Annotated in this window: 53 protein-coding genes and 2 tRNA genes (1 of these 55 cut by a window edge); 14 read left to right on the plus strand and 41 right to left on the minus strand. The window is 67.4% G+C overall.

Features of this window, described 5'->3' with window-relative positions:
• Positions 1–3,821, minus strand: a 3,821-nt coding sequence (locus tag IEW15_RS14920) for a DUF4347 domain-containing protein (protein ID WP_188579312.1), incomplete at its 3' end; no start/stop codon positions are given.
• Positions 3,822–4,287: 466 nt separating this feature from the next.
• On the opposite strand from IEW15_RS14920, the gene IEW15_RS14925 reads away from it, so the two are divergent.
• The 4 genes from IEW15_RS14925 to IEW15_RS14940 all read left to right on the plus strand — a co-directional run bounded on the left by IEW15_RS14925 (position 4,288) and on the right by IEW15_RS14940 (position 6,586).
• Complete coding sequence (locus IEW15_RS14925; RefSeq protein ID WP_188579314.1) at positions 4,288–4,611, plus strand: DUF6916 family protein; 324 nt, start codon at positions 4,288–4,290, stop codon at positions 4,609–4,611.
• A gap of 99 nt (positions 4,612–4,710) precedes the next feature.
• Complete coding sequence (locus IEW15_RS14930; RefSeq protein ID WP_188579316.1) at positions 4,711–5,304, plus strand: phage tail protein; 594 nt, start codon at positions 4,711–4,713, stop codon at positions 5,302–5,304.
• Positions 5,305–5,343: 39 nt separating this feature from the next.
• A complete protein-coding gene (locus IEW15_RS14935) occupies positions 5,344–5,940 on the plus strand; it encodes a phage tail protein (protein ID WP_188579319.1) in 597 nt (198 codons plus the stop codon).
• 34 nt (positions 5,941–5,974) lie between these two features.
• Complete coding sequence (locus tag IEW15_RS14940) at positions 5,975–6,586, plus strand: phage tail protein (protein ID WP_188579321.1); 612 nt, start codon at positions 5,975–5,977, stop codon at positions 6,584–6,586.
• Between the two features lie 1,096 nt (positions 6,587–7,682).
• Here IEW15_RS14940 and IEW15_RS14945 read toward each other — a convergent pair.
• The 4 genes from IEW15_RS14945 to IEW15_RS14960 all read right to left on the minus strand — a co-directional run bounded on the left by IEW15_RS14945 (position 7,683) and on the right by IEW15_RS14960 (position 13,495).
• On the minus strand, positions 7,683–9,878 hold the full coding sequence (locus IEW15_RS14945) for an HlyD family efflux transporter periplasmic adaptor subunit (protein WP_188579322.1): 2,196 nt from the start codon (positions 9,876–9,878) through the stop codon (positions 7,683–7,685).
• A 3-nt stretch (positions 9,879–9,881) separates the two neighbouring features.
• The gene (locus IEW15_RS14950; protein WP_229708131.1) at positions 9,882–11,543 is read right to left on the minus strand and encodes an efflux RND transporter periplasmic adaptor subunit; all 1,662 of its coding nucleotides are present in this window, start codon (positions 11,541–11,543) and stop codon (positions 9,882–9,884) included.
• The gene (locus IEW15_RS14955) at positions 11,540–12,481 is read right to left on the minus strand and encodes an efflux RND transporter periplasmic adaptor subunit (RefSeq protein WP_229708132.1); all 942 of its coding nucleotides are present in this window, start codon (positions 12,479–12,481) and stop codon (positions 11,540–11,542) included. Before IEW15_RS14955 ends, IEW15_RS14950 begins: the two co-directional genes overlap by 4 nt.
• 144 nt (positions 12,482–12,625) lie before the next feature.
• Positions 12,626–13,495 carry a c-type cytochrome gene (locus IEW15_RS14960; protein ID WP_188579324.1) on the minus strand — a complete coding sequence of 290 codons (870 nt, stop codon included), beginning with the start codon at positions 13,493–13,495 and terminating at the stop codon, positions 12,626–12,628.
• A gap of 347 nt (positions 13,496–13,842) precedes the next feature.
• On the opposite strand from IEW15_RS14960, the gene IEW15_RS14965 reads away from it, so the two are divergent.
• Both IEW15_RS14965 and IEW15_RS14970 read left to right on the plus strand, forming a co-directional pair.
• Entirely contained in the window at positions 13,843–14,763 is a 921-nt protein-coding gene (locus IEW15_RS14965; protein ID WP_188579326.1) for a DMT family transporter, read from the plus strand.
• Positions 14,764–14,805: 42 nt separating this feature from the next.
• A complete protein-coding gene (locus tag IEW15_RS14970) occupies positions 14,806–16,089 on the plus strand; it encodes a M20/M25/M40 family metallo-hydrolase (RefSeq protein ID WP_188579328.1) in 1,284 nt (427 codons plus the stop codon).
• Positions 16,090–16,092: 3 nt separating this feature from the next.
• On the opposite strand, the gene IEW15_RS14975 is transcribed toward IEW15_RS14970, so the two are convergent.
• From IEW15_RS14975 to IEW15_RS15065, 19 genes are all read right to left on the minus strand, one after another.
• The gene (locus tag IEW15_RS14975; RefSeq protein WP_229708133.1) at positions 16,093–16,779 is read right to left on the minus strand and encodes a DUF6064 family protein; all 687 of its coding nucleotides are present in this window, start codon (positions 16,777–16,779) and stop codon (positions 16,093–16,095) included.
• Between the two features lie 9 nt (positions 16,780–16,788).
• Positions 16,789–17,655: an aldo/keto reductase gene (locus IEW15_RS14980; RefSeq protein ID WP_188579330.1), complete on the minus strand. Its 867-nt coding sequence runs from the start codon at positions 17,653–17,655 to the stop codon at positions 16,789–16,791.
• Between the two features lie 252 nt (positions 17,656–17,907).
• Positions 17,908–18,624, minus strand: a complete 717-nt coding sequence (locus IEW15_RS14985; protein ID WP_229708134.1) for a trimeric intracellular cation channel family protein — start codon at positions 18,622–18,624, stop codon at positions 17,908–17,910.
• A gap of 10 nt (positions 18,625–18,634) precedes the next feature.
• Positions 18,635–18,826 (minus strand): hypothetical protein, encoded by a 192-nt coding sequence (locus IEW15_RS14990; protein ID WP_188579334.1) that lies wholly within the window; start codon positions 18,824–18,826, stop codon positions 18,635–18,637.
• Positions 18,816–19,268, minus strand: coding sequence for a hypothetical protein (locus IEW15_RS14995; RefSeq protein WP_188579336.1), 453 nt, complete (start codon positions 19,266–19,268; stop codon positions 18,816–18,818). Before IEW15_RS14995 ends, IEW15_RS14990 begins: the two co-directional genes overlap by 11 nt.
• Positions 19,269–19,372: 104 nt before the next feature.
• Positions 19,373–20,152 carry an SDR family NAD(P)-dependent oxidoreductase gene (locus IEW15_RS15000; RefSeq protein ID WP_229708135.1) on the minus strand — a complete coding sequence of 260 codons (780 nt, stop codon included), beginning with the start codon at positions 20,150–20,152 and terminating at the stop codon, positions 19,373–19,375.
• Between the two features lie 39 nt (positions 20,153–20,191).
• Positions 20,192–20,986, minus strand: coding sequence for an SDR family NAD(P)-dependent oxidoreductase (locus IEW15_RS15005; protein ID WP_188579339.1), 795 nt, complete (start codon positions 20,984–20,986; stop codon positions 20,192–20,194).
• 64 nt (positions 20,987–21,050) lie between these two features.
• Positions 21,051–22,334: a TRAP transporter large permease gene (locus IEW15_RS15010; RefSeq protein ID WP_188579341.1), complete on the minus strand. Its 1,284-nt coding sequence runs from the start codon at positions 22,332–22,334 to the stop codon at positions 21,051–21,053.
• Positions 22,331–22,978, minus strand: coding sequence for a TRAP transporter small permease (locus IEW15_RS15015; RefSeq protein WP_188579343.1), 648 nt, complete (start codon positions 22,976–22,978; stop codon positions 22,331–22,333). Before IEW15_RS15015 ends, IEW15_RS15010 begins: the two co-directional genes overlap by 4 nt.
• A gap of 4 nt (positions 22,979–22,982) precedes the next feature.
• On the minus strand, positions 22,983–23,969 hold the full coding sequence (locus IEW15_RS15020; protein ID WP_188579345.1) for a TRAP transporter substrate-binding protein: 987 nt from the start codon (positions 23,967–23,969) through the stop codon (positions 22,983–22,985).
• Between the two features lie 255 nt (positions 23,970–24,224).
• On the minus strand, positions 24,225–24,479 hold the full coding sequence (ccoS, locus tag IEW15_RS15025; RefSeq protein ID WP_188579348.1) for a cbb3-type cytochrome oxidase assembly protein CcoS: 255 nt from the start codon (positions 24,477–24,479) through the stop codon (positions 24,225–24,227).
• A 50-nt stretch (positions 24,480–24,529) separates the two neighbouring features.
• Positions 24,530–27,010 (minus strand): heavy metal translocating P-type ATPase metal-binding domain-containing protein, encoded by a 2,481-nt coding sequence (locus tag IEW15_RS15030; protein WP_229708136.1) that lies wholly within the window; start codon positions 27,008–27,010, stop codon positions 24,530–24,532.
• A gap of 7 nt (positions 27,011–27,017) precedes the next feature.
• Entirely contained in the window at positions 27,018–27,602 is a 585-nt protein-coding gene (locus IEW15_RS15035; RefSeq protein WP_188579350.1) for a FixH family protein, read from the minus strand.
• A gap of 48 nt (positions 27,603–27,650) precedes the next feature.
• Positions 27,651–29,162: a cytochrome c oxidase accessory protein CcoG gene (ccoG, locus tag IEW15_RS15040; RefSeq protein WP_188579352.1), complete on the minus strand. Its 1,512-nt coding sequence runs from the start codon at positions 29,160–29,162 to the stop codon at positions 27,651–27,653.
• A gap of 69 nt (positions 29,163–29,231) precedes the next feature.
• Positions 29,232–30,101, minus strand: coding sequence for a cytochrome-c oxidase, cbb3-type subunit III (gene ccoP, locus IEW15_RS15045; protein ID WP_188579355.1), 870 nt, complete (start codon positions 30,099–30,101; stop codon positions 29,232–29,234).
• Between the two features lie 12 nt (positions 30,102–30,113).
• Complete coding sequence (locus tag IEW15_RS15050) at positions 30,114–30,281, minus strand: cbb3-type cytochrome c oxidase subunit 3 (protein WP_188579357.1); 168 nt, start codon at positions 30,279–30,281, stop codon at positions 30,114–30,116.
• A 36-nt stretch (positions 30,282–30,317) separates the two neighbouring features.
• Complete coding sequence (gene ccoO / locus IEW15_RS15055) at positions 30,318–31,043, minus strand: cytochrome-c oxidase, cbb3-type subunit II (protein WP_188579359.1); 726 nt, start codon at positions 31,041–31,043, stop codon at positions 30,318–30,320.
• Positions 31,044–31,047: 4 nt separating this feature from the next.
• The gene (gene ccoN, locus IEW15_RS15060) at positions 31,048–32,538 is read right to left on the minus strand and encodes a cytochrome-c oxidase, cbb3-type subunit I (RefSeq protein WP_229708137.1); all 1,491 of its coding nucleotides are present in this window, start codon (positions 32,536–32,538) and stop codon (positions 31,048–31,050) included.
• 34 nt (positions 32,539–32,572) lie between these two features.
• Positions 32,573–32,869 carry a hypothetical protein gene (locus tag IEW15_RS15065; protein ID WP_229708138.1) on the minus strand — a complete coding sequence of 99 codons (297 nt, stop codon included), beginning with the start codon at positions 32,867–32,869 and terminating at the stop codon, positions 32,573–32,575.
• Between the two features lie 240 nt (positions 32,870–33,109).
• On the opposite strand from IEW15_RS15065, the gene IEW15_RS15070 reads away from it, so the two are divergent.
• Positions 33,110–34,027, plus strand: a complete 918-nt coding sequence (locus IEW15_RS15070) for a sulfite exporter TauE/SafE family protein (RefSeq protein WP_229708139.1) — start codon at positions 33,110–33,112, stop codon at positions 34,025–34,027.
• 28 nt (positions 34,028–34,055) lie between these two features.
• On the opposite strand, the gene IEW15_RS15075 is transcribed toward IEW15_RS15070, so the two are convergent.
• From IEW15_RS15075 to IEW15_RS15110, 8 genes are all read right to left on the minus strand, one after another.
• A complete protein-coding gene (locus IEW15_RS15075) occupies positions 34,056–34,751 on the minus strand; it encodes an ABC transporter ATP-binding protein (RefSeq protein WP_188579361.1) in 696 nt (231 codons plus the stop codon).
• Entirely contained in the window at positions 34,748–35,524 is a 777-nt protein-coding gene (locus tag IEW15_RS15080; protein WP_188579362.1) for an ABC transporter ATP-binding protein, read from the minus strand. Before IEW15_RS15080 ends, IEW15_RS15075 begins: the two co-directional genes overlap by 4 nt.
• Positions 35,521–36,594, minus strand: coding sequence for a branched-chain amino acid ABC transporter permease (locus IEW15_RS15085; RefSeq protein ID WP_229708140.1), 1,074 nt, complete (start codon positions 36,592–36,594; stop codon positions 35,521–35,523). Before IEW15_RS15085 ends, IEW15_RS15080 begins: the two co-directional genes overlap by 4 nt.
• A complete protein-coding gene (locus IEW15_RS15090) occupies positions 36,581–37,498 on the minus strand; it encodes a branched-chain amino acid ABC transporter permease (protein ID WP_188579366.1) in 918 nt (305 codons plus the stop codon). The genes IEW15_RS15085 and IEW15_RS15090 overlap by 14 nt, the downstream gene beginning before the upstream one ends.
• Before the next feature lie 73 nt (positions 37,499–37,571).
• Complete coding sequence (locus tag IEW15_RS15095; protein WP_229708141.1) at positions 37,572–38,708, minus strand: ABC transporter substrate-binding protein; 1,137 nt, start codon at positions 38,706–38,708, stop codon at positions 37,572–37,574.
• A gap of 227 nt (positions 38,709–38,935) precedes the next feature.
• Entirely contained in the window at positions 38,936–39,178 is a 243-nt protein-coding gene (locus IEW15_RS15100; protein WP_188579370.1) for an Lrp/AsnC ligand binding domain-containing protein, read from the minus strand.
• Between the two features lie 234 nt (positions 39,179–39,412).
• Positions 39,413–39,499 (minus strand) — tRNA-Leu (locus tag IEW15_RS15105).
• A gap of 173 nt (positions 39,500–39,672) precedes the next feature.
• Positions 39,673–39,759: transfer RNA gene (locus tag IEW15_RS15110), tRNA-Leu, on the minus strand.
• A gap of 563 nt (positions 39,760–40,322) precedes the next feature.
• Here IEW15_RS15110 and IEW15_RS15115 point away from each other — a divergent pair.
• The 5 genes from IEW15_RS15115 to IEW15_RS15135 all read left to right on the plus strand — a co-directional run bounded on the left by IEW15_RS15115 (position 40,323) and on the right by IEW15_RS15135 (position 46,539).
• Positions 40,323–40,901 (plus strand): TMEM165/GDT1 family protein, encoded by a 579-nt coding sequence (locus IEW15_RS15115; RefSeq protein WP_188579371.1) that lies wholly within the window; start codon positions 40,323–40,325, stop codon positions 40,899–40,901.
• Between the two features lie 121 nt (positions 40,902–41,022).
• On the plus strand, positions 41,023–42,294 hold the full coding sequence (locus IEW15_RS15120; RefSeq protein WP_188579373.1) for a GNAT family N-acetyltransferase/peptidase C39 family protein: 1,272 nt from the start codon (positions 41,023–41,025) through the stop codon (positions 42,292–42,294).
• 5 nt (positions 42,295–42,299) lie between these two features.
• Positions 42,300–43,805 (plus strand): RimK family protein, encoded by a 1,506-nt coding sequence (locus IEW15_RS15125; protein WP_188579375.1) that lies wholly within the window; start codon positions 42,300–42,302, stop codon positions 43,803–43,805.
• 178 nt (positions 43,806–43,983) lie between these two features.
• Positions 43,984–44,394: a DUF2946 family protein gene (locus IEW15_RS15130; protein WP_188579377.1), complete on the plus strand. Its 411-nt coding sequence runs from the start codon at positions 43,984–43,986 to the stop codon at positions 44,392–44,394.
• 54 nt (positions 44,395–44,448) lie between these two features.
• Positions 44,449–46,539 (plus strand): TonB-dependent receptor family protein, encoded by a 2,091-nt coding sequence (locus IEW15_RS15135; protein ID WP_188579379.1) that lies wholly within the window; start codon positions 44,449–44,451, stop codon positions 46,537–46,539.
• An 18-nt stretch (positions 46,540–46,557) separates the two neighbouring features.
• Here IEW15_RS15135 and IEW15_RS15140 read toward each other — a convergent pair whose 3' ends face one another.
• From IEW15_RS15140 to IEW15_RS15175, 8 genes are all read right to left on the minus strand, one after another.
• Complete coding sequence (locus IEW15_RS15140; protein WP_188579381.1) at positions 46,558–47,079, minus strand: PaaI family thioesterase; 522 nt, start codon at positions 47,077–47,079, stop codon at positions 46,558–46,560.
• A gap of 42 nt (positions 47,080–47,121) precedes the next feature.
• On the minus strand, positions 47,122–48,777 hold the full coding sequence (locus IEW15_RS15145; protein WP_188579383.1) for a class I adenylate-forming enzyme family protein: 1,656 nt from the start codon (positions 48,775–48,777) through the stop codon (positions 47,122–47,124).
• Positions 48,778–48,847: 70 nt separating this feature from the next.
• Positions 48,848–49,501: an ABC transporter ATP-binding protein gene (locus IEW15_RS15150; RefSeq protein ID WP_188579385.1), complete on the minus strand. Its 654-nt coding sequence runs from the start codon at positions 49,499–49,501 to the stop codon at positions 48,848–48,850.
• Between the two features lie 20 nt (positions 49,502–49,521).
• Positions 49,522–50,283, minus strand: coding sequence for an ABC transporter ATP-binding protein (locus tag IEW15_RS15155; protein WP_188579419.1), 762 nt, complete (start codon positions 50,281–50,283; stop codon positions 49,522–49,524).
• Between the two features lie 38 nt (positions 50,284–50,321).
• Positions 50,322–51,308 (minus strand): branched-chain amino acid ABC transporter permease, encoded by a 987-nt coding sequence (locus IEW15_RS15160; protein WP_188579387.1) that lies wholly within the window; start codon positions 51,306–51,308, stop codon positions 50,322–50,324.
• 14 nt (positions 51,309–51,322) lie between these two features.
• Positions 51,323–52,219 (minus strand): branched-chain amino acid ABC transporter permease, encoded by an 897-nt coding sequence (locus IEW15_RS15165; protein WP_188579389.1) that lies wholly within the window; start codon positions 52,217–52,219, stop codon positions 51,323–51,325.
• Between the two features lie 133 nt (positions 52,220–52,352).
• Entirely contained in the window at positions 52,353–53,666 is a 1,314-nt protein-coding gene (locus tag IEW15_RS15170) for an ABC transporter substrate-binding protein (RefSeq protein WP_188579391.1), read from the minus strand.
• Between the two features lie 600 nt (positions 53,667–54,266).
• The gene (locus tag IEW15_RS15175; RefSeq protein ID WP_188579393.1) at positions 54,267–54,923 is read right to left on the minus strand and encodes a rhomboid family intramembrane serine protease; all 657 of its coding nucleotides are present in this window, start codon (positions 54,921–54,923) and stop codon (positions 54,267–54,269) included.
• A gap of 218 nt (positions 54,924–55,141) precedes the next feature.
• Between IEW15_RS15175 and IEW15_RS15180 the strand changes: the two genes are divergently transcribed.
• The gene (locus tag IEW15_RS15180; RefSeq protein WP_188579395.1) at positions 55,142–55,492 is read left to right on the plus strand and encodes a hypothetical protein; all 351 of its coding nucleotides are present in this window, start codon (positions 55,142–55,144) and stop codon (positions 55,490–55,492) included.
• Here IEW15_RS15180 and IEW15_RS15185 read toward each other — a convergent pair.
• Positions 55,458–56,237 (minus strand): SDR family oxidoreductase, encoded by a 780-nt coding sequence (locus IEW15_RS15185; protein ID WP_188579397.1) that lies wholly within the window; start codon positions 56,235–56,237, stop codon positions 55,458–55,460. The genes IEW15_RS15180 and IEW15_RS15185 overlap by 35 nt on opposite strands.
• Before the next feature lie 237 nt (positions 56,238–56,474).
• Between IEW15_RS15185 and IEW15_RS15190 the strand changes: the two genes are divergently transcribed.
• Positions 56,475–57,148, plus strand: partial view of an SDR family oxidoreductase gene (locus IEW15_RS15190; RefSeq protein ID WP_188579400.1) — the 5' portion only. The gene runs 124 nt beyond the window's last position; the window shows 674 of its 798 coding nt (coding positions 1–674); the start codon lies at positions 56,475–56,477; the stop codon falls past the right edge of the window.

The following is a 57,148-nucleotide window of genomic DNA, read 5'->3' on the forward strand; positions in this document are numbered from 1 at the left end:
AAGGCACCGCTGTCGGCATCACTATAACCGGCATCCGACAGCAGGTCGGCAATCGCGATCGTGCCGGTCCCGCTGTGCTCGGTTCCATCCGGCAGGTCGATGCCGTCGCCCGAAATCACCGGCGCGTCGTTCACCGCCGCCAGATTGATCGTCAACGTGTCGCTGTCGGTCAGCGTGCCGCCGGTGCCGGTATTGCCCTGATCGCTGATCGCGATCGACACGACCTTGTTGCCGCTGGCATTGGCGACGGGTGTGAAGGTGAGGTTGCCTGCGCTTGCCAGGAAGGTGTTGATTTCCAGGACGGAGCCGGTGAGCGTGACACCATTGGTGACGCTGGCGACCGTTACGCCGCCACCGCTGGCACCGCCCGCGATCGTGCCCTCGGTGCTGGTGATGGTCACCACCACGTCGGCCGACGAGGCGTCGGTGTCGGTGAACGTCACATGGGACGTGGTGATGTTGAAGACGGTGTCTTCCGTCCCCGACACTGTGGCCCCACCCGGCAGGCTGATCACCGGCGCGTCGTTCACCGGTGTGGTGGTCACGTTGAAGGTGTATTCAACCCCGTCGGTCAGACTGGGCGAGGACTGGCCGACGACGACCGTGAAGCTGCCATACAGCTCGCCGCCATTGTGGGTATAGGTGATCAGCCCGTTATTGATGTCCGCCTGGGTGAAGGTGCCGTTCTGGGCAATGGCCACGCCGTTGCGATAAAGCGTGCCGTTGATATCGGTGATGGTGCTGAGCGTATAGATGATCTGCGTGGCATCGCTCGTATCGTCCGCGAAGGTCAGCATGCCCGCGGTAATGGTGACGGTGCCACCTTCGGCGACCGTGGCGCCGATATTGATCGACTGAGAGGGCGGCGTGTCGATTTCAACCGTCATGTCATAGGCGGTGCTGGCCTGCGAATGCTCGTCGGTCACCACGAAACGGACCGTGCGATCGGCCCCGTCGACATCACCGACGGCGCTGCTATTGTCGTAGTGGATCGCGCGCACGAGATTGATATAGACCATCATCGACGCGGTGCCCGTAAGGGTCAGCACGCCGGTCGACGGATTGTACTCGACGACGGTGATATCGCCACCGGGATCCGCCGCCAGCTTGTCCGCAGCCGAAATCACCAGCGACTCGGCCGCGCCGTCAGGCCGGTTCACCAGTGTGATCGTGGCCGACGACATGTTCACGCTGTCATCGATGACAACGAATGACGATGAGATCCGCACGCCGCCACTGCCAGGCGTGAAAACCGTGCCAGAACCGGTCAGCGCCGGCGCATCATCATCCACGCTGGTCACGGCGATACCGCTGCCGATGAGCACGTCGGAGGTGGCGCCGTCGGCATCGGTCACGGTGGCGCGCAGGATGCGCGACCCGGCGGCGTCGGGCGTGTAGGCCGATCCGGTATTGCCCCAGGCCGGAGCATCCGCGGTCGACGAGTAGGTGATCGTGCGCAGTGCCGCCTGCATCTGCGCCGCCGTGCCGCTGCCGGTCAGCGTCAGGACCAGCGCACCGCTCTCCATCGCGACGCTGGCGGTGTAGGGTCCGGGTGCCGTGATCGCGAGCACATCGCCATCATGCGGATTGGAGATCCAGACCCGCGCCGAGGTGATCAGGTCGCCATCGTCATCGGCCACCGTGATGATCGGCAGGATGTTGACCGGCGCGTTGCCCTCGGTCCAGAACACGGTCTGCGGGCCGCCCAGGACCGGGGTGGTATCGTTCACCATCTCGACCGCGCCGATATCGATGGCACTGCCGGACACGCGCGTGCCGCCGCGCTGGTCGGTGGCGGGCGCGCCCGAAATCGACGGGTTGCCGGCATCGATCGCCGAGCTGCCGGAGCCCGGCAGCATGGTCGGCGTGGCGCCGCCATTGTCCTGCAACGTACCCAGAACCGGGTCGGTGGTCTTGTCGGTGCCCACCGGCGTCCCGTCGCTCAGGGCGACGCTGTTGCTGTAATAGATGTTGTAACCGCCATTGCTGAAGGAGCCGCCGGAGACATTGATGCCCCGGCCGGTGTTGTTGTCGAAAATCGAATGGGTGACCGCCAGGCTGCCGCCATAGCTGTCGATCGTGCCGTTGCCCTCCCCGATGATCGAGGTGTTGTTGCCCGCAAAGGTGCTGTGCGATACGGTCAGCGCGATGCTGTTTTCGATCGCCCCGCCATACTGGGCGGAATTGCCCGAGAAGGTGCTGTTGACGATCTCGGCGGTGGTGGCGGCGCCGGCCTCCATATTGATGGCGCCGCCCTGGCTGCTCGCGACATTGCCCGAGAAGGTCGAGCGGGTGATCGAGATATCGTAGACATGGCCGGATTTGAAGAAAACGGCGCCGCCATGTGACGCCGTCGTGTTCCCGGAAAAGTAGCTCGTGTCGATATTGACGGCCATGTTGCCGGCCGCGTCACCCACCAGCATGAGCGCGCCGCCACCCTCGGTGCCCGCCCCCGAGGTGCCTTCATTCTGGTCGAAGGTCGATCCGGAGACAGTGACCGTCCCCAGGCCGCTTCGGGCCCAGACGGCGCCACCCGCCAGCGCGGTGCTGTCGCTGAAGGTCGCGTCCGTGATGGTCAGCGAACCGGTACCCGTCACGCCATCGTCGAAATAGACCGCGCCGCCCCGGACACCCTGGTTGGACGAAAACGTCACGCGCTCAATGGTGAGCGAATTATTGGCGTTGGAGACGAACGAGATCGCGCCGCCATTGCCGCTGTTGTCGGCCGAGCTGTTGTTGCCGCCGCTCAGCGCCAGATCCTGGAAGGTGGCGGTGGCATTGCTCACCGCGAACAGCGCGTCATCGGTGATCGACGTACCGGTGACGCTGCGGATATCGCCGGTGGAGGATTTGACGATGACCGCGTCGGTGATGGTGTTGAAACCGGCGGTGGTGGAAATGTCGGCGGTGATGTCGATGGTGTCGGTGCCGCCGGCGGCATTGGCGTTGGTGATCGCCGTGTTCAACTGGCTGGTATTGGCGGCGGTGAACGTCGCCAGGATGCCGTCATAGCCGGCCTGGGCCTCGGCGGTCAGCGCGATGGTGGTCTCGATCGTGCCGGTGGCCACCTCAAGCTGCCAGTCGCCATGGCGGCCGCCATCATTGGCGGTGATGCCACCGGTGGCGTCATCGGAGGCGGCGACATCGGCGCCGGTCAACTCGGACAGCCGGCCCAGAAACACCGAGCCCTCGGGGCCGCCAGCGACATCGCAGCCATAGAGCAGGATATCGGCGCCCTCGGCCAGCCCGGCGCCGATCGCCGCCAGGTCGCCGGCATGATCCTCGATCGTGCGGTCCGACAAGGCGGTCGCGCCGATCCAGATCTCGCCGACATTGCCTTCGGAAATGATGTGGATGGCATCGACGGCGCCCGACTGCGCGGCCACCCAGTCGGCGATCTGCGCCAACCCGTCTTCGCCGGCATCCAGCACCACGATCTCGACATCGGCGGCAAGGCCCGCCGCCAGGGTCTGCCAACCGTCAACCCGGGTGTCGATGAACGCCACCTCGCGCCGGTCGGCGGCGGCGGCCGGCGCTCCGCCGATATCGCTGTCCTGATCATCGACAGGCGTGGTGTCGACCAGTGCCGCACGATCGTCATGGGACGTGTCATGCGCCGTGGCATCGGTATCGGGGCGCAGTGCGGCGGCGGCATCCTGTGCCGCCTGATCCTGAAGCGCCTCGGCCGCCGTGGCAACGCCGGCGGCATCGAACATCATCCGCGGTTCCAGCGCCTGCGCCAGCGATACCCGTCGACCGGGGCGCCGTGGCGCCAGCGTGTTGCGGCCAGCCTGATCACCCCGACGACGAAAGCGACGCATGATTACCGTCCCCCGAACCCATAACGGGCCAGCCGCATCGTCGATGAAGCCCGACCACTGTGTTGGCATCCCCTCAGCCACCACGTCGGACCAGGATCGGTCACATGCGATGGCAGGCGCTCCGCGCCTTTTGCAGGCGCAGGCGTCATTTCCCGGATTTTGGTTAAGCTAGCTGAACCATTTCGAGAGCGGAAGCCGCATCGCACGCGCCACCCGGCACAAGGCAGGGTTCAGCCCATTGATTCCGCATGTTTTTGAACGCTGCCAATGACTTGATCAACGTCAACGGCCGTTAACCCTGCGCGGGTGCGGCAGGCGAGACTCCTGTCGTGATCCGTGCCACAGTACACACGTGCGGCAACCGAGGGGCGAAACGGCGCGTATCTGCCATCCTGCAATTGCAACCTGTGCAGGCGCGGAGCCTGTTCCAGCCTGGCCGTTCTGACTTGAATCATCGGGAAACAGGATGTTCGAGAATTTTACCTACGAGACCTTCGCGCCCCATGTCGGCACCGAGTTTCACGTCCGGCTGCCGCAAGGCAATCTGCCACTCACCCTGGTCACGGCCCGCCCCGGCGTTCAGGCGATGCTGACCGGCATGCGCCGGATGGGGTTCAGCCTGCTGTTCCGGGGGCCGGCACAGTTTTACCTGCCGGCCAACAGCTATGACATCACCCATCCGCGGCTGGGGCTGCTGAAGATGATGTTCGTCTGCCCGGTGATCGCGCCGATCGACCCGGCGACCGGCCGGCCGGTTCAGGCCAACCACTATGAAGCGATTTTCAACTGACCGTCCCGTCCGGACCGCCGCAACCTGCGGGTCCGGACGGCCACGACTGCACGACGCCGCCATCAAGAAACCGGAACATGACGAGGACGGAGGCAGATCATGGATTCACCCTTTATCGCCAGCATCGTGCCCTGGGCACCGGATTTCGCGCCGCGTGGCTGGGCCTATTGCCGGGGCCAGCTTCTGGCGATCTCTCAGTATCAGACGGTCTTCGCGCTGATCGGCACCACCTATGGGGGCAATGGCACCACCACCTTCGCCCTGCCCAATCTGCAAAGCCGCACACCGGTGGGTACGGGACACGGCCCGGGCCTGCCCGTGGTATCGCTGGGTGAAGCGGCGGGCGCCGAAACCTCGACCATGACCACCGCCAACATGCCCGCCCATATCCACAGCGCCTTCCCGCAGATGACGGCCACTATCGGCCTGTCCAGCGCGCCGGCCACGGCGTCGGACCCGGTTGGCAAGACCCTGGCGACCGCATCGGTGCGCATCGGCTCCGGCCCCGGCGCCCAGACCTTCCCGGTGCTCAATTACGCCGCGGGCACGCCCGATGCCGTCCTGACCACCACCGTGGACGGCACGCTCGGCCTTGCCGATACCGGCGGTTCGCAGCCCTTCCCGATCATTCAGCCCTATCAGGCGCTGCATTTCATTTTCGCCCTGACCGGCATCTTCCCGCCGCGCAGTTGACGCGCCAGTCCCATTCCGTCTCAGAGAGAGGTTTGAAGAATGACCCCGTTCATCGGACTGGCCATGTACTGGGCGCCCGATTTCGCGCCACGCAACTGGGCCTATTGCGCCAACCAGCTGATCGCGATCAGCCAGAACACCGCCCTGTTCTCGCTGCTCGGCACCACCTATGGCGGTAATGGCACCGTGACCTTCGCGCTGCCCGACACGCGCAGCCGCTCGGTTCTGGGCGCCGGGCTCAATCCCGGCGGTTCGACCTATATGCTGGGAGAAATTGGCGGCACCCCCAACACCACCCTGCTGACGACCGATATGCCGGCCCATACCCATGCCACCACCGGCAACCTGACCATCGGCCTGCCGGCCACCGCCACCGCTGCCGCGACCGGCACCCCCGGCCCGGGGCTCGCCTTTGCCGGCGCCCAGAGCACATTCGAATCTGGCGGCGTTCAGGAGACATTTCCGGTCCTGGCCTATAACGACGCCACGCCCGACACCCAGTCGGCGCCGGGCCAGGTGGTGGGCACCGCCAATACCGGTGTCAGCGGCCAGAACAACCCGATATCGATCACCCAGCCCTATCTGGGGCTGAACATCATCATCGCGCTCTACGGCATCTTCCCGCCGCGCAGCTGATCACCGCCAGGATCACAGGACAGGAGAGAAACGGATGGATGGAGTCTATCTGGGCGCGATCTTCCTCTGGGCGCCCAATTTTGCCCCGCGCGGCTATTCGTTCTGCCATGGCCAGTTGATATCGATCTCGCAGAACGACGCGCTGTTCAGCCTGCTCGGCACCACCTATGGTGGCGACGGTCAGACCACCTTCGGCCTGCCCGACCTGAAGGGCCGGGTGCCGGTCGGCGTCGGCCAGGGGCCCGGCCTGTCGAATTACACCCTGGGCCAGACCTCCGGCACCGAGACCGTGACCCTGACCCGGAACAATCTGGCGTACCACAGCCACACCGTGACCACTGCCCTGCAGACCGCCGTGCCGGTGCTCACGGCCGCGGCGACCGATGCGGCGCCGACGAACGCCACCCACCTCGCCACCGGCAATTACGTCCAGACCAATGCGCCGGGAACGCCGACCCGGCCATCCGACATCTTCCTCGCCACCGGCACCGCGGAAGGCACGCTCAACGGCGGCCAGATCAACGGCTCGCTGCTCGTCGGCTCGTCGGGCATGAACCTCCCCACCAACATCATGCAGCCCTTCTCCACCCTGAACTACATCACCCCTCTCTACGGCATCTATCCGCCGCGCGGCGGGATGAGCTGACATCGGGCGACACCCACAGGAACCATCGGAACCAAGGGCGCGCGGAGATGATCCGCGTGCCCTTTGTCGTCCGGGACGCCACGGTCGCCGGCACCTGTGCGGCGGGCCCTCTGCGATCCCCCTGGCCGCCATCCGCGGACCGGCCTCCGCCGGCGGGCAGGTCTTGAATCGCAATCGTCCCGTAACACCCGTCGCCGCGGGGTTTTACTTAAAATTAACTGTGCACTGCGGTATGACGGGAACGTTGAGCGTACAAGACTATTTTCATGCACGTGTCGCGCACCGAACCAACCGGTCAGCCTGGTGTAATGGCCGTTTTTCGCGAAAATTTTATCGAAATACTGTTCACCTCTGGTTCCAAGACGTGGCGCGACCCGCACCTAACCATCCCATCATATCCGTCTCCCGCGAACATGTCTGACATCCTCTCCGCAACGCACAATTGCCAGAGGGTGAATCGGATGGGCTTACCCGGATCATTTTAAGAATGACGTATCATTATAATGTGATGCCATAGATCCAGCCAGGCGCCCCATTTCGCGTAAGGCCTGTGTTATGTTCCGGTTTTATTCCTATTATTGAGCATTTTGTTCAATTGAAAGTTGCAACATATAGTAATGTTCTCAGGACGTTCCAAAAACATATAAATGATATATCATGATTAATTTCTGCTGTAAAAGCATGCCAGGGCATGGCGGCAGGTCTGGAGCAGGCTGTGAGGGCGTTTTGACGCATGCTTTGCGATGCGTATCAACCAGGCCATGGGCGTGCGCGGCCGCACATCGGCCATGCCATGCGACGGCCGGATATCGCCGCCGGAGCGGCGGACACCCACCTCTGGCGCGAGAAACCCCCGCCACGCAATCGAAACGCGATGGACATCTCCGGGCAGTCACCATATAGTCGGAGACGCAAACCGGCTACGCGACAGCGTGGGGGTTTTGTATGGGATGGCGGGTATGACGCGATACCGGCTGGCCCCATCGCGCAGGTTTACCCGAACCTGTCCGGTGAAGATGCGACACCGAACTGAACGCGGCGAGACATTATCTCGCCGCGTTTTTTTCCGTCACGCCCGCTGATCTTCGCCGGACGCTCAGAAGCCGCTTTCGCGCACCAGCACCGCCGCGGCGCGCCGCCAGATGGCCACGGCGAAGCTTTCGGCCGGTGCCGCGATCCGCACCATGCCGCGCAGCATCTGCGGCTGCCCGGCCGCCGGCAGATCTGCCGTGGTGACGGGTTCCAGCCACACCCGATAGACCGCGTTGCGGGGCACCGGCCGGCGATCGGCATCGGGTTCCGATGCGATCGGGCCGCCATTCTGGCTGGCCAGAACCGGCTGGTCCAGGGTCTCGGCCGCGGTGGCCGACACCGCCCTCACCACCACCTCGATCGGGTCGCGCGCCGGATCGTCGGTCACGAAGCGCCCCCGGGCCCCCACCTCCAGTCTTGGCAGATCGGCGCCCTCGACATAGGCCTCGATCCGCGCGCCTTCGGCCGCAACGATCCGCCCCAGCACCCGGCCGGGTGACACCCACAGGCCCGGCGCCAGATCCGGCGGCGGATCGCGGAACACGCCATCGCGCGGCGCCCGCACCACCAGCCGGTCGCGCTCGGCCAGATAGCCGTCCAACTCGGCCAGCCGGGCCGCCAGCCGGCCTTCCAGCACCCCCACCTCGGCGGCGGCGGCGGCACTGGCCGCCTGGCGCTGCAACAGGCGCTGGGTGACATCCAGTTCCAGTTGCACCATCAGGATGCGCTGGTCCAGATCGGGGTTGTCCAGGCGCACCACCGGGTCACCGGCCGCGACCATCTGGCCCGGCCGTGCCAGCACCTCGGCGATGCGCGCCGGCGCCGGCGGGTGCAGTCGCTGACTGGATGCGGCTTCCAGCACCGCCGGCATGCCGACATCGCCCCGCCACGGCACCACCGCCAGCGCCACCAGCACCGCGGCCACGCCCAGGCTGCGCAGCATCGCCCGGTTCAGGCGCATCTCATCCCTCGCTTTCCACCATTCGCCGATCTCGCGCAGCGCCGGCATCACCAGGAACCAGGCCACCTCAACCGAGGCCAGCAGGATGCCCAGCACCTTGAAGAACAGGTGATAGACCAGCACCGCGATGCCCAGAAACAGGAAGAAACGCCAGATCCAGGCGCCATAGGCATAGATCAGCACCGCCCGCCGGGTGCGCGGCGGCAGCAGTTCGGGCGGCTCCCGGTTCAACCCGAACAGAGTTTCGCGCAGATGCCAGCGTCCCATGGCAAAGCCACGGGTCTGCAGGTTCCGCACCCCGATCAGGTCCGACAGGATGTAATAGCCATCGAACCGCATCAGCGGGTTCAGGTTGACCAGCAGGGTCATCAGCCACGACACCGCCGCCAGGAAGAATACCGCCGATCGCGCCGGGCCATCGGGCAGCATCGCCCACAGAATGGTCGCCAATGCGCCGATGGTCAGTTCCACCGCCATGCCGGCTGCGCCGATCACCAGCCGCTTGCGCCGGTCGGCCAGCCGCCACGCATCGCTGACATCGGTATACAGCACCGGCATCATCACCAGCAGCGCCACCCCCATGGAATGCACCCGGCAGCCGAAGCGCTTGGCGGCCAGCGCATGGCCCATCTCGTGCAGCGCCTTGGCGATCAGCATCGCGGCACCGAACCACACCGCGCCCTCGATGGTCAGAAAGCTGGTGAAGGTGTGAACGAAGCTGTCCCACTGTCGGCCGACCAGATAGAAGGCCAGCATCATCAGGGCGATCACGCCATACAGCGCCGGCCAGGAAAACATCATCCGGCCCAGCGGCGTCAGTCGGTCCAGCCACGCATCGGGGCGGACCAGCGGCACGCGCACGAACAGGTAATTGTGCAGCATCCATGAAAACATGCCGCGTTTGGCAGCCCGCTTCTGGGCGGCATAGCTGCCGGCCATGCCCGGCTCATCCCCCGCCACCAGATTGTTGGCGATCAGGAACCGGGCCAGTTCGTCGACGTCCCGCACCTCCAGCGGCAGGCGGGTGGCGGCGGTGGCGCGTTTCACCACCCGGTCGGGCATCCCCTCGCCCCAGGCGCCGAGCAGGGCCACTGCCTCCGGCGACAGATTGAAATAGCGCCCGCGCGCCGGATCGAGGATCGTCCAGCTGGGGCCGCCATCCAGATCGGTGGGGCCGGGCAGCAATTGCAGATCCTCGCGCAGCCGCGGCACCGGCTTGGGTTCACCGCCACCGGCCCCGCCAAGACTGATCTTCGGGGCCTGCGCCGCCCCTGCCCCCTGCATCACCGGACCGGCCATGGCTTAGTACCCGACCTTCTGGCGCAGGGCCGCCAATGGCCGGCGGAACAGATAGAAGGCCAGCGGCACATCGGCGCCATAGATCTTGGCGGTGCCGCGCAGGCCCACCCGCGGGATCGGGCTGCCATCGGCCAGCGCCGCCTTCAGGTCATAGGCCAGCACACCCGATGGCGTCTGTTCGGCCATATAGCTCTGCCGGCTCAACCGTCCTTCAACCGCCTCAAGCGGCCGCGCGTCCAGGAACAACTGCACGCGGGCATCGGGCTCCAGGCGGATCGCCTCGCCCACCGGCAGCTCGATGCGGATCTCGGCCTGATCGGGGTTGGCGATGGTCATGATCCGCTGGCCGGTCTGGACCGGCCGCCCGGTCCAGTCGTCGGCACGGGTGAACAGCACCAGCCCCGGCCGCTCGGCCGCCACCACCACCCGGTCCAGCCGCGACTGGGCGTAATCCAGCTCGGCCGCCTTCAGCCGGGCGCGAGCCTCCAGCAGCGCGATCTGCGCGCCGGCATCGCGGTCGTTGAACGCGCCCTGGCGCGCCCGGCGCAACTCCGCCTCGGCGATTTCCAGCGTGCGGCGCGCCACCGCCACTTCGGCCCGCAGATTGGTGTCGTCCAGCCGCAGCAGCACATCGCCGGCCTCGACCCGCTGGTTGGGCTCCACGATGATGTCGGCGATCACCCCGTCCAGCGGCGAGGCCACCGTGGCCGGGTCGCGTGCCGACACTTCCGCCGGCGCCAGAACCGTCTGCGGCACCGGAATGAAGCCGGCGGCAACCGCCGCCGCCAGCAGCGCCAGCACGAACCAGCGCGGTCGCGGCAGCCGCCGTCGGCCGGCGCCACGCCCGGCCAATGCCAGCCAGGCATGGGCATAGGCATCGGTCAACTGGCCGGCCAGCACCTGATCGGCCGGGCCGAAGGCCTGATCGCGCGCCAGCCACAGCCAGCCGCGCACATGGCCCTGGCGGTCTGCCAGCGGGCACAGCAGGGCCGTGGGGGCCGCAAAATCGGGCCAGGCCCGCGCCAGATCATCCGGCAGGTCGGCCGGGCCGATCACCTGCGGCTTCAGACGGTCATCGGCGGGGTTGCCGGCGGCAGCGGGTGCCCCCGGTGCCGCCGCGGCGGCTGTCATCGGCGCGGTGGGCGTCAGCCGCTGACCGGCGCGATGGCGGTCGCGATGCGCGGCGCCCAGATGTGCCAGCACCCGTTCGATCCAGGTGACGTAAGGGGCGGTGCGCTCCACCCCCGGCACGTCCGACAGGGCCACCGGCCGGGGGCGGTTCCAGCCCTCGGCCAGCACCGCCTGACGATAGGGTAGCAGCCGCCTTGTGTCGTTGACGATCACATAGCGCAGAGCCTGAATGTCGGGCGCCCGACGGGCGGAGCGTTCAAGCGCCAGCATGATCGAGAACAGGATCGCCGACCGCCCGCGCGCCGCGGCATCACCGCTACCGGCGCTGCCGGTATTGGCACCACCGCCGCCACCGGCCCCGCCGGCGGCAGCCAGTGCCGTAGCGATCCGTGGCGGCAGCTTGCCGGCGGCCATGGCGCCGGCCACGGTCGACGCGGCGGCGGCAGGCCCTGCGGCCGACCCTGCGGCCGACCCTGTGGCGGGGGCCGCGGCCGGGCCGCCGGCTGGCGTCGGCCGCACCGGTTCCACGCTCATTGCGCGCTGCCTTCAACTGGCCGCGGCTTGGGCTGCGGCACCGGTTCACCGACAACCGCCGGGTCGGCGGACCGGTTGGCAGGGTCGCGCAGGGCAGCCGGGAAGCGGGCGGTGCCGCTCATGCCCGCCAGCAGGTCGCGGCCGCCCTCCTCGATCGATGCCAGCACCGCCACGGTCTGCGACACCTGATCGACCCGGGCGCCAACCGCCGTCACCGTCGCCTGAACGGTGCCGCCGGTCTCGTCGACGTCGAAACTGAAGCGCTGGCCCGGCTGCAACCAGGCCAGCCAGTTGGATGGCACGATCAGCCGCAGCCGCGGTGCCCCGTCGGAGACGATCGCCAGCAGGTCGTCGCCGGCGGCGACGCCTTCAGCCGGCTGCGCCAGTCGCGCCACCACCCGACCGGCATAAGGAGCGCTGATCCGGCACCGCTCCACCGTCGCCGAATGCAGGCGGATCGCGGCCGACGCCTCGGCCAGCCGTGCCTCGGCCAGTTGGACCTCCAGCTGGCCGATCGATTGCAGCCGCGCCAGACTGCGGGCATTGTCCAGTTCGGCCTTGGCGCCGGCCGATTGCGCGCGGGCCTGGGCCAGTTGGGCTTCATACAGCGTGCAGTCGAACCGCACCAGAAGCGCGCCCTTGGCGAAGGACGCGCCCTCGGTGACCGAGATATCGGTGATGCGGCCGGCAATCTCGGCCGAAATCACCGCTTCGGCCGCCGGTTCCAGAACGCCGCGGGCGGTATCCGGGCTGGCCCCAGCCTGGTTGGCTCCAGCCTGGTTGGCTCCGGCCTGGTTGGCGTCGTCGCGCCGGCCAGCGGTGCCCGCCACGGCACCGTCCTGCCCCTGTGCCGACAGGATCGGGGGCAACGCCGCCTGCGCCAGCACCGGGACCGGCGACATCAGGGCACCAAGACAGCCGGCCATCATACCGGTCATCGTCAGCCGTCGCATCCACACGCCGCCGGCCGGCCGCTCTCCGCCTCTGTTCTTCACGTCCCGCACCCGTCGTCCCCCGTCAGCCCGTTCCGCGCAAGGTTAACGCGTTTTCCATACGTGCACGTTGAAATTCATGAGCCATGCTCACCGCGCCGGCACCTGCTTGCGACCCGCCATATGGGTCAGATAGGCCACCACCTGATCGATCTCGGCATCGGTCAGATCCTCGGGCGAAAACCCCAGCATCTGCGCAGCCCCCCAGCTGCGCACCGATTTCGGGTCGCGGATCAGCATCTTCAGCGCCGGGGCTTGCAGGTATTCGGTGGGGTTCATCGGCAGGTTCAGGTCGGGGCCGACCGCCGCCGGCCCGGCACCATTGATGGTGTGGCAGGCAGCGCACTGCACGGCGAACTGTTGTTCCCCGGCCCGCGCCGGATCGTCGGCCGGCAGTGCGGCATCGACCCGCATCGCCGGGAAGCGCTCCAGCAGCGGCACCGTGGCCGTGAACCGCGCCACCTGATAGGGCCACTGCTCGGCGCTGACGCCCCCCGCCTGCGGGTTCAGCCACACCATATAGAACGGGCCGGCATCGGCATCCTTGCCCGGCAGGTTCGGCCAGGGCGCATCGCCCGGCTCGATGGCCAGGAAGGCGCGGGCACGGTCGGGGCGCGACTCCAGCAGCAGCGCCGCCGGCAGTTGGGCCACGAAACCGTCCAGCGCCGCCACCTCCAGATGATCATCGGGCTTCAGGCCCATATCGGTCATCAGCGCCGCCATCGGCACCGCCTGATAGCGCATCGCCCGGCCATAGGCGACGTCGTCGGGGATATCGACCGTGGTCAGGTCGCCGCGCGCAAGCAGGGCCGTCCGGTCCAGCGTCGCCGCCTGACCGTGGACCGCAAAGGCCACCGCCGGCATCTCGGCGGCGGCAGCCGGCCGGGCCGCCGCCGCCATCATCACCGGTGTCGTCGCAAGCAGGGCGGCCAGCAGGGCCGCGGCACCGGTCCTCATCATGGTACCGGTCCTCATCATAGTGCAGGCCCTCATCATAGTGCAGGCCCGCATCGTCTTCGTCTTCGTCATCTCGACCACGCCTCACAACCCGCTCCGGCCATCAGTGATCAGCGACCGGTTAACCAGAGGATGCCCGATGTTCCCGCCCGTTGCGCGGCCTTTCCCGCCGCGGCGTAAACATCGGTCGACGCTGGCCGGTCATCGGCGCCGTGCGGCTTTATTCGATGGCATGGCGTCGAATGGCTATACCTTCAGGCTCTTCCTCGGCAAGCTGACGATCGTCCTCCTCCGCGGGGCGGCAGCCCCGGAGCCGCTCGCGATGCCTCCCGCCCGATCGGTTCCCTCTGATGATCCCTCCCCCCACCGTCATACCGCCGCCACCATCGCCGGGCATGGCAAACCCCGCCTTCGACCGGCTGAAGGGCATCGGTCTGATGATCATGGCGGTCGGCATGTTCGTCGCCATGGACAGTATCGCCAAGATTCTGGCCGACACCCAGCCGATCCCGCAGCTGGTCTGGGCGCGCTATGGCTTTCATCTGTTGTGGATGCTGCCGCTGATCCCGGTCTTCGGGCTGCGCCGGATGGTCACCACCCGGGTGCCGGTGCGCCAGCTGGCGCGTTCCGCCCTGCTGATCACCTCGACCGCCTTCGCCTATATGGCCGTGCACCGGCTGCCGCTGACCCAGGTCTATGCGGTCAATTTCACCGCACCGCTGATGGTGACGATCATGTCCGGCCCGCTTCTGGGCGAGGCGATCGGCCGGCGCCGCTGGTTCGCGGTGCTGCTGGGGTTGAGCGGCGCGCTGATCGCGGTCAGGCCCGATCCGACCAATCTGGACCCCGGCATCGTCTTCGCCTTCACCATGGCGCTCAGCTTCGCGGTCTATCAGATTCTCACCCGCCAGATCGCGCCCTATGACGGTCCGCTGGTCGGGCTGTTCTATTCGGCGCTGTTCGGTTTCGCCCTGTCATCGCTGGTGGTGCCGTTCTACTGGGTGCCGGTCGACGCGCGGACCTGGGTGATGATGGCCATGCTGGGCCTGTTCGGGGCGCTGGGCCATCTGGCGCTGATCACGGCCCTGAGGCTCGCCCCCGCCTCGCTGATCTCCCCCTTCACCTACACCCAGTTGCTGTGGGCGACCGCGGTCGGCTTCATCATCTTCGGCCATCTGCCCGACCAGTTGACCCTGATCGGCGCCGCGATCGTCGTGGCGGCGGGGCTGTATCTCGCCTTCGGGGAACGGCTGCGCCTCCGCCGGCGTTGACACCGGACAGCACGCCCCGCCCCGTCCACAGGAGATGATCCCGTGACCGTCCTCGACACCCCGCTTGCCACCCGGATTATCGAACAGATCGACCGTAACCAGGAAACCGCGGTCGACTTTCTGTCCGCTCTGGTCAGGACACCGTCCGACAATCCGCCCGGCGACTGCGCGGCGATCGCCGAAGTCACGGCGGGTTGGCTTGAGACATTGGGCTTCGTCGTCGAGCGCCATCCGGTACCTGAAGACCGGTTGCCGTCATCCAACATGATCGCGGCCACGAACCTGATCGTGCGCCAGCAGTTCGGCCCCGGCCCCACCATCGCCCTGAACGCCCATGGCGATGTGGTGCCGCCGGGCGATGGCTGGTCGTCCGATCCCTATGCGGCCGAGATCCGGGATGGCTGGATGTATGGCCGCGGCGCCGCGGTCTCGAAATCGGATATCGCCACCTATGCCATGGCCTTGCGCGCGCTGAAGGAAACCGCCGCCAAGCTTGGCGGCACAGTGGAGCTGCACATCACCTGGGACGAAGAGACCGGCGGCATGGCGGGGCCCGGATGGATTCTGGAAGACGGCCTCAGCACGCCGGATCTCGCGATCTGCCCCGGGTTTTCCTATGCCGTCACCACCGCCCATAACGGCTGCCTGCACCTGGACGTGACGGTGACCGGCCGTGCCGCCCATGCCGCACAGCCCGATAGCGGCCACGACGCCATTCACGGGGCGGTGCAGATCATGCAGGCGCTCTATGCCTATCGCGAAACCCTGGCCCATCGCGCCCCCCTGGCCCATCGCGAAACCATGGCCGGGCGGACATCGCCTCTGGCCGGTATCGGGCATCCGACACTGGTGGTGGGCACGGTCTCGGGCGGCACCAACACCAATGTCGTCGCCGGCCATGCCCGCTTCTGCATCGACCGCCGGATCACGCCCGAGGAAGACACAGCCCGGGTCGAGTCCGAATTGACGGCGGTGATCGACGCGGCAACCGCCGGGCTTAAGGGCATCTCGGTGGACTGCCGGCGTATCCTGCTGGCCCGGCCGCTGACGCCCACGGCCAAAGCGGCGGATCTGGCGGCGGTGATCCGCGCCGTCGCCAGCCGGATCATGGGCGAGGACATCGGCGAGACCGCGGCACCGATCTATACCGATAGCAGGCATTACGCCGAAGCCGGCGTGCCGGTGGTGATGTATGGCGCGGGCCCACGCAGCATTCTGGAGGCCAACGGCCATCGCGCCGACGAGCGTGTGGCGCTGGACGATCTGAACAAGGCGACAAAAGTCATCGCGCTGGCCCTGGTCGACCTGCTTCCCTCCAGAACCTGACGCTCAGCCACGGCCGGCGGGTGCCGGCCGTGGCAGCAGCGCCGCCGCCAGCCCCGCCGCGGCCAGCACCGGCAGCAGCCAGGCATCGCCCGTGTCCATGGCACGTGCCGTGGCGCCGCTGAACAGGCACCAGAGAACCGGCACCGGCAACAGGATCAGCCGCCAGACCCCGGCGGTGCCGGCCAGCAGGCCCAGGGTGAAGACCGCCGTCGGATCGGGTGTGACGCCCACGGTTTCAATGGCGCCCCAGGGCCGGCCGGCCAGCGGCCCCGCCAGAGGCATCACCACCAGCGCCGCCGCCATCAGGCCGAGGCCGATGATCCGCGCCGCCGGCGGCGCATGGCCGGCCGGTCGCGGCGCGATGGCCGCGACCGCCAGCAGCAGCACACCCTGAACCATGAAGCCGACGGCTGGCCATGTCGCAGCCCAGTTGATGACGGCGTAGCGCTGATACAGAAAATCGGCGCCGATCCACAGCCAGCCGATCGCCGGCAGCGCATGAACCATACCGATGGCGATCCGGCTGTCCGCCCGCCGCAGCACCAGCCACAGCACCACGAGCGCGCCCAGCGCGCCCACGATCTGCGCCGGCCATACCGCCTGATTATAGCGGACGAACAGCCGCTGATAGGTCTCGGGCGCGAATAGCAGAAAATCGGTCAGGGAATAGCTGAACCAGTCGGCCATCATCCTCGGCCCTCAGATCGCCTCGACATCGGCAATCATCCGCCGGCGCAAGGCGGCATCGGGCAGTGGCCCGCGTGCCGCATCCAGGTTCTCGCGCACATGGTCGACCCGGGTGGTGGCCGGAATCGCGCAGGTGATGTCGGGATGCGAGAGGATGAATTTCAACAGCGCCTTCGCCCAGCTTCCGGCGCCGATCTCGGCCGCCCAGCCCGGCAGCGGCTCGCGCGCCAGCCGGCGGGTCAGTGCCCCCTGGCGGAACGGCCGGTTCACGATCACCGCCTGGCCCCGCTCGCGGGCCAGCGGCAGGATGCGGTCTTCGACCGCACGATCCAGAATGTTGTAGGTGATCTGAATGGTGTCGAGCGGCTGGCTGGCCATGACCTGTTCAAACGTGTCGTGCCGCCGGCCCTCGGATGTTGTGATCCCGACATGGGTCAGCCGTCCGGCGGCCTTCATCGCGAACAGGGTTTCCAGATGCGCCTCCCAGCCGCGCAGATTATGCACCTGCATCAGATCGAACTGCGGCACACCCCACAGCGCGCGCGATTGCGCGATCTGGTCCGGCCCGTCATCGCCCGATGAAATCCACACCTTGTCGGCGGCATAGACCGCTTGCGGCCGGCCCAGCGCGTCGAGCCCCCGCCCCACCACCATCTGTGCCGAACCATACATCGGCGAGCTGTCGATCATCCGGCCGCCAGCCTCGAAAAATGCCTTCATCACCGCCGTGCAGCCGGCGATCGCCTCAGGATCGTTGCCGACATTGAAGGTGATCCAGGTGCCCAGCCCCACCGCCGGCATCATCAGGCCGGTGCTGTGGATCGGGCGCATCAGCGCTGTGCCGGCCGCAGCCGCGCGGCGCCCGCGTCCGCCGGTCATGGCCGCGACCACACCGGCCGCGGCCGACAGGGCCAGCAGGCGCCGGCGGCTGATCAGGGCAGGAGGCGGCGGGCGGTGGGGCGGCGGGCGGTGGGGCGGCGGGCGGTGGGGCGGCGGACGGTAGGGAGGCGGGCGGTCCGTCATCGCAAGGGAAGCTCCCTGTGGTTCGCGGATCGACGGCGATGATAGCGATGTGTGCCCGCACCGCGCCGAGACAAGCCCGAACTGTCGGGAGGCGGCGCCGATCTGGGGCTATTGCGGCGGCGTGCCGTCCCCGTCGGATCTGCCATCCTCATCAGATCTGTCGTCCCGATCGGATCTGGCGTCCGGCTGGCGCGGCACCGGCAGATGCCAGCCATAGCGGATCGCCATCACCCGCAGGCCGAAACACAAGGCGGCGCCGGCCAGCATCGATGGCCCGGCGGGCAGGCCGGCCAGATCGCCCGCCACCACCACCCCGGCGCCGGCGAGGGCCGCCACCGCATACAGATCGGCCCGCAGCACGGCCGGAATCTGTGCCACCAGCACATCGCGCGCGATGCCGCCGCCAATGCCCGACAGCATGCCGAGCAGCGCCGCCATGGCCGGTTCCAGACCCGCGACCAGCGCCTTCTGCGCGCCGGATACCGCAAACAGCGCCAGCCCGGCGGCGTCACTGATCTGCACCGGATTGCGGAAACGTTCGATCATCTGATGGCGATAGAACACCAGCAGCCCGGCCAGGCAGGCCACGGCCACATAGCGCGGCTGGCTGATCGCCGCCGGCGGCACCGCGCCGATCAGCAGATCGCGCAGGATGCCGCCGGCACTGGCGGCGGCGAACGACAGCACCAGCACCCCGAACAGATCCAGCCCGCGCCGCACCGCCACCAGCGCGCCCGACAGCGCGAACACGAAACTGCCGATCAGATCCAGCGCCAGCAACAATCCGGCGGCCGTGAACGGTGTCGCGGCGAAACCCTCGCTCACCTCAAGCCACTCACCCGCGCCCGCCCGGCCCCGCATCGCGGCCGGCCGCGCGCAGCAGAAGCCTGTAGGGCCAGCTCAGCGCATTGATGACACTGTCTTCCCCGCCCTTCTCGGCCAGGGCGCGGCGGGTATTCTCGGCCGACCACATGATCACGCTGCCGCCCGCGATCACCAGAAGCAAGCTGATCATATCAAGCTGCATGTGCACCCCCTGCGCCGTCAGCGGCGGCAATCCTCATATCGACGATATAGGCCAGCAGAACGACCATGACAATCAGACCGCCCCCCAGACGCCACACCGGCACGGTGACGCCGCCACTTGAGACCGCCAGCACGCTGAAGAAGATCCACAGCAAGGTCGTGAACAGAACCAAGGCGGCAAAGGATACCATGATATCCCGCCGTGGCCGTTGCCGATGTCGCATGAAATTGATGAATGACGCGAACGAGACGGAAATTCCGGCAAGAGACAGATGGCCAAGCCAGTTCTGGTCCAGAAATGGAAGGCTGTTGGGCGTACTTATAAGTCGCAACTCAACAAGAAATGCAATCAATGCGTGCCCGAACACCGGAATCAACCCGAACAGCAGCCCGATCAGGAAGATCGCCCGCTGATCCTTTTTGGCATCCTCCACGGTCGACATCGTGATTTCCGGTCCGCTTGTCGCTTTCAAGATCCCGGATGGTGGCCTAGCCTATCCGATAACTCAATCGATAACGACAATATAGCGCATGTTTCGCCCCCCGCTCACCCCCTGATCCCCACCGCCTGAAATCCGCCATCGGCGGCAATGACCTGCCCTGTCACATAGGATGCGGCATCGCCGGCCAGGAAGCGGACCAGAAGGGCGATTTCTTCCGGGGTGCCATAGCGGTTGAGGGCGACCCGTTCCTCCCACACCGCCCGGACCTCGGGGCGGTGAACCGCGCGGGTCAAGGGCGTGTCGATCGGACCTGGGGCGACGCAATTGACCCGGATGCCGTGCGGCCCCAGTTCCAGGGCCATCACCTGGGTCAGCAGATGCACCCCGCCCTTGGATGCGCCATAGGCGGCACGGCCGCGATTGCCGCGCAGGCCCGAGACCGAGCCCAGATTGATGATCGAACCGCCCATGCCGGCGGCGATCAGGCCGCGCGCCACCGCCTGCCCCATCATCATCGTGCCGCGCAGATTGACCCCGATGATCCGGTCGAGCAATGCCGGGTCGGTGTCGAGGAACGGCGTGTCGGCAGCGATACCGGCGCTGTTGACCAGCACCCGCACCAGCCCGTGATCACGCGCCACATCGGCCATCGCCGCCGATACCGCGGCCGGGTCGGATACGTCGAGCGCCACGGCGGCGGCCTTGTGGCCGATGGCGGTGATGGCGCCGGCCACCGCCTGCGCCTGGGCGCCGTCACGATCGGCGATCACCACCATGGCCCCGGCCATGGCCAGCATTTCGGCGACGGCCCGGCCGATGCCGCTGGCGGCACCGGTGACGACCGCCACCCGGCCATCCTCAAGCCCGTGTTCGGTCGTCATCATGGCGGCCTCCCTGGTTCATGACTGGCGCAGATAACCGGCTCAGCCGGCCCGCGACGACAACCCGCCATCGACCGGCAGACAATGGCCGGTGATGTAGCGCGACTCATCCGATGCCAGGAAGACCGCGGCCTTCGCGATATCCCAGGCATCGCCCATATGGCCCATCGGGCAGGCGGCATGGCGTTTGGCGATCATGTCGTCGGCATCGGCATACTGGCCGACGATCTGGGTGCGGATCAACGGCGTGTCCATCATGCCTGGCATGATCGCGTTGCAGCGGATGCCCTGCTTCGCATATTCCAACGCGATCGCCACCGTCATCTGGTTGACCGCCGCCTTGGCGGCGTAATAGGCCAGATAGGGATAGCCGGTATAGCGGATCGCCGCCAGCGACGAGACATTGACGATGGTGCCGCCGCCGGATTTCAGCATCTCGGGGATCGCGTGCTTGCAGCACAGGAACACCGAGGTGGCGTTCACGTCCATCGCCCGGTGCCAGCGGGCCTCGTCGAGTTCGACCGGACCGCCCATCTCGGTGATGCCGACATTGTTGTGCAGCACGTCGAGCGAGCCGAAGGTGGCGACGGTCTGGGCCACCGCCGCCGCGACCTCGGCGCTGGCGGTGACATCGGCCTTCACCGCCAGGGCCTCGAAGCCTTCGTCGCGGATGATGGCGGCGGTTTCCTCGGCAGCCTCGGCGACCCGGTCGACACACACCACTCGCGCGCCCTCACGGGCGAACAGCACCGCCGTCGCTTTGCCATTGCCCCAGCCGGGGCCGCTGGACCCGGCCCCGAAAACCAGGGCCGTCTTGTTGTCGAGACGCGTCGTCATGGGGAGACCTCACAGAATTGGGGCCAGGGCCGCATCACGTCAGGTGCCTGCGGCCGGGGCCGGATCAGTTGAGCAGGCCGGGCAGCAGCATCGACGCCTGCGGCACCAGGGTGACGATCAGCAGCACCACCAGGGCCGCGCCCAGGAAGGGCAGAATGGCGACCGAGCCGCGTTCCAGCGGCGCGCGGGCGATCATGCAGGCGATGTTCAGGCACAAGCCCACCGGCGGGGTGATCAGCCCGATGCACAGGTTCAGCACCACGACCACGCCGAAATGCACCGGATCGATGCCCAGCGCCAGCGCGATCGGATAGAGCACCGGCACCAGCATCACCAGCGCCGCGTTCGCCTCAAGGAACATGCCGACGATCAGCAGCATCACATTGACCACGATCAGAAACAGGATCGGCTCCGACACATTGGCCAGCACGAAGGCCGACACCGCCTGCGGCACGCCGGTATAGGCGAGCAGCCACGAGAACAGCTTGGCGGCGCCGACCACGATCATGATCACCGCCGTGGAACGGCCGGCCGAAACCAGCGCCGCATAGATCCGCTTCAGGTCGAGTTCGCGATGCACCACCCCGCCCACGAACAGCGCATAGAGCACCGCCACGCCGGAACATTCGGTGATGTTGAACACGCCCATCCGGATGCCGGTCAGGATGAACACCGGCATCAGCAGGGCGAAAGATGCATGAGCCAGGGCCCTGCGAACCGCGCCCTTCGGTCGCGGACCGGTGCGCACCATCGGCGCATCCTTCAGCGCCAGCCGCCGCGCGATCCACAGCATGGCGACGGTATAGAGCAGGCCCGGGATCACGCCGGCCAGGAACAGATTGGTGATCGACTGGTTGGTCAGCACCCCCATCACGATGAACGGGATCGAGGGCGGGATCACCGGCGCCACGACATTGGCGGCGGCGATCAGCGATGCCGCGAAAGCCGGCCGATGGCCCACCTTGATCATCGCCGGTATCATGATCCGGCCCAGCGCCGAGGTATCGGCCACAGCCGAACCCGAAATGCCGGCGAACAGGGTCGACGCGAACACGCCGCTCATCGCGAGCCCACCCGGGCGATGGCCCAGGATCGCGTCGGCCAGTTCCAGCAGCCGCCGGGTCATACCGCCCGCGGTCATCAGCGAGCCGGCGAGCAGAAAGAACGGGATCGCCAGCAGCGTGAAGCCGTCGATACCGCCGAACACCGATTGCGGCACGACCATCAGGTTGATGCCGCCAACCCAGACCAGCACGCCGACCACGCCGCCGATCACCGCGAAGCCGATCGGCACCGCGATCGCCATCAATCCAAGAACCGCGATCAGCAGAATTTCGACCAGGGTCATCGAACGCCCTTCCCGGTGGACTGAGACTTCGCGGCAGGTTTGGGCGGCGTCGCGGTCGCATCCTGATGGCGCATGGCGACAGGCACGAAGCCGTCGCCTTCATCCGGCACCGGCGCATCCGGATCGGGCAGCGCCCAATCGGCACCCGGCCGCGACAGCCGGGCGATGATCACCATCAGCAGGATCAGCACGCCGCCGACCGGCATGGCCGCATAGGGCACCGACATCGGCACCTCGAAGGCGGGACTGTCCTGAAAACCGTTCAATTCGGCGAAGTTATAGCCATGGACGATCAGCACCAGGGCGATCGCCAGCATCACCAGATCGCGCACCACCCGGATAGCCGCCGCCGGGCCGCGGCCCAGGCGTTCGACCAGCGCCGTCACCGATACGTGGCCACCACCCCGCAGCACCGCCGCCGATCCGACCATCGCGACCCAGGGCATCAGAAAGCGGGCGAGTTCCTCGCTCCAATTGGGGGCGGCATCGAGGACATAGCGGGCAAAGACCTGCCAGACGATGGCGCCGGTCATCACCAGGATCATCAGGGCGAGCACTGCATCGAGGCCACGCTCGATCCAGCCCCCGATACGCGCGGCCCCGGTGGCGATACCACCAGGGCCGGCGTCGCGCCGGTCGGTCATGGGCTTACTTGACCGCGCGGATCTTCTCAATCCACGGCTTCAGGTCCGGGAACTGATCCGGCATATCGGCAAGCTTGGCGGCGAAGGCATCGCGGTCGACCGCCACGAAGGTCATGCCCTTCTCCTGAAGCCGCTTCTTGATCTCGGCCTCCATGCCGGCCATGCGGGTGCTGGCCTCGTTCATGGTCCGGCGCCCTTCCTCGACCAGGATGGTGCGCACGTCCTCAGGCAGGCGCTTCATCCGCGCGTCATAGAAGATGAAGGTCATGGCACCCATGACATGGGCGGTTTCCATGACATGGCTCTGCACCTCGTCGTAGCGCATGCTCTCAATGATTTCGAGCGGGTTCTCCTGGCCGTCGACGACCTTCTGCTGCATCGAGGTGAACAGCTCGGCCACGCCCATCGGCACGGCGCTGGCACCAAGCATGGTCCAGGTCATGCTGTACATCTTCAGCGGCGGCACCCTGAGCTTCAGCCCCTTCAGATCGGCGAGCGTCGGCACCGCGCGATTGGCGGTCAGGTGGCGCGCGCCGCGATAGCCGGCGCCAACGATGCGGAAGCGGGTCTGGGCGGCGATCGCGTCGGCAAGCTCCGCGCCGATCGGGCCGTCATAGACCTTGTTGAAATGGTCGAGGTCGCGGATCAGATAGGGAAACGCCTCGACACCGGCCACGATGCCATAGCGGTCGAGCGTGCCGATCGACTGCAGCACGATGTCGTTGGTGCCGATCGCCAGACCCTCGATCGACTGCGGCCAGTCGCCGGTCGAGCCCGAATCGGCGATCTCGATCTTCACCTTGCCGCCGGAGCGTTCCTCCACCGCCTTCTTGTAGGCGACGGCGGTGTCGTACCAGATGTTTCCGGGGGTATAGACATGCGCCATCTTGAGGACGATGTCCTCGGCGCGGGACGGGCCCGCGGTGGCAACCGCAAGGCCGACGATGGTGGCAACGGTCGCAAGACTGCGGCCGATCATGGTCCTGAGCATCCGGGCGTTCCTCCCTGCCTCGGCTGCCGGGGCCGCGCGACCCGCTTTTTGTCGGTCGTCATCAGCCACGGCATGGATCAGAGACCCTAACAGTCATAGCCGCCTGCGCCGAGGCCCTGGTCCGTCAATTGGACCGGCATCGGCAATAAATCCGCATGATGGCCGCCAGCCGCCAATCCCGGACCATAAGGTGGACCAGAATCCGGCGCGGTGAAACGTCCGGTGGATCGGGGCGCCGACGATACGCGCAGGCAGTCAGCGGCGGCGATCGCTTTCGCCGTCTTCACCGGTCACCGGCGCGGTATCTTCCGGGCCGGGAGCCGGGTCGCGGGGTGCCGGGGCGCGGGAAGCCGGTTCCGGCGCCGGCATGTCATCATCGTCCATCAGAATGCGATGGGCGGCACCATCCATGTCGTCGTACTGGCCGCTCTTCAGCGACCACATGAAGGCCGCGAGCGCGCCAAGGGCCAGCAGCAGGCTGGCGGGGATGAGATAGACGAGCACGTCCATGGCGGTTCAAGCCTTCCAGGGCGATCGGGACAGGGTGGATGACGGCCGGCTCATGGCCGCACGCCGCGCCCCAGACGCAGCGCATTCACGATCACCAGCAGCGACGATCCGCTCATGGCGGCGGCCGCGATCAACGGTGTCACGAATCCGGCAACCGCCAGCGGCACCGCGATGACATTATACACGATCGCCGCCGCGACGTTCTGGCGGGCGGTGCGATCGGCGGCGCGCGCCGTCGCCAGCGCCACCAGAACGGCATCCAGGCGTTCGCCTCTGAACACCGCATCGGCCGCACTCTGGGCCAGATCGGCACCGTCGGCCGGCGCGATCGATGCCGTGGCCTCGGCCAGCGCCGGGGCATCGTTCAGCCCGTCGCCCACCATCAGCACCCGCTCGCCTCGGGCCACATGCTCGCGGATGCGGGCGGCCTTGGTCGCGGGCAGTGCCTCGGCGGTCCAGTCGGCGATGCCGGCAAGCGCTGCAATCGCCGCCACCGCCTCGGGCCGATCGCCCGACACCAGCTCCACCGTGATGCCCCGTTCCTGCAGCGCGCGCACGGTATCGGCCGCACCGGGGCGCAACGGGTCGACGAACCTGATCAGCAATGGTGCTGCGGCTCCGGGTTCAGCATACCACAGCTCAGGCCCCGGCATGTCCAGGGGTGCCGCCTCGGCGCGAAGACGCGTCGCCTGTGCATCATCCACGCCGCAGAATTCCGCCTTGCCCAATCGCGCCGCCCCGGCCGCCATGCCCTGGCCCGCATGTTCGGTGACCGTGGCTGCGGTGTTGTCATCCTCGTCGGTCTCGGACGGCAGGACATCCGGCGGCAGGGCATCGGCCGGCACGGCCTGCGCCAGCGCGCGCGCCAGCGGGTGGCGGCTCATCGATGCCAGCCGCGCCGCGCGCCCCAGCCGTGCCCGGCCATCCGGATCGGTCAGCACACCCTCCAGGCCGACCGGGCGGGGCCGGCCCAGGGTCAGGGTTCCGGTCTTGTCCAGCACCGCATGGTCGATCCGCGCCAGCCGCTCCAGCGCCATCGGGCTTTGCAGCAGCACACCACGGCGCGCCAGGCTGGATGCGGCGGCAACCTGCGTCGCCGGCACCGCCAGTGCCAGCGCGCAGGGGCAGGTGATGATCAGCACCGCCACGGCATGGGACAGGGCATCATACCAGTCGATGCCAACCATCAGCCACCAGCCGGCAAAGGTCAGCAATGCGGCCAGATGCACGGTCGGCGCATAGGCACGCGCCACCCGGTCGGCAAAGGCCACCCGGCCGGCGCGGCGCTGTTCGGCGGCCTCGATCAGCCGGGCCATCTCGGCCAACTGGCCATCCTCGCCCGCCGCCTCTACCCGGATGTCGAGCGGCGCCCCCAGCACCACGGCACCGCCGACCACCCGGTCGCCGGGGATCACCATCCGCGGCAGGCTTTCGCCCGTCACCAGGCTCTGGTCGATCTCGCCCTGCCCCCGGATCACCACGCCGTCGACGCCGATCCGTTCGCCGGCGGCAACCCGCGCGATCATGCCCGCCCGGACCTCCGACGCCGCCAGCCGGCGCGTTGCCCCGGTCACCGCATCCAGTATGCCCACCGGCTGGCGGGCCAGCGCGATCAGCTCGGCCACCGTCCGGCGCGCCTGACCGCGGGCGCGATTGTCCAGCACCCGGCCGATCAGCAGAAAGAACAACAGCATCGTCGCGCTGTCGAAATAGGCATGGGTCTCGCCGCGCCAGGTATGAGCCAGCGATGCCGCCGCGGTCAGGATCACCCCGATCGAAATCGGCACATCCATGTTGCTGCGACCGCGCGACAGCACCCCCCAGGCCGACCGGAAGAACGGCCGGCCGGCATAGGCGATCGCCGGCAAAGCGATCAGCGCCGAGGCCCAGTGCAGCAGACTGCGCGTCGCCTCGCCCATCCCGGCATCGCCGGCGGCCCAGATGCCCACCGACAGCAGCATCACATTGCCGGCGGCAAATCCCGCCACCGCCATCGCGCGGATCAGGCCCCGCGCCTCGACATCGTCGGCCGCTTCCATGCGCCCGGCATCATAGGGCAGCAGGCGATAGCCCAGCCGCACCGCCGGCATCACCAGCCGGTCGGCCAGTTCGGGCGCACCATCCCAGGACACGCGCAGCCGGCGGGTGGTCATGTTCATCCGCGCGGCGGCCACCCGATCGTCGGCGGCGATCGCGCGTTCGATCAACTGCACGCAGGCCGCGCATTGCAGGCCGTCGACCATCAGATCCAGGCTGTTGCGGCCGCGATCATCGGTGCGGACATGGCCCGCCAGTTCCGCCATCGCCTCGTCCGGTCGCGGCGGCCGGGCGGCGGGATCGAGTGTCCGGCGGGCATAAACCCCGTCCAGTCCCAACTCGCGGACCAGATCGGCAGCGGCGGCACAACCGGTGCAGCAGAACCGCGCACCACCGGCGCCGGCGGTGCCCCGGCCGATCACCGGCTGCCCGCAATGGGCGCAGGCGACCGCGACCGCGTCGTCGCGGCCGATACCGGTTGCGGTCATGCTCATCGCGCCATCACTCCCTGTCGGACGGGGCCGTACCGGCTGGTGCGGCATCGGCCGGATCGATCCACAGCCGCTGGGTCGAAATGTGGCGATCCCTGCCCGCCGTGACAATGACATGCAGATCCCATTGACCGGCGCGGACCGCCGGCCCGACCAGCCGCCAGTCGCCGGCACCCGCGCCGACCTGCGGCACCGCCAGCAGCGGCACGTGTTCGCCGTCGATCGGCCGTTGCAGTCGGGCATCGATCACCGGATCGACCAGCGGCCCGTCACGGCCCGCCAGGGTCAGCGCGATATCGGTCTCGTTCGCCGGCGCACCCGGCTCGACCCGAGCGGCCACCGTCCAGCCCAGGGCGGCCTGCGCCTCGGACGCGGCGATCAGCTTGTCATAGGCAAGCCCGCGTTCGAACGGCTTTTCAACCACCACCCCGGTAAAGCCGTCCAGGGCATTGACGATCAGGGTGGTGTTCACGGCCAGCACCACCAGGAACCCGCCGACGAAGACATAGGGGATCCAGCCGCTGCGGCGGGACGGCGCGGTCGCGGTGGTGCCGTTCGGGGCTGCCGGGCGAAGGCTGTCAGCAGTGCGGGCCATGGACGGATCTCCGGAAGACGGGCGGCAAGGGCGGCGTGATCTGCCCGATCAGGGCATCTGCACCGGGGCGACGCTGTTGCTGCGCTGGGTGCGGTCAGCCCCCGATGGCGGGGCGACGAACATAGTGTCGACATGGGCTTCCTCGCCCGTGGTCTGATTGCGCACCGTCACATGCAGCGGCGTCTGTTCCTCAGGGATGATGGCACGCGGCATCGACACGAACATCCTGAGCGAGCCGACACCATCGCCACGCACCTCGACATCATCGGCCGGCAGTTCCTGGCCATCGGCCAGATGCACCGTCGCCTTCAGTCCCTCGGGCCCGTCGACCATCACCGCGAAGCTCGCGGGCTCAACCCGGCGGTTGGTGATCTTCAGGGTATAGCCATTGCGGATCGAACCGTCGGACAGGGTGACGAACAGGGGCGCGCGGTCACGGATCAGGGTGGTGTCGACCCGGGTGCGGGTCAGAAGCTGGGCCAGCATCACCGCCCCCAGCACCACGATCAAACCGGTATAGATCATCGTGCGCGGCCGGATCAGCTTCATCGGCTTCGGCGTCTCGCCCCGGCCCAGCGCCGCCTGATTGGCGAAGGTGTCCCAGGTGATCAGCGATTTCGGACGATGCAGCTTCTCCATCACATTGTCGCAGGCATCGACGCACAACCCGCAATTGATGCATTCAAGCTGAATGCCGTCGCGGATGTCGATGCCGGTCGGGCAGACCTGGACGCATTGCGCGCAATCGACGCAATCGCCACGGCCCTCGAAGCTTTCGCCCTTGCGGTACTTGCCGCGGGTCTCGCCACGCCAGCCCTGATAGGTGACGGTGACGGTCTGGTCGTCGAGCATCGCGGCCTGGAATCGCGGCCAGGGGCACATATAGGTGCAGACCTGCTCGCGCGCCCAGCCGGCCAGGACATAGGTGGTGACGGTGAACAGCGCGAACATGCTGTAGGCCATGCCCGAGGCGCTGCCGGTCAGCAGTTCCACAGTCACGGTCGGCGCGTCGCGGAAATACATGATCCAGGCGCCACCGGTCAGGGCAGCGATCACCAGCCAGACCATATGCTTGGCGATCTTGCGCCCGGCCTTGCGGACGGTGAGCTTCGCCTTGTCATTGCGGATGCGCTCGGCGCGGTCGCCCTCGATCAGCCGTTCCACCCACATGAACAGATCGGTCCACACCGTCTGCGGGCAGGCATAACCGCACCACAGGCGGCCATAGAGGCTGGTCACCAGGAACAGCAGCACGGCGGCCAGGATCAGCAGGCCGGCCAGGTAGTAGATCTCATCGGGCCAGATTTCCAGATTGAAGAAATAGCCGCGACGACCTTCCATATCGAGAAGCAGGGCCTGATCGGGCCGGCCCGGTCCACGATCCCACCGCACCCAGGGCAGGATGTAATAGATGCCGAGCATCACCACCAGCAGTGCCCATTTGATCCGGCGGACCGGACCCTTCACCGCCTTGGGATAGACCTTCAGGCGGTTCGCGAACAATGCCGGCTGCGCGGTCTCTTCATGATGACCGTCGAGATCGATGCCGGAGGTGGACATGGTCCTGGCTCCTCGGAGAGGTCGGCCCGGCCGGCTTCTGATGAGCCGGCCGGGTGGGGGTGGTGCGAATTATTCGCCGCCACCCAGGCTGTGGACGTAAACGGCAAGCATGTTGATGGTGGCCTCGTCCAGGCGTCCGCCCCAGTTGGGCATCACGCCGTGGCGCGGCTGGGTGATCTGGCCGGCCACCTCGGCTTCGGTGCCGCCATAAAGCCAGAGCTGGTCGGCCAGGCTGGGTGCACCGAATTCGCGGTTGCCCTGGCCGTTATCGCCATGGCAGGCGGCGCAGTTGTCGGCGAACAGCGTCTGGCCCTGTTCCATCACCGCCGCGGCCGGGGTTGCCGCCCCCGACAAAGACAGAACATAGCTGGTCAGGGTGGTGATCTGCTCCCGGTCCAGGATCTGCCCGAAGGCTGGCATCTCGGACATCCGCGTGTCGGGGTCGGTGACCGAGCGGATACCGTGCATCAGGGTCTGGCGGATGGTGTGGATGTCGCCACCCCACAGCCAGCTGTCGTCGCCAAGCGCCGGATAACCCGACTGGCCGGCACCGCCGGCACCATGGCAGGCGGCGCAGTTCTCGGCGAAGGCCACCCGGCCGCCTGCGACCGCATAGGTCGCGGTTGCGGGATCCTTCAGGATGTCGGCCACATCGGTGGCCCTGATCTTCGCCAGGACGTCGGCGCGGCCGGCTTCCACGGCGGCCAGGTTCTCGACATGCTCGACGCGGGTCGAATAGCCGAGCAGGCCCTTGAAATAGGTGGTCCCGAGCGGGATGCCGGGGAAGAGCAGCACCCACACCGCCGAGAAGGCGATGCTGATATAGAACACATACAGCCACCACTTCGGCAGCGGCGTGTTCAGCTCCTTGATCCCGTCCCACTCGTGGCCGGTGGTCATGCGGCCGGTGGCCGTGTCCTTCTCGATCTTGGTCGGCATGGCGCCAATCCTTCAGGCGTCGTCGTCGCGGAGCGGGATGCGTGAGGCGCTGTCCATCTCGGCACGCTGGCCGGGCAGGAAAGCTTTCACGCCGTTCGCGAGGATCAGGATCATGACGGCGACAATCCACCATGAACGGATGAACTGATAAATCGCGTGGAGGTCGTCATTGCCCAACATGGTCAGTGGCTCCCATTACCTCTGTGGTGCTTGACATCACTGCTGAAGTTCTTCGACCGTCAGGTCGTTGAACCGCACCATGGTGCCCAGCACCTGCAGATAGGCCACCAGCGCGTCCATCTCGGTCAGCTTCGCGGTGTCCCCGTCATAATTGTCGACGCGGGCACCGGGATAGCGGGCGATCAGACCCTCGGCGTCGCTCATCGGGTCGGCCTGGGCGACCATGTCGGCCAGGGCCACGTCGATCATCTCGGCCGTATAAGGCACGCCGACGGTGGCATTGGCGCCAAGCCGGCCGGCCATGCTGGCGGTCTCAAGCGGCCGGTTCAGCAGGAAGCCATAGGTCGGCATCACAGAACCGGGCACCAGGGCACGCGGATCATAGAGATGCGCCACGTGCCATTCGTTGGAGTACTTGCCACCCACCCGGGCCAGATCCGGCCCGGTGCGCTTCGACCCCCACTGGAAGGGATGATCGTATTTGCTCTCGGCCGCCAGGCTGTAATGGCCATAGCGTTCGGCCTCGTCGCGGAAGGGGCGCACCTGCTGGCTGTGGCAGGTATAGCAGCCCTCCCGGATGTAGATGTCGCGGCCGGCCAGCTCCAGCGGGGTGTAGGGGCGGACACCGTCCACCGCCTCGACCGTGCTCTCGATGGTGTAGAGCGGGATGATCTCGACCATGCCGCCGATCGAGACGGTGGCGAGGGTCAGAATGACCAGAAGCCCGGTGCGCTTCTCGATCTTGTCATGCGTGAGCGCCATGGGATCAGGCCTCCACCGTGGCAGGCGCCGCGGCCCGGCTGGCTGCGACCGGCTGGCCCACCTGCACCGTCATGATCAGGTTGTAGACCATGATCAGGGCACCGGTGAGGAACAGCACGCCGCCAAGTCCGCGGATGATGTAGAAGGGATGCATGGCCATGACGGTCTCGACGAAGCTGTACTGAAGGAAACCCAGCTCGTCATAGGCGCGCCACATCAGGCCCTGCATGATGCCGGACACCCACATCGAGGTGATGTAGAGCAGGATGCCGAGCGTCGAGATCCAGTAGTGCCAGGACACCAGCGCCATCGAATACAGGCCCTGCTTCTTCCACAGCATCGGCACCATCATGTAGATCGCGCCGAAGGACACGAAGGCGACCCAGCCGAGGGCGCCGGAATGTACGTGGCCGATGGTCCAGTCGGTGTAGTGGCTGAGCGCGTTGACCGCGCGGATCGACATGACCGGACCTTCGAAGGTCGACATGCCATAGAAGGCGACCGAGGTGACCAGGAAGCGGATGACAGGATCGGTGCGCAGCTTGTCCCAGGCGCCGGACAGGGTCATCAGGCCGTTGATCATGCCGCCCCACGAGGGCATCCACAGCATGATCGAGAACACCATGCCCAGCGTCTGCGCCCAGTCGGGCAGTGCCGTATAGTGCAGATGATGCGGGCCGGCCCAGATGTAGAGGAAGATCAGCGACCAGAAGTGGACGATCGACAGGCGATAGGAATAGATCGGCCGTTCCGCGCGCTTGGGGATGTAGTAGTACATGATCGCAAGGAAGCCGGCGGTCAGGAAGAAGCCCACGGCGTTATGGCCATACCACCACTGCACCAGCGCATCCTGAACGCCCGCGAACACCACATAGCTCTTCGAGCCCAGCAGGCTGGCCGGCACCGACAGGTTGTTCACGATGTGCAGCATCGCGATGGTCACGATGAAGGCGATGTAGAACCAGTTCGCCACATAGATATGGGGCTCGCGCCGGCGCACCACCGTGCCGATGAAGGCGACGAAATAGCAGACCCAGACGATGGTCAGCCACAGGTCGACATACCATTCCGGCTCGGCATATTCCTTGCCCTGGGTATAGCCCAGCAGATAGCCGAGCGCCGCCTGGACGATGAAGAAGTTGTAGCCCCAGAAGATGAACCGCGCGAGCGCCGGCCCGCCGAACAGCGGCGCGCGGCAGGTGCGCTGCACCACATGGAACGAGGTGCCGATCAGCACGTTGCCGCCGAAGGCGAAGATGGCGGCCGAGGTGTGCAGCGGCCGCAGCCGGCCGAACGAGGTGTATTCCAGGCCGAGGTTGAGCGAGGGGAACGCCAGCTGGAAGGCGATGAAGGTACCGGCCGCAAAGGCCGCCACGCCCCAGAACATGGCGGCGATCACGAACAGCCGGATCGTGCCTTCGTCATAGCGGGCGGCGGAGCGCACGGGCGTCGTCGCCCGGCCCTGCACGTCGCCCAGTGTTGCGGTCATTGTCATTGGATCACCGCTCCGGTGTCAGAGGCGAGACGTGTCACAGATCCGGGCCGTCGGCGGGGATCGATCCCTCGCCGTCGGTCTCGACCGATGCGAAATGGCGGTTGATCTCGCCGACGATGTAAACGATCGCCAGGATGCCGAGCCCGATCCCGAAGATCCTGATCCCGATATCCGCGGCGTGGCCGGCCATATAGAGGCCGACGACGCCCGCCAGCGTCAGCAGTGCGCCGATGACGATCGACAAACCGTCCGGCCCGATTGGTTTTCTGTCGCTCATGCCCCGTATCCTCAAGCCAACCTTCCGCACGGCCAGACACGCCGGCGGGGTCATGCGGACGACGAACCACGGATGATCCGCGGCCCAACGCCGTCTCGTTGGCATGAAACTATGACGGGCCGGCGGTCACAGCCTTGACACAGGTCAAGGCGCGCACGTGCACAGCCCGACAGGATCGCCCATACTGGCCCGAAGGTCCGCGGCGGATGGTCGCATGAGCCTGCGCCAATGGCCGGATCACGCCATTTTGCAACCACCGGCCGGGTTGGCCGGCGCAGCCCCACCGACAGGTGCATGGCAGACATGCTCGAACAGCTTGGCGATCATCTTCAGACGCTTGCCGCCTTGTGTCAGCCGGCCTTTGCCGGCGATGCCGGCGGGTTCGGCGGTCTGGCCGCCCTGCTCGCAGCACTCGCACTCGCGGGGCTGGCCGGCGGGTTGATGCATTGCGCGCCGATGTGCGGGGTGTTCGTGCTGGCGCAGGTCGATGCCCGGCTGACGCGGGTGCCGGTCGCCGCGATGTCCGAGGCCACGCGCCTGCGCGCCGGCCTGCTGCCGGGATATCATCTGGGCCGCATCGCTACCTATGCGGCGCTGGGCGCGGTCGCCGGGCTGATCGGCCAGGGCTTCGGCGACAGTCTGGCAGCCGTCGACCGGTTGCGCGGCTGGGCGGCGGTGCCGCTGGGGCTGGCCGGGCTGGTGCTGCTGGCGTCGGCCGGGATGCGGCTTGGCCTGTTGGGGCAGCCGAACCGGCCGGCGCTGTTTCCGGCCGGGGGCACGCCGGGATCGGGCGGCCAGGGATCGGGCGGCCAGGGATCGAGCGGCCAGGGATCGAGCGGCCCAGGATCGAGCGGGCCGGCGCGCGCGCCGGGCGTTGCAGGCTTCGCGTCCCGGCTGCTCACCCGCATCCGCCCCTGGCTGGCCGGCGGCGGATGCCGAGGTGTCGGCACCGGGCTGGTGCTGGGCTTCCTGCCCTGCGGGCTGGTCTATGCGGCCCTCGCCGCCGCCCTGGCCGCGGGCCGGCCGCTGGCCGGCGCGCTCGCCATGGTGGCCTTCGGCCTCGGCACCATTCCGGCACTGGGCGTGGTGGGGGTCGGCGGGCAGGCCCTGCTGCGCCGGCACCCGGCACTGGCCCGCAAGCTGGCGCCGGCACTGCTGGGCCTTGCGGCGCTGCCGCTCATCGCCGGCGCGGCCACCCTGGTCGTCGGTTGAGCCGGGCATCGGCTGAACCGGGCGCCGTTCAAACCCCCACCAGCCGGCGGGCCGCGCCGTCGGGCCGGGCAAGCTCTGCGCCGGCCCCCGACCAGGCGACCCGGCCGCGTTCCAGCCCGACCGCGTGATCGGCAAGACCGGCCAGCGCCTTCAGATCCTTGTCGACCACCAGGATCGCCAGCCCCTCGGCCTTCAGCCGGGCCAGCACCGCCCAGATCTCACGGCGGATCAGGGGCGCCAGCCCCTCGGTCGCTTCGTCCAGGATCAGCAGCCGCGGATTGGTCAGCAGCGCCCGGCCGATCGCCAGCATCTGCTGTTCACCCCCCGACAGCAGCCGCGCCGTCTGCCGGCCCCGCTCAGCCAGTCGCGGAAACAGGTCGTGGACGGCGGCCTCGGTCCAGGGGCCGGGCCGGGCCGTCGCCACCAGATTCTCGTGCACCGTCAGCCCCGGGACCACCTGCCGGCCCTCGGGCACCAGTCCCAGCCCGGCGCGGGCGATGCGATGCGATGGCGCGCCGGTCATGTCGCGGCCATCGACGCCGATCCGGCCCCCGGTCACATCCACCAGCCCCAGCGCCGCGCCGATGGTGGTGGATTTGCCCATGCCGTTGCGGCCAATCAACGCCACCACCTCGCCTGCCCGCACGGCAAGATCGATGCCGAACAGCACCTGTGCCGGTCCATAGCCGCCAGTAACGGCCCGCATCTCCAGCACCGCGGTCATCCGGCGTCATCCTCGCCCAGATAGGCCTTGATCACACGCGCATCGGCACGGATCGCATCGGGTGTCCCGGTTGCGATCGCATGCCCGGCCACCAGCACCGTCACCCGGCCGGCCAGTGCGAACACCGCCTCCATGTCATGCTCCACCATCAGGATCGTGGCATCAGCGGCAAGGGTGCGGATGGTCTCGACCATGGCGGCACTCTCTTCCGGCCCAAGCCCTGCCAGCGGTTCATCGAGCAGCAGCAGCCGGGGTCTGCGGGCAGCGGCCAGGGCGATTTCCAGCCGCCGGCGCTCGCCATGCGACAGCACCGCCGCCGGCCGCCGGTCATCAGGGTCCAGGCCGAACCGCCGCAAGACCTCGCCGGCGCTGTCGGCCAGCCGCCGGTCGCGATCGCGCGCGGCAAATGGCCGCCAGACCGAGCGGGTCGGCGCGATCAGCGCCACCTCGATGGTCTCGCGCGCGGTCAGGGTCGGGAACAGGGCCACCACCTGATAGGCCCGCACCAGCCCGCGCCGCGCCCGCGCCACCACGCCCTCGGCGGTGACATCCCGGCCGTCGAAGCCGATACGGCCCTCATCGGCGGCAAGCTCGCCCGAAATCAGCGCACAGGTGGTGGTCTTGCCGGCACCGTTGGGCCCGATCAGCGCATGGATCTCGCCCGGCAGCACCGCAAGGTTCAGGTCGTCGGCCGCCGCCAGCGCGCCGAAGCGCCGGGTCACACCGGCAACCGTCAGCAAGGGCGGGGTCGCCGGGATGCGTGTCTCGCTCATCGCCGCCCCCCTCCCCGCAGGCGCCCGCCGATCCGCGACAGGCTGCCCAGCACGCCGCCGCGATTGAAGATCGCCGCCAGCACCAGCATCGGCCCCAGGATCGCCGCCCAATGCTCGGTCCAGCGGCCCAGCATCTCTTCCAGCACCACCAGGATCGCCGCCCCGATCACCGCGCCGGCCGGGGTGGCGGCACCGCCCAGCACCACCATCACCATCAATTCGCCCGATGTCGTCCAGGCCAGCGGTGTCGGGCTGACGAAGCCGATCAGATTGGCATTCAGCGCGCCGGCGACCCCGGCCACCGCCGCCGCCGCCATGAAAGCCGCCAGCCTGAGGCCATAGGGGCTGCGGCCCAGGGCGCGCAGGCGGCGGTCGTCATCGCGCGCCGCCGCCAGCACCAGTCCATAGCGGCTGCCGGCGATGCGATGAGCCAGCGCCAGCCACAGGGCCAGCAGGCCCAGGCAGATGTAATGGAAGACGATGGCATCGCCGGTATCCAGGCCGGCGGCGGTGTTGCGGCTCCACAGCGACAGCCCGTCCTCGCCGCCATAATCGGCGAAGGCGACGGTGACGAAATAGAGCATCTGCGAGAAGGCGAGCGTGATCATGATGAAATAGGCGCCGCTGGTCCTGAGGCTGATCGCCCCGATCGGCAGCGCGATCAGCGCCGCCGCCAGCGCCGCCACCGGCAGGGTGACGAGCAGATCATCCGCGCCGCCCCCGGCCAGAAAACCCAGGGCACCATCCATGCCCTGCGCGTGATGAAACGCGACGCCGACGGCATAGGCGCCGATGCCGACAAAGGCGCCATGGCCCAGCGACGGCAGACCGGCCGCGCCGATCAGCATCTGCAGGCTGGCCGCCGCCAGGCCCCAGATGGCGATGCGCGTGGTCAGCGCCACCAGATAGTCGGCGCCGGCGGCACTGGCGACCAGCGGCGCCAGCGCCAGCAGCAGCACCACGATGATGCTGGCATGGCCGCCGCGCGCCGCATGACCTGTGGGGGCCGTGGCCGTGGGGGCCAGGGCTGCCGGGGGGCGAGCCGTCGAATGGGGATCAATCGCGGCCACCGAACACTCCCTTGGGCCGGATGGCGAGCACCAGCGCCATCAGCAGATAGATGGTCATCGACGCCAGCGCCGCGCCGATCTGGTCGGCCGCCGCCGGCGGCAGCACCGCCCGCGCCAGTTCCGGCAGATAGGCCCGACCCAGCGTGTCGGCCAGTCCCACCACCAGGGCGCCGGTGAAGGCGCCGCGCACCGAGCCGATGCCGCCGATCACGATCACCACGAAGGCCAGGATCAGCACCGGTTCGCCCATGCCCACCTGCACCGCCAGCACGGGGCCTGCAACCGCGCCGGCCAGGCCCGCCAGCAGGCCACCCAGCGCGAACAGCACGGCATAAAGCCTGCCAATATCCACCCCCAGCGCCGCGACCATCCGCCGGTTCTGGGCACCGGCGCGGATCAGCATGCCCAGGCGGCTGCGCTCGATCAGCAGGGCGAGCCCGCCCGCCACCACCAGCCCGACCAGAATGATCACCAGCCGCCAGACCGGATAGGGCACCCCCGGCAGGATTTCCAGCGTGCCGGCCGCGAAGTCGGGCACATTCAGAAACAGGGGGCGCGGCCCGAACAGGATGCGCATCATCTCGTTGGCGAACAGCACGATGCCGAAGGTGGCCAGAACCTGATCCAGATGGTCGCGCGCATAGAGCCGCGCGATCACCAGCCGCTCGATCAACAGCCCGGCCAGGGCGGCCACCGGCATGGCCACCAGAATGCCCAGCACCACCGATCCGGTTTCGGCGGCGATGAAGGCGGCGGCGAAGGCGCCCACCATATAGAGGGCGCCATGGGCAAGGTTCAGCACGCCCATCACGCCGAAGACCAGCGTCAGGCCGGCGGCAATCATGAACAGCATGACGCCGAGTTGCAGGCCGTTCAGAACCTGCTCGATCAACAATGCAAACATGGGGGTTACAATCTGCGCCCGAGGGCGCGGTGACCGGACGAGGACCGTCCGTGTCGCCCGCGCCCCTGGGTCGTCAGTTCATCTTGCAGTCGGCCGCATAGGCGTCGACATGGTCGTCGAACACCTTCGAGACGATGCGGTTGACCAACCGGCCCTTGTCGTCCTTCACCACCTCGCGGGCATAGAGATCCTGCACCGGGTGCTGATTGGTACCGAAGCGGAATTCGCCGCGCACGCTGTCGAAATCGGCCTTGCGCATGCCGGCGCGCAGATCGTCCAGCTTCGACACGTCGCCACCCGCGGCCTTCAGACCGGCGCCCATGATGTGCGCCGCCTCATAGCCCTGCATGGCATAGACCGATGGCAGCCGGTCATAGGCGGCCTCGAAGCCCGCGACGAAGGCCTTGTTGGCGGCGTTGTCCAGGTCGAGCGACCACTGCGCGCCGTTGATCACGCCCAGCGCCGCATCGCCCACCGCCGGCAGCACGTCCTGATCGAACGAGAAAGCCGGACCGAACAGCTTGATGTCGCCCTTCAGCCCGGCCTGGTCATACTGCTTCACGAAGTTGATGCCCATGCCGCCGGGCAGGAAGATGAACACGCCATCGGGCTTGTCGGCGCGGACCTTGGCGATTTCCGCCGCATAATCCAACTGGCCCAGTTTGGTGTAGATCTCGTCGACCACCTCGCCTTTGAAATAGCGCTTGAAGCCGGTCAAAGAGTCCTTACCCGCCGGATAATTCGGCGCGATCAGCACCATCCGCTTGACGCCGGCCTGTTCCACGGCGGCGCCGGTGGCCTCATGCAGATTGTCGTTCTGATAGGCGGCGTTGAAATAATTCGGATGGCAGCCGGCGCCGGCGAGTTGCGAGGGGCCGGCATTGGAGCTGACATAGATCACATCATCGCGCGTGACCCGCGGCACCACCGCCAGCGCCAGATTTGAGAACACGATGCCGGTCATCAGCGCGACCTTGTCTTCCGACACCAGCCGGTCGGCGGCCTGAACCGCGGTTTCCGGCTTGCGGGCGTCATCGACCACCCGCACATCCACCGGCACGCCCCCCAGCATGCCGCCCGCTTCCGTCACCGCCAGCATGAAGCCGTCGCGCGTGTCGACGCCGAGCCCTGCACCATCGCCGCTGAGCGTGGTCAGCAGGCCGATCTTCACCGCATCCGCCGCTTCGGCCGCTCCCACGGCCATCGTCATGGCAATCCCCGTTGCCGCGGCGATGATCCGCGCAGACCGCTTGTGTCCCGTCATCTCCCGTTCCCCATCTTTGGCGCGTCCGGCCCCTGGATGGCCGGTTGCCCTTGGCTGACTGATTGCTCTTGGGCTGACCGGTCGATCGAGACGCATGGCAGCCGGCGCTCCCCGCCGGCATCGCCCACCGCCGCTGCGGGCGGTGTGAGCGTCCATGCGCCTCAGTATCCGGGTCAGGTAAAGGCTTTGAAGGTGATCATCGTGAAGGTGTCCTTGACGCCATCGACGGCGTGGAGCTTCTCGTTCACGAAATGGCCGATATCGTGGCCAGGGGCCAGATAGCACTTCATCAGCAGATCGTACTGACCCGAGATCGAATGCACTTCGGAGATTTCCTCGATCGTCTCCACCGCCTGATGGGCGACGTCATAGGCCTTGCCGAGTTCACATTTGATGAGCACGAAAATGGTCTGCATGGGGCTCCGACCGGCGCTTTGAGAGAGGACGGCCGGGAGCATCGGGCCCGCGCGGCCATTTCGCCGACCGTACCCGGTTTTGCCCGCTTTGGGTAGCGCCAGGGCCCTGCCCCAACGGCCAGGTGCGCAGCCTGAACACGCTCCCCGCCTGTTGCATCCGGGCAAAAAAAATGCCGGCCACCGTCAACCGGCACCGGCTTTCATCGTCAGAACCCTATACCCCAGCGGAAAAGCTGGTGCGACCAGCAGGACTTGAACCTGCACGCCCTTTCGGGCACTAGCCCCTCAAGCTAGCGCGTCTACCAATTCCGCCATGGTCGCAGCGGGTCTGTGTGGTCCGTGGTTATACGCAAATCCGGGGCCGATGCAAGCGCCCTTGTCAAAAAAGCGACTTGGAACCGCAAGGCCGGACCGCCAACAAAAAACCCGCCAGATGCAGGCGGGTGCTTTGCTTCACGATGACTTCGCCTGATGGTCACTCCCCCTTGAGAGAGTGGTGCGACCGGTAGGACTTGAACCTACACGTCCGTACAGACACTAGCACCTGAAGCTAGCGCGTCTACCAATTCCGCCACGGTCGCATCGGGCGTCGTCGTCGTGGCGGTCTTATAGCCAATCCTTGGCAGGCTTTGCAAGAGGTCTTTTTCATCGGTTCGCAACATTTCTTGAGCCCCCTGGCGCGCCGTTCAGGAAGTCATTGATCCGTAATGAAACGGGGACCGTCGACGCCGATCCACCTCCCCGACGGCGTGGCCAGCGATTGACAGAACCGGCCCTGCCGGGTAATTCTCATCCCACTTTCCGAGGGGGAGTAGTCGACCGCGAGCCACGTGCCCCGGCCGTCCGGAGCAGTCCGGACAGCCCGGGTGACGCAGCCAGACGGATCGCACGTCAACAGACTTGTCTGCCGGCCAAGGCCGGTATCCGGCCCGCGGGCCGGGTCCAGGGCATGGCGTGCGAGCGACGGGACCAGATCCTGACGCCGGCGAGACCTTCGGACACCTGTGCATCGACCGTCGAGATTGACGACGGGCGGCCGGACCGGCCGATGCGCAAGTGTCCGATCGTGCTCGCGGCCCGGGTGTCTGTCCGGGTACGGGTCGATTGCGGTCCGGCCGCCCCGCCCCGGAGGCATTCAGCAATCATGGAAGCGCTCGGCATCTCCACATTGGTGGTGGCCCTGGCAGAAATCGGCGACAAGACCCAGCTTCTGGCGCTGGCGCTGACGCTGCGCTATCGCGCGCCCTGGCCGGTCGCGGCCGGGGTTCTGGTGGCGACCCTCGCCAATCATGCGGTCGCCGGCGCGGTCGGCGCCGCGATCTCGGCACATGTCGATCCCGACTGGATGCGCTGGATCCTGGGGCTGTCGTTCATCGCCATGGGCCTGTGGGTGCTGGTCCCCGACAAGCTGGACGACGACGACGCGCCGAAGGCAACCGCCCGTGGCGCCTTCCTTGCCACCACCCTCACCTTCTTCGTGGTCGAGATCGGCGACAAGACCCAGATCGCCACCGTGGCGCTGGCCGCCGACTACACGCCCCTGATCATGGTGATCGTCGGCACCACGCTGGGCATGATGATCGCCAATCTGCCGGTGGTGTTCCTGGGCGAGCGCATCGCCCGCGCCATTCCGCTGGGCCCGGTGCGCAAGGCGGCGGCGGCGCTGCTGATCGTGCTCGGCATCGTCGCCCTGCTCGATGGCGGTGCCGCCCTCGGCTATTGATCACCGCCCTGAACTTGCCCCTTGCAAGGCCGGAGCCCGCGTCCAACAACTAATGCGCAGACCGGGTGGCAGGCAGCAGCACCCGCGCACAAAGAGCGCGCACAGAGAGCACGAGACAGCGATGGCCGACGGCAGTGCCGCAAGACCGGCGACCGGCGGGCGCGGCATGGCCGCTGCCCGGCACGCGGCCCCGCCCCTCTCGCCCGCCCCGCCCCTCTCACCTGCCCCGGCACTTTCACCCCCGGCACCCTCATCTGTCGCACCGCCGGCGATCCGGCTGCGTGACGCCAACCTAGGCGATATCGGCGCGCTTCTGGCGATCGAGACCGCGTCCTTCATCCACGACCGGATCAGCCGGCGCAGCTTCCGCCATCTGCTGTCGCGCGCCCATGCCGATACCATCGTGGCCGAGGTCAGCGATGCCGGGCGTCCGGTGATCGTCGGCTATGCGATGGTGCTCTATAATGCCGGCACCTCCCTCGCCCGGCTCTATTCCATCGCCACGGCGCCGGACTGGCGTGGACGCGGCATCGGCCGCCACCTGCTCGACGAGGTCGAGACCCGGGCACTGGCGGCCCGGGCGGTATCGGTGCGGCTGGAGGTGCGGGCCGACGCGCCGGCGATCGCCGCCATCTATGAACAGGCCGGCTATCGGCGCTTCGGCCGCTATGTCGCCTATTACGAAGACGAGGTCGATGCGATCCGGATGGAGAAGCCGCTGGTCCGCCGGCTGGATCCCGCGCGCGACCGCATCCCCTATGTCGAACAGAGCCTGCCCTTCACCTGCGGCCCCGCGGCGCTGATCATGGCCATGCACGCGCTGGACCCCAAGCGCGCCACCGGCCCTGAGGAAGAGCTGCGGATCTGGCGCGATGCCACCACCATCTTCATGACGTCCGGCCATGGCGGCTGTTCGCCGCACGGGCTGGCCCTGGCCGGTGCGCGGCGTGGTTTCAGAGTGACGCTGCATATCTCGGGCCAGGGTACGCCTTTTGTCGACGGCGTGCGCAGCCCGGCCAAGAAGCGGGTGATCGAGATGGTGCAGGCCGAATTCGTGCGCGAGATCGCGGTGGAACCCCGCATCACGCTCACCGACCGGCCGGCCACGCTCGACGACATGCGGGCCGCGATCGCGCAGGGCGCGGTGCCACTGCAACTGGTCAGCTCCTGGCGGTTCGATCGCCAGAAGGCGCCGCATTGGGTGGTGGTGATCGCCATCGATGACGGCTTCGTTCATATCCACGACCCGTTCGTCGACCGCGAGGAGCGCCGCGCGCCGATCGACTGTATGCGCATTCCCGTCGCGCGGCGCGATTTCGAACACATGTCCCGCTATGGCCGCGCCGCACTGCGCGCCACGCTGCTCATTTCGGCCCCAGCCACGGAAACCTGACCCCTATGGTTCCGCATATCGTTGTCGTCGACCGCCCTGAGGACATCCCGGCGATCCCCGCGGCCGCCGGTCGCCAGGTGCTGACCGCCCGCGCCTTCATCGACAGCCCGCCACCGGCCGACGCCGCCAGATCAGGTCGCGCGGGCATGCGGGTGATCAACCTGACCCGCGATCACCGCTATCTGTCGCTGGGCTATTACGTCTCGCTGCTGGCCGAGGGTCGGGGTGAGCGGGTGATCCCGACGCCGTCGGCCCTGACCGAGATTTCATCCAAGCGGATCTACGCCCACGCCCTGCCGGAACTGACCGGCATCGCCCGGCGCCATCTGATGCCGCCGCCGGCCGGCGGCGCCATCACCCGCACCGTCACCGTGATGTTCGGCGAGACCGCCGAGCCCGAGACCGCGGCGCTTGGCCGGCGGGCCTTCGACCTGTTCCGTCTGCCGCTGATGGCACTGCATCTGGTGCATGGCGCGGCCGAGCCGGTGGGCGGCGGGCTGGGCTGGTCGGTGCGGTCGGTGCGCAGCCGCGGCGTGCGCGGGCTGGACAGCGACGATCACGCGGCCTTCGCCCGCGCGATCGACCGCTTCACCACCGATCGCTGGCGGGCGCCGAAACCTGCGCTCCGCACCCGTCACGATCTGGCCATCCTGCACGACCCGGCCGATCCTCTGCCGCCATCGAACAGCAAGGCGCTGGCCCGGTTCTGCAAGCTGGGCCCGGCGCTGGGCCTGGACGTGACCCTGATCACCCGCCGCGATCTGGCGCGGCTGGCGGAATTCGATGCGCTGTTCATCCGCGAGACCACCCGGATCGATCACCACACCTTCCGCTTCGCCACCCGCGCCGCGCAGGACGGCATGCCGGTGATCGACGATCCGCAATCGATCGTGCGCTGCACCAACAAGATCTATCTGGCCGAACTGCTGCGGGTTCACAATCTGCCGGCGCCGAAGACCATGATCCTGCATCGCCAGCGGCTGCTGGATGCCGAGGCGGTTCTGGGCTATCCGATGGTGCTGAAAATCCCCGACGGCGCATTCTCGAACGGCGTCTTCAAGGCCGAGAACCGCGATCAGTTGATCGAGATGGCGGCCCGGGTGTTCGCGCGCAGCGATCTGGCGCTGGCACAGGCCTTCGTCTACACCGCCTTCGACTGGCGGGTGGGCATCCTGAACCGCCAGCCGATCTTCGCCTGCCAGTATTTCATGTCACGCGATCACTGGCAGATCGTGAAGCACAGCGGCGATGGCCGCATCGATCAGGGCGGTTTCCGCACGATGGCGGTGGATGCAGCGCCCGCAGAGGTGATCGATGCCGCCGTGCGCGCCGCCGCTCCGATCGGCGACGGGCTGTATGGTGTCGATCTGAAGCAGAACGCCGACGGCGTGTTCGTGATCGAGGTCAACGACAACCCGAATATCGATGCCGGGGTCGAGGATGCGGTGCTGAAGGACGATCTGTACCGGATCATCCTGAAGGATTTCGTCCGGCGGATCGAGACGCGCTGACAGCGCGGCCTGCGCGCGCGCATCGCGGGAACAAGCCCCTGCGACCGGATGTCACACCCTTGGGCGCGCAGGCGCGCCCCTACACTCGGCCCTTATGACGGGGCAGATCAGGCACAGCCGTGGAACCAGCCATGGCGGCCGGCGACAGGGACAGATATCACGCAGATCCCACCGGCCGATGCGACGCCTGATGCGCCGCGCGGCCGGCTGGCTTGCCTTTGCCGCCCTGATGCTGACCCAGCCGGCGATGATTGCCGGCATGACCACCAGCGAGGTCGGCCGGGCGGTGGCCGCCGTGGCCGGCGTCGATGCCGCAGGCTTCGACCTCGCCGCCATCTGCCACAGCCCGTCATCCGCCAGCCCGTCATCCGCCGATATCGCCGATCCCGATGGCACCGCCGGGCATGACAGTGCCGCCGGCCCCGGTCATCACTGCGCGCTGTGCACCGCCATTGCCACGGCATCGCCCCCAGCCCAGCCCACCGGCCCGCTTGCCCGCGGCCGTCGCGGCCCCGCCATCGCGCCCGAAGCTCTGCGGTTGAGCCTGCGCCGTCGGCGCCGCCGGCCGCGCGCACCGCCACAGGCCTGATCCAGCAGATCCGTCGTCCCCTCGACCGAAGCTTCAGGATCAGGACCAATCCCCATGACCCGCACCACCTATCGCTGCGGCCGCATCCGGCCGGCCGTGACCGATCTCATGTCCGCAACGCTCATCTCGGCGGCCGGCCTGCTCGCCCTGACCAGCCTGCCGGCGGTTGCCGCCGACATCACCATCACCACCCTGCCCGATCTCGACGTCACCGCCAGTGGCACCGCCAGCGCCACGGCGCCCGATGCCGCCACCCGCGATGCCACGCTCGCCAACAGCCTGCCCGGCAGCTTCGCGGTGATCCCGGCCGAGGCGTTCCAGAACAGCCGCGCCTTCAACATCGGCGACATGATCGCAACCGTGCCCGGCGTCTATGCCCAATCGCGCTTCGGGCAGGCGGAAACCAAGCTGTCGATCCGCGGATCGGGGCTCAGCCGCAATTTCCACATGCGCGGCGTGAAGCTCAGCCTCGACGGCCTGCCGATCAATACCAGCGACGGCGCCGGCGATTTCCAGCAGATCGACCCGCTGTCGCTGCGCCATGTCGAGGTGTTGAAAGGATCGAACGGTTTCTCCGACGGCGTGTCGATGCTGGGCGGCGAGGTGCGGATGGAAAGCCGCACCGGCCGGTCCGATCCCGGCGTCACCGCACGCGCCGAGCTTGGCAGCTATGGCTTCGTGCGCACCCATGCAGGGTTCGGTTTCGTCGACGGCGATCGCGATGGCCACCTTTCGGCGACCCTCAGCCGCACCGACGGCTTCCGCGATCATTCGGCCCATGACGACCGCCTGTTCACCGGCAATCTGGGCTGGCGGCTGACCGATAACGTCGAGACCCGGTTCTATCTGGGCTATGACGATCTCTATCAGGAACTGCCCAGCGCCCTGACGCTGGATCAGGCGCTGAACGATCCGCGATCAACCGCCGCCGGCAACATCACCGGCGATCAGCGCCGCGACATCACCGCGATCCGTCTGGCCAATCGCTGGTCGGTGGCGATGGGCGATGCGACCACGCTGGAATTCGGCGCCTGGCTGCTCGACAAATCGCTCTATCACCCGATCTTCCAGGTGCTGGACAACGATTATCTGGATGGTGGCGTTCAGGCGAAGCTCACCACCGGCGGTCGGGCGATCGGCCTGGAACACGGCCTGACCTTCGGTGTCAGGCTGGCCGGCGGCGAAACCGACGCCCGACGCTATGTGAATATCGGCGGCAGCCGTGGCGCGCTGACCGCCGAGGGCACCGAGCGCGGCCGCACCTTCGAGGTCTGGGCGGAAGACGCCGTCGCCATCGCGCCCGATCTGACGCTGATCATGGGGCTTCAGGCCATGCATGCCCGGCGCGGCTTCGACGACGCCTTTCTCGGCGATGGCGACGACAGCGGCGAGGCCCGCTATGACGAACTCAACCCGCGCCTGGGCCTGATCTGGCAGGCCACGCCCGATGTGCAGCTCTATGGCAATCTGGCCCGCAGCGCCGAGCCCCCGACCCTGTCTGAAATCAACCCCAGCACCGCGCCGGGCTTCGCCGATATCGAGGCACAGACCGCCTGGACCCTGGAAGTCGGCAGTCGTGGCCATTGGGGCCGGCTCGGCTATGACGTCGCGGTGTTCGAAAGCCGGCTGCGCGATGAGTTGCAGACCTTCGGCACCATCACCGGCGGCACCACCACCATCAATGCCGACCGCACCATTCATCGTGGCCTGGAAGCGGCCGTCGATCTGACGCTCACCGACGCGCTGATGCTGAAGACATCCTATACCTGGTCGGACTTCCGCTTCGACGGCGACGCAACCTATGGCGACAACGCTTTGCCCGGCGTGCCGCCGCACCGGCTTTATGCCGAACTGCGCTGGGAGCCGCTGGCCGGTGTGTGGCTGGCGCCGCATGTGGAATGGGTGCCGGTGGATTATGCTGTCGACAACGCCGAAAGCCTGGATGCGCCGGATTACGCCCTGCTGGGCCTGCGCGCCGGCTGGCAGCCGGCCCCGGGCGTGACCTTGTTCCTGGACGGCCGCAACCTGACCGACGAAACCTATGTGGCGACCACCAGCGTCACCACCAGCGCCAATGCCGCATCGGCGCTGTTCTATCCGGGCGACGGCGCCTCAATCTATGGCGGCATCGCATTCCGGTGGTGACCGGAGGCGTCCGGCCGCTCAGGCGCCGAAGATCGTCTTGGTGATGCGCGCGGCGGCGATGATGTCGCAGCCGCGCCGTGCCTCTGCATCCAGGAAGGCCACGCGCCGGCCGGCACGGAGAACCCGGGCATGCAGGCGGATATCGGCGCCGATCGGTGCCGGCCGCATCACGCTGACAAAGATGTCATGGGTCGATGCGGTGGCGCCGTCGGGCAGATGCGGCAGCAATGCCATATAGGCGGCCGGGTCCAGCAGGGCATAGAGCACCCCGCCATGGACGGTGCCGGCGGGCGTGCCGTGGCGGTGATCCAGCACCACCCGTGATTCGGCGCCCTCACGGGTGATCTTCACCAGTTCGAAGCCCAGCATGCGGTGCATGGGCAGGCTCAGTACCGCATCGATGTCGCGCAGCCGTGCCGCCGGGAAATCGGCAGGCAGCGCGCCGGCCGGAATGCCCGCGCCCGGTGCGTCGAGACCACGGGCGAGTGATGCCGCGGCGGCGGCCAGGGCCGCCGCCTGTTTCTGGCCAAGATCGGTCAATGGATCGGTCCGTCCATAAGGGGCAGTTAGGCAGCGTGCGGATCAGGCCGCGTCGCCCGCCTCGGCAAGCGCGCGGTCGCGCAGATCACGCTTCATCAGCTTGCCATTGGCGTTGCGCGGCAGCGGGTCGGCGCCGAAGGTGAAGTAATCCGGCACCTTGTAATCCGACAGCCGCGTCGACAGAAAATCCTTCAGGGCAGCCGCGACCTCGTCTTCCGACAGGTTGAGCCCGTCATCCTTCAGCATCACGAAGCAGTGGGTCCGTTCCCCCAGCACCGGACAGGGGCGCGACACCAGGGCACTTTCCGCGACCCAGGGGTGGAAGGACAGCTCGCTTTCCACCTCGGCCGAAAAGATCTTGTAGCCGCCCCGGTTGATCATGTCCTTGCGGCGGTCGAAGACCTTCACATAGCCCTGCTCGTCCATCGAGCCGATATCGCCCGAGCGCCAGAAGCCCGAGACAAAATTCTCAAGCGTCGCATCGGGCCGCACCCAATAGCCCTTCACCACCATCGGTCCGCGGATCCACAGCTCGCCCGCCTCGCCCGGCGCCACCTCGCGGCCGGCCTCGTCCATGATCCGGATCTCGGCGCAGCGCACCGGCCGGCCGACGGTATCGGCATGAACGGCACCCTCGCCCAGCGGCATCACCGTGCTCGGCGAGGTGGTCTCGGTCGCGCCATAGGCGTTGACCAGATCGAGCCCGGGCAGGATCTCGGCCAGACGACGGATCGTGGCCATCGGCATCGGCGCGCCGCCATAGCCGCCGATCCGCCACGATGACAGGTCATAGCTGGCAAAATCGGGCTGCAACAGACACAGATTATACATCGCCGGCACCATCACCCCGTGGGTCATACGCTCGGCCTCGGCCAGCTTCAGGAAATCGCGAGCCTTGAAAGCGCGCATCATCACCGTGGCGCCGCCGACATGGGCCATCAGCGCGATCACCGCCACCAGACCGGTGACATGGGTTGCCGGCACCGCCAGGATCGACCGCTCGCGCCCGTCCATCCGCATCTGCATGTGATCGACATAATGCAGGCAGGAATGAACGATGTTCAGATGCGACAGCTCGGCGCCCTTGGGCTTGCCGGTGGTGCCGGAGGTGTACAGGATCACCGCCGTGTCGTCTTCATCCACCGCCGCCCAGCCGCCGAGCGCCGGGCCGTCCGCCACCGCATCCCAACCCGTCGCGCCGTCGGGGAGGTCACCACCGGCGGCCCCGACCACGATCTTCAGGTCCAGGCAGACGACGTCATCGGGATCGGGCAGGCGTGCGCCCAGCTCTGCTTCGAAGATCACCGCGCGCGCGCCGCAATTGCCCAGAACATAGGCGAGTTCGGGCTTCTGCTCGCGGGTGTTCAGCGGCACCGCGATGACGCCCAGGCGGATACAGGCCACCCAGGCGATCACGAATTCGGCGCGGTTGTTCAGAAGCAGCCCGACCCGGTCGCCCTGCACGATACCCCGCGCCGCAAGCCCGCCGGCCAGCCGGTCGGCGGCCTCGTCGAGCGTCGCATAGGTGATGCGGCGGTCGCCATCGATCACTGCCTCGGCGTCCGGCAGACGCGCGAAGCTGTCGCGCAGCAGAGCCGTCAGATCGGCGGGTCGATCGGCATAGCAGGGCAGGATGCGGTCGCCGAAATGAAGTTCCCGGCGAATGGTCGGCACCGGGGGCACAACACGGGTGGTCATGATCTGGCTTCACATCTCTTGAAGGACGAAGGTCGTGGAGAGGGTGGACAGCTGGAAGAGCGCCCCGCCGTCAATGGGCGGCGGCGGCGGCATTCGCGCCACGCTCGATGACATAGGCATCATCATACAACGACTGAGCATGGTTCATGTCGGAATGCGACACCAGGATCGACAGATGCTCGGCCCTGAGCCTGCCGATCACATCGGCCAGACGCTGCGCCAGCGCCGGGGCGACACCCTCGAAGGGTTCATCCAGCAGCAGCAGCCGGGTGCCGACGGCCAGCGCGCGGGCCAGCGCCACCAGCTTCTGCTGGCCGCCCGACAGCAACAGGGCGCGCCGGTCGCGCATCTCCAGCAATTCCGGCATATAGCCATAGACGAGATCCAGCCGCGCGCGCGGTTTCAGGCTTTTCGACACCCAGACCGGCAGCAGAATATTTTCCTGCACGGTCAGTTCGGGCACCAGCCCGCGATCTTCCTGCATGAAGCCGATGCCCAGCGCCGCCCGGCCATGTTTCGGCAGGCCGGCCAGATCGGTGCCGTCGAAACTGATCCGGCCGGATGTCGTGGGCAGATGGCCCATCACCGTGCGCATCAAGCTGGTCTTGCCGGCGCCGTTGCGGCCGACCAGACCCACCATCTGGCCCTGACCGACGGAGAGCGTGAAATCCCGCAGCACCTCGACCGAGGCGATGCTGGTGCGGACGCGTTCGATTTCGAGCATGACGTGATCCAGCCTCCGCTTCAGTGACCGGTGACATGACGGCGGACAGCATCATCCGCCAGCACGTGATCGGGGGCGCCATCGGCGATGATCTGGCCGGAATAGAACGCCAGAACCCGGTCGGCATAGGCGCCGACGATGTCCATGTCGTGCTCCACGAACAGCACCGTCACACCGCCCTGGTCCAGGGCGGTCATGATCCGGTCCATGAACGGGAATTTCTCTTCCGCCGACACGCCGCTGGTCGGCTCGTCCAGCATCAGCAGCCGGGGTCGGCCGATCATGGCAAGGGCGATATCCAGCAGCTTGCGCACGCCGCCGGCCAGTTCAGACACCGGCCGGGGTGCGATATCGGCCAGCCCGAAGCGGTCGAGGACCGCCATCGCGGCGTCGCGGGCCTCGGCTGTCCGCGCGGGCCGGAAGAACGGCACGGTGCCTTCGGCTGCCGCCGCCCGCGCCACCAGCATGTTCTCAAGGGCTGTCAGTTCCATGCACAATTGCGGGATCTGGAACGAGCGGGCGATGCCGCGCCGGGCCAGCCGGCGCGGGTCCAGCCGGGTCACGTCCTCGCCATCCAGCAGGATCGTGCCCTCGTCGGGCTTCAGATAGCCGGTCACCATGTTGACGAAGGTGGTCTTGCCGGCGCCGTTCGATCCGATGACGCTGAGCCGCGCGCCACTTTCGATCGCGACCGAGATGTCGCGCGCCGCGGTGACGGCGCCGAAGGATTTCTGAAGATTGCGGGTCTCCAGAACTGGATGTCCGGTGGCGGCACGGGTCATCGGCGCCTCTCTCTGGTTCATCGCCCCCTCTCGCCGGTTCATCGACCTGTCTCCGTGGTTGCGTCGGTCGCGGGGGCGGCGGGCTTGTGGCCGCGATGCCAGAGCGAGCCCAGGCCGCGCGGCAGGAACAGGATCACCACCAGCAGGAAGGCGCCCAGCGCCAGCTGCCAGGTTTCGGGGAAATACAGGTTCGCGAACGACCGCACCAGTTCCAGGATCAGCGAGGCCAGGAACACCGCGACCACGCTGTGCTGCCCGGCCAGGATCGCCAGGAACACCATCTCGCCCGAGGTGGTCCAGTACGAGAAGGTGGGTTCGATATGGCCAAGCGCGATCGCGGCCAGCGCGCCGCCAATGCCGCCATAGACGCCGGCGATGATGAAGTTGACCGCCATCAGCGACCGGACCGAGGCGCCCATATATTCCACGCGCAGCTCGTTTTCCTTCACCGCCAGCGACATCAGCCCGCGCACGGAATTGAAGTGCAGGGCCGCGATCGCCGACAGCACGCCCGCGGTCGCCACCGCCAGCAGATAGAGCGCGTAATCGGCGGTCTCGGTGGTCGGCACATAACCCAGGATCGACGGGCGCGCCAGGTTGAGGCCGTCGGAGCCGCCGATGGCGGTCGCCTTGACCAGCAGACCATAGAGCACCATCGACAGCGACAGGGTCAGCATGGCGAAGAAGATGCCGCGATAGCGGGCCAGCAGCGATCCGAACACCGCCGCCACCGCGCCGGCGGTAAGACCACCCAGCAGCAGCAGCAGGACCGCATCGGTCAGCCCCAGCCAGGGGCCGCCGAGGCCGGCCGCATAGGCCCCCAGGCAGAACGGCAGGCCCTGGCCGAACGAGACCAGGCCGCCGCGCATCATGAAGATCAGTCCCAGCGCCACGGTCGCATGGGCAATCGCCATCGTGGCCAGGAACAGGAACCATTTGGGCAGCGCCATGCCGGCGAAAGCCAGCGCGACAACGACGATGGCCGCCACCAGCACCGGGCGCAACACTGCGGATCGGGTCGACATCATGGGGTCTCCCGTCAGATCTTGCGCGCCTGGGCGCGGACGAACAGGCCTTCCGGACGGAAGACCAGCACCGCGGCCATCACGAGATACACAATGAACAATTCGGCATCCGGCACCAGATGCACCGCCGCCGCGCGCGACAGGCCCACGATCAGCGCGCCGACCGCGGCCCCCTCGATCGAGCCCAGTCCGCCGATGATCACCACCGCGAAACTCAGGATGATCACGCCGACGCTGATGCCCGGCTGCACGGAAATCTGCGGTGCCGTGAACGCACCGCCAAGTGCTGCCAGGAACACGCCGCAGATGAAGGCCAGCACATAGACCTTGTTGACGTTCACCCCCATCGAGGCCGACATCTCGGGGTTGTGAATGACCGCGAGAACGATCTTGCCCAGCGTGGTGCGGTTCAGGCCGAACCACACGCCCAGCCCGCAGATCACAGCCAGCCCCATCAGCGCGAAATCATAGCCGACATAGAACAGCGGCCCCATCTCGACATTGCCGAACAGGCTGTAAGGCTCCGACACGTAATAGGGATCGACGCCCCAGATCAGCTTCACACCGTCTTCCAGCATCAGGAACAGGGCATAGGTCACCAGCACCAGCAGCACTTCGTCGCGACCATAGAACAGTCGCAGCAGGCCGCGTTCCAGCAGCGGCCCCAGCACGGCGGCAACGCCGGCCGCCGCGAGCAGCATGGCCACCAGCGACCATTCGGGGGCAAGGCCGATGGTGGTGAACCAGGTCACCAGCGAGGCCGCGGCATAGGCGCCGATCGCATAGAAACTGCCATGGGCGATGTTCAGGATCTTGAGCACGCCGAAGACCAGCGTCAGCCCCAGGGCCACGATGAACAGCCAGGCGGCATAGATCAGCCCGTCCACGAGAACGGTGAGCAGAAGCTCCATCAGGAACGTCTCCGGGAAGACTGCGACAACGATGGACATTGCCGGAAACGGGAACCGAAACGGGCCGCGCGACGCCATGGCCGGCCCGGCGGACACGTGTCCGCCGGGCCGGCCATGATTGCCGTCAGGCAGGTCAGTTGCAGGCGGCGCCGGGGAAACCGGCCTTGATCCAGTCATTCGCCTTCATGTCGGCCGGCGGATTGACGCATTTCGCCGGATAGCGACCGATGTCCTCAATCACCACCATCTTCTTGTCCGCGTCATAACGGGTGCGGCCGAAGGCGATGTCCTGAATGGCCTGATGACCATTGCCGTTCGCCATGGTGATCTGGCCGCCGGGGCTGTTCCAGGTCGAGCCCTTCAGCGCAGCGCGGATCTCGTCGGTCGTGGGCTTCTTGCCGCCGTTTTCCGACATGGCCTTCTCGATCGCGGTCTTCAGGCCCAGCAGGGCCTGCGAGACGCGATAGGGGGCCTGCACCGGATAGACGCCATGTTCCGCGGTATAGGTGGTCTGGAACCAGGTGTTGAGCGGGGTTTCCTCGCTCATCAGGCCATAGGCGCCACGGGCGCCGATGATCGTACCGTCGGGCATCTTGTCGCCCAGCGCCGGCAGAACATGGTCGGCTGCCGAGAACACAACCTGGCTGCGCTTGAACAGGCCGCGCGGGCCGGCCTGAAGGACCAGCGCCTGAAGATCGCCGCCCCAGTTGCTGGAATAGACCAGATCCGAGCCCTGGCGCAGCAGCGCCGAGATTTCGGTGCCATACTGGCCGGCGCCGAATTTGGGCAGCAGATCGGCCTCGAACTTGGCCTCCGGATACAACTGCCCCATCGCCGCCACGAAATCATTGCGGCTGTCATGGCCCCAGGCATAGTCCTGGTTGATGGCGCTGTAGGTGCCGACCTTGACGTCATGGTCCTTCATGTAGCGGACCAGACCGACGTTATCCATGGTGGCATGGGCGGCGGTGCGGAAGACGTATTCGAACTGATTGTCTTCAAAGATCCGCGGCGTGCCGCAGTCGAACAGGATCAGCAGCGCCTTCAGTTCCTCGGCCACCGGGCCGACCGCAAGGCAGTCGCCCGAGCTGATATAGCCGACCACCGCATCGACCTGCTCGCGCTGGATCAGGTTGCGCAGTTCCTGCACCTGCTTGGTGGCGCCGCCGGCCTCGTCGATGATGATCGGCTGGATTTCCATCCCGCCGAAGCCCTTGGTATCGTAAGGGGCCGGCAGCTTGCCGGCATTCAGCCCGGCAATCATGGTCTTGGCACCGTTCGCCGCCGGCACGCCGAAGGCCTCGGCGGCCTGACCCGACAGGAAGGTGACGATGCCGATCTTGAAGGTTTCTGCCGATGCCGGGCTGGCGCCCATGGCCATCGCTGCAACCGCGACGCCGGCACCAAGGCCGCAGGCAAGGCTGCGGAAACGCGACCGCATGCTCATGATGTTCTCCTCCCATTCAGATGCTCGCCGGGCGACCGGTGCATCCATTATTCGAACAATCGTATGTTCGTTTGGCGGGTTGCGGCTGCCATTGCCGACGCATCCGGATGGCCATCTTTCTCTGTTCAATCAGAACAGGACCATCAAACGGCGTTCGGATTTCGACTCCGCAACTCATTTTGTAAGGATGTTTCGGAAGGCATCTTAGAGTCGGTGACGGCTATGGGTCAATCGCCATGGCCTGATGATCCATCATATGGACCTGCCATACCCACACGCACGCTGAAGGCATACATCTGAATGCCGATATTCCGCTGATCCGGGCATCTTTCCGTGCGGTTCTGCATCTGCAAGCTGCGCAGATATGCAGATCGGCAGGCCATATGACGGACCACTGGCTCAAAAAAAGGCGTGCAGACGCCGGAGGGGACGTCTGCACGCCGGAACAGGCCCGCCTGCCGGCAGGGGCCGCCGGCATGGGGATGGAGGGCCGTGTCCCTGTCACCTGGAACGCCCCTATCCTCGCGCCATGCGGCCCCGGTCGCAAACGAGGCTTTCTCGGGGTGAGGCCGAGCTGGATTAAAGCATGGCGCCCACGGGTCAGCCGCGGCGCGGGCGCGGCAGCAGGAACGGGAACAGCGCCAGGCCGCCCAGAAACCCGCCGATATGGGCCACCCAGGCCACCGCCTCACCGGTGCCGGGCGTGCCCCAGATGCCGGTGATGACCGCGGTCGCGATCCACAACAGGGCCAGCGGCATGATGCTGCCGGTGCCGGCGCGGCTGCGGCGCATCATGATCAGCACCGCCGCGAACAGCCCGCTGATGCCGGCCGATGCGCCCAGCATCGGCACCATGCTTTCAGGGTAGATCAGCACATGGGCCAGCGCCCCCAGCATGCCGGTGACCAGATAGAACCCCACCATGCGCAAGGGACCGACCATGCGCTCCACCCCCGCCCCCCAGGCCGCCAGCAGCGCCATGTTCAGCAGCAGGTGCAGAAAGCCGCCATGCAGGAACTGGAAGGTCAGCGGCGCGATCAGCGACGGCAGGTCGAAACCTGGACCATAGCTATAGCGGGCGGGGATCACCGCGGCGGTCGCGATCAATTCCCAGTCCAGATGCTCCGGCAGCAGGAACACCCGCACCAGATGGACCAGGACGTTGATCCCGACCAGCATCTGGGTCGCGCGCGGCAGGTTGAACATCGGCTGGCGACGGCGCAGCTGGTCGGCCGCTCTGGGGTCGGGCACGGGCACGGTGCAATGGCTCCTGTCGGGGATGGGGGTCGCGTGCGGCGCGGCCCGATCGGCAGCATGTCGGCTGTATCGCCGCCGCTGTCAATGCTGGTGGTGTCGGCACCATGCAGCGTCATCGCAGCGTCATCTGGTGGACCTATGATGTCGGGTGATGATACCGGATCGGGGCAGCCAGCCCCATCGCGGCTCCGGCCTCTCGGCAGACAAGGCGTTGGTTCGTGACCGGTATCCGGCTGAAACATGCGGCATTGCGCATTCTGGGTTGGGCCTGCCTTGCAGCCGGCGCGGCCCTTGCCCCCACCCCGCTGCCGGTGGGCCTGCCGATGATCGCGCTGGGGCTGGGGCTGGTTCTGGCCACCTCGGCCAGCGCCCGCCGGGGGCTTGGCCGGCTGCGTGCACGCTGGCCCGGGTTCTCGGGCCGCATCGGCCGGCTGGAACCCTATCTCCCCCGCCATCTGCGCAGCCGGTTGCGGCGGACCGATCCTGAACGCCGCAACCGGCTGCGGCGGGGCAAGCCCGCGCCCGACGACCCGCTCAGACGATATTCAGCCGATTCCAGGTCGGGCTGATCAGGATCTCGTTCAGGCAGACATGCGGTGGCATGGTCGCCACGAAGCGGATCGTTGCGCCGAGATCATCCGATTGCAGCATCCGCGCCCGGTCTTCGGTCGTCACCGGCACCGGACGCCGGTCGAGGATCGCGGTGTTCACCTCGCCCGGGCAGATCGCGCAGGCGCGGATGCCATGCTGGCCTTCTTCAAGATTGAGGCTGGCATTCATCGCCAGCATCGCATGCTTGGCCGCATTATAGGCGGGGCCGGTCAGGCGCACATCATAGCGCCCGGCCCAGGACGAGACATTGATCACCAGCCCGCCGCCGGCCTTGCGCATCGCCGGCAGCACCGCATGGGTGCAATAGAACGCGCCGTCCAGATCGACCCGGATCACCTGATCCCAGCCATCGGTGTCGACACTTTCCCAACTGCGGTTGGGAACGTTGAGGCCGGCGCTGTTGACCAGAATGTCGATCCGGCCCTGCGCCTGCAGGATCGCGTCGGCCACCTCGCGCACCGCCGCTTTGTCGGCCACGTCGAGCAGGGCGACCAGCGCCTGCCCGCCTGCGTCACGGATGCGGGATGCCACGGCATCCAGAGCATCGGCGCGCCGGCCGCTGAGATAGACCGTGGCGCCGGCCTCGGCCAGCGCCAGTGCCGCGGCTTCGCCGATACCGCTGCCGGCGCCGGTGATCCAGGCGACCTGCCCGTCAAGCTGTGTACCGGCAAGCCGTGTGCCGTCGAGTCGTGCGGTCGTCATGATGGAGCGTCTCCCTGGCGGTCATTGTGGTCGGCCGCGGCCGCATCGCCCGCGCGACCGCGTGTTGAGTATGCCGCGTTCCGGCCACCACATGCCACGCCAACGCCGATTGAAAGCATGCATGTGTCCCCGCGGCCATGGCGCCCGCCCCGGCCACCACCTATGCTGATCCCACCAAGCCCGAGTGCGGAGCAACCGCGCCATCCTGGCCAGGGACCTATCAGGAGACGCTCGCAGATGAGCACCTACAGCTTCGATTTCACCGGCCGCAACGTCTTCGTGATGGGCGGCACATCCGGCATCAATCTCGGCATCGCCCATGGCTTCGCCGCCGCCGGCGCCCAGGTCGCGGTCGCCAGCCGCAAGCCCGAGAAGGTCCAGGCGGCGGTTGCCGAACTTGCCGCCCACGGCAACGCGGTCGAGGGCTATGTCTGCGACGTGCGCGACGTGGCCGCGGTCAGGGCGGCCTTTGAGGGCGCCGCCCGCGTATTGGGGCCGATCGACGTGCTGATCTCGGGCGCTGCCGGCAATTTTCCGGCGCCCGCCCACGGCATCTCGCCCAATGGCTTCAAGTCGGTGATCGATATCGATCTGATCGGCACCTTCCACGTGATGCGCGAAGCCCATCCACACCTGCGCAAGCCCGGCGCGGCCATCGTCAACATCTCGGCCCCCCAGGCCGCTCAGGCGATGGAGTGGCAGGTCCATGTCTGCGCCGCCAAGGCCGGCGTCGATATGATCACCCGGGTGCTGGCGATGGAATGGGGGCCTGAGGGCATCCGCGTCAACAGCCTGGTTCCCGGTCCGATCGAGGGCACCGAGGGCATGGCCCGGCTGGCGCCGACGCCTGAGGCCAATGCCGCGGTGGCCGGCAGCGTGCCCCTGCGCCGCCAGGGCACCACGGCAGATGT

Source organism: Tistrella bauzanensis, assembly GCF_014636235.1.
GTDB classification, from domain to species: domain Bacteria; phylum Pseudomonadota; class Alphaproteobacteria; order Tistrellales; family Tistrellaceae; genus Tistrella; species Tistrella bauzanensis.

Excerpts from the sequence above, each read along its gene's own strand:
- IEW15_RS14925 (WP_188579314.1), top strand. The coding sequence starts at position 4,288 with ATGTTCGAGAATTTTACCTACGAGACCTTCGCGCCCCATGTCGGCACC.
- IEW15_RS14930 (WP_188579316.1), top strand. The coding sequence starts at position 4,711 with ATGGATTCACCCTTTATCGCCAGCATCGTGCCCTGGGCACCGGATTTC.
- IEW15_RS14935 (WP_188579319.1), top strand. The coding sequence starts at position 5,344 with ATGACCCCGTTCATCGGACTGGCCATGTACTGGGCGCCCGATTTCGCG.
- IEW15_RS14940 (WP_188579321.1), top strand. The coding sequence starts at position 5,975 with ATGGATGGAGTCTATCTGGGCGCGATCTTCCTCTGGGCGCCCAATTTT.
- IEW15_RS14945 (WP_188579322.1), bottom strand. The coding sequence starts at position 9,878 with ATGGCCGGTCCGGTGATGCAGGGGGCAGGGGCGGCGCAGGCCCCGAAG.
- IEW15_RS14950 (WP_229708131.1), bottom strand. The coding sequence starts at position 11,543 with ATGAGCGTGGAACCGGTGCGGCCGACGCCAGCCGGCGGCCCGGCCGCG.
- IEW15_RS14955 (WP_229708132.1), bottom strand. The coding sequence starts at position 12,481 with ATGACCGGTATGATGGCCGGCTGTCTTGGTGCCCTGATGTCGCCGGTC.
- IEW15_RS14960 (WP_188579324.1), bottom strand. The coding sequence starts at position 13,495 with ATGATGAGGACCGGTGCCGCGGCCCTGCTGGCCGCCCTGCTTGCGACG.
- IEW15_RS14965 (WP_188579326.1), top strand. The coding sequence starts at position 13,843 with ATGATCCCTCCCCCCACCGTCATACCGCCGCCACCATCGCCGGGCATG.
- IEW15_RS14975 (WP_229708133.1), bottom strand. The coding sequence starts at position 16,779 with ATGATGGCCGACTGGTTCAGCTATTCCCTGACCGATTTTCTGCTATTC.
- IEW15_RS14980 (WP_188579330.1), bottom strand. The coding sequence starts at position 17,655 with ATGACCGGCGGACGCGGGCGCCGCGCGGCTGCGGCCGGCACAGCGCTG.
- IEW15_RS14990 (WP_188579334.1), bottom strand. The coding sequence starts at position 18,826 with ATGCAGCTTGATATGATCAGCTTGCTTCTGGTGATCGCGGGCGGCAGC.
- IEW15_RS14995 (WP_188579336.1), bottom strand. The coding sequence starts at position 19,268 with ATGTCGACCGTGGAGGATGCCAAAAAGGATCAGCGGGCGATCTTCCTG.
- IEW15_RS15000 (WP_229708135.1), bottom strand. The coding sequence starts at position 20,152 with ATGATGACGACCGAACACGGGCTTGAGGATGGCCGGGTGGCGGTCGTC.
- IEW15_RS15005 (WP_188579339.1), bottom strand. The coding sequence starts at position 20,986 with ATGACGACGCGTCTCGACAACAAGACGGCCCTGGTTTTCGGGGCCGGG.
- IEW15_RS15010 (WP_188579341.1), bottom strand. The coding sequence starts at position 22,334 with ATGACCCTGGTCGAAATTCTGCTGATCGCGGTTCTTGGATTGATGGCG.
- IEW15_RS15015 (WP_188579343.1), bottom strand. The coding sequence starts at position 22,978 with ATGACCGACCGGCGCGACGCCGGCCCTGGTGGTATCGCCACCGGGGCC.
- IEW15_RS15020 (WP_188579345.1), bottom strand. The coding sequence starts at position 23,969 with ATGCTCAGGACCATGATCGGCCGCAGTCTTGCGACCGTTGCCACCATC.
- ccoS (WP_188579348.1), bottom strand. The coding sequence starts at position 24,479 with ATGGACGTGCTCGTCTATCTCATCCCCGCCAGCCTGCTGCTGGCCCTT.
- IEW15_RS15030 (WP_229708136.1), bottom strand. The coding sequence starts at position 27,010 with ATGAGCATGACCGCAACCGGTATCGGCCGCGACGACGCGGTCGCGGTC.
- IEW15_RS15035 (WP_188579350.1), bottom strand. The coding sequence starts at position 27,602 with ATGGCCCGCACTGCTGACAGCCTTCGCCCGGCAGCCCCGAACGGCACC.
- ccoG (WP_188579352.1), bottom strand. The coding sequence starts at position 29,162 with ATGTCCACCTCCGGCATCGATCTCGACGGTCATCATGAAGAGACCGCG.
- ccoP (WP_188579355.1), bottom strand. The coding sequence starts at position 30,101 with ATGCCGACCAAGATCGAGAAGGACACGGCCACCGGCCGCATGACCACC.
- IEW15_RS15050 (WP_188579357.1), bottom strand. The coding sequence starts at position 30,281 with ATGTTGGGCAATGACGACCTCCACGCGATTTATCAGTTCATCCGTTCA.
- ccoO (WP_188579359.1), bottom strand. The coding sequence starts at position 31,043 with ATGGCGCTCACGCATGACAAGATCGAGAAGCGCACCGGGCTTCTGGTC.
- ccoN (WP_229708137.1), bottom strand. The coding sequence starts at position 32,538 with ATGACAATGACCGCAACACTGGGCGACGTGCAGGGCCGGGCGACGACG.
- IEW15_RS15065 (WP_229708138.1), bottom strand. The coding sequence starts at position 32,869 with ATGACCCCGCCGGCGTGTCTGGCCGTGCGGAAGGTTGGCTTGAGGATA.
- IEW15_RS15070 (WP_229708139.1), top strand. The coding sequence starts at position 33,110 with ATGGCAGACATGCTCGAACAGCTTGGCGATCATCTTCAGACGCTTGCC.
- IEW15_RS15075 (WP_188579361.1), bottom strand. The coding sequence starts at position 34,751 with ATGACCGCGGTGCTGGAGATGCGGGCCGTTACTGGCGGCTATGGACCG.
- IEW15_RS15080 (WP_188579362.1), bottom strand. The coding sequence starts at position 35,524 with ATGAGCGAGACACGCATCCCGGCGACCCCGCCCTTGCTGACGGTTGCC.
- IEW15_RS15090 (WP_188579366.1), bottom strand. The coding sequence starts at position 37,498 with ATGTTTGCATTGTTGATCGAGCAGGTTCTGAACGGCCTGCAACTCGGC.
- IEW15_RS15095 (WP_229708141.1), bottom strand. The coding sequence starts at position 38,708 with ATGACGATGGCCGTGGGAGCGGCCGAAGCGGCGGATGCGGTGAAGATC.
- IEW15_RS15100 (WP_188579370.1), bottom strand. The coding sequence starts at position 39,178 with ATGCAGACCATTTTCGTGCTCATCAAATGTGAACTCGGCAAGGCCTAT.
- IEW15_RS15115 (WP_188579371.1), top strand. The coding sequence starts at position 40,323 with ATGGAAGCGCTCGGCATCTCCACATTGGTGGTGGCCCTGGCAGAAATC.
- IEW15_RS15120 (WP_188579373.1), top strand. The coding sequence starts at position 41,023 with ATGGCCGACGGCAGTGCCGCAAGACCGGCGACCGGCGGGCGCGGCATG.
- IEW15_RS15125 (WP_188579375.1), top strand. The coding sequence starts at position 42,300 with ATGGTTCCGCATATCGTTGTCGTCGACCGCCCTGAGGACATCCCGGCG.
- IEW15_RS15130 (WP_188579377.1), top strand. The coding sequence starts at position 43,984 with ATGCGACGCCTGATGCGCCGCGCGGCCGGCTGGCTTGCCTTTGCCGCC.
- IEW15_RS15135 (WP_188579379.1), top strand. The coding sequence starts at position 44,449 with ATGACCCGCACCACCTATCGCTGCGGCCGCATCCGGCCGGCCGTGACC.
- IEW15_RS15145 (WP_188579383.1), bottom strand. The coding sequence starts at position 48,777 with ATGACCACCCGTGTTGTGCCCCCGGTGCCGACCATTCGCCGGGAACTT.
- IEW15_RS15150 (WP_188579385.1), bottom strand. The coding sequence starts at position 49,501 with ATGCTCGAAATCGAACGCGTCCGCACCAGCATCGCCTCGGTCGAGGTG.
- IEW15_RS15155 (WP_188579419.1), bottom strand. The coding sequence starts at position 50,283 with ATGACCCGTGCCGCCACCGGACATCCAGTTCTGGAGACCCGCAATCTT.
- IEW15_RS15160 (WP_188579387.1), bottom strand. The coding sequence starts at position 51,308 with ATGTCGACCCGATCCGCAGTGTTGCGCCCGGTGCTGGTGGCGGCCATC.
- IEW15_RS15165 (WP_188579389.1), bottom strand. The coding sequence starts at position 52,219 with ATGGAGCTTCTGCTCACCGTTCTCGTGGACGGGCTGATCTATGCCGCC.
- IEW15_RS15170 (WP_188579391.1), bottom strand. The coding sequence starts at position 53,666 with ATGAGCATGCGGTCGCGTTTCCGCAGCCTTGCCTGCGGCCTTGGTGCC.
- IEW15_RS15185 (WP_188579397.1), bottom strand. The coding sequence starts at position 56,237 with ATGACGACCGCACGACTCGACGGCACACGGCTTGCCGGTACACAGCTT.